This is a genomic window from Hymenobacter lutimineralis (genome assembly GCF_008271285.1).
GTDB classification, from domain to species: Bacteria; Bacteroidota; Bacteroidia; order Cytophagales; family Hymenobacteraceae; genus Hymenobacter; species Hymenobacter lutimineralis.
Genome location: NZ_VTHL01000021.1, coordinates 1 through 57132, shown reverse-complemented (window position 1 = coordinate 57132; position 57132 = coordinate 1). Strand labels below are relative to the sequence as shown.

Annotated in this window: 54 protein-coding genes (1 of these 54 only partly in view); 30 read left to right on the top strand and 24 right to left on the bottom strand. The window is 58.5% G+C overall.

What is annotated here, in order from left to right; translation table 11 throughout:
* Positions 1 to 145 carry the beginning of a glycosyltransferase family 9 protein gene (locus FY528_RS17115; RefSeq protein ID WP_149072247.1) on the bottom strand. 926 nt of this gene lie to the left of the window's left edge, so the window shows 145 of its 1071 coding nt (coding positions 1–145); it begins with the start codon at positions 143 to 145; the stop codon falls past the left edge of the window.
* 126 nt (positions 146 to 271) lie between these two features.
* On the opposite strand from FY528_RS17115, the gene FY528_RS17110 reads away from it, so the two are divergent.
* The 3 genes from FY528_RS17110 (at position 272) to FY528_RS21750 (ending at position 5166) form a co-directional block, all read left to right on the top strand.
* On the top strand, positions 272 to 1570 hold the full coding sequence (locus tag FY528_RS17110; RefSeq protein ID WP_149072246.1) for an aminopeptidase P N-terminal domain-containing protein: 1299 nt from the start codon (positions 272 to 274) through the stop codon (positions 1568 to 1570).
* Positions 1571 to 1812: 242 nt separating this feature from the next.
* Positions 1813 to 3387, top strand: a complete 1575-nt coding sequence (locus FY528_RS21755; protein WP_149072245.1) for an OmpA family protein — start codon at positions 1813 to 1815, stop codon at positions 3385 to 3387.
* A gap of 297 nt (positions 3388 to 3684) precedes the next feature.
* Positions 3685 to 5166 (top strand): OmpA family protein, encoded by a 1482-nt coding sequence (locus tag FY528_RS21750; protein ID WP_149072244.1) that lies wholly within the window; start codon positions 3685 to 3687, stop codon positions 5164 to 5166.
* Between the two features lie 375 nt (positions 5167 to 5541).
* On the opposite strand, the gene FY528_RS17095 is transcribed toward FY528_RS21750, so the two are convergent.
* From FY528_RS17095 to FY528_RS17080, 4 genes are all read right to left on the bottom strand, one after another.
* Positions 5542 to 6105 (bottom strand): DUF4252 domain-containing protein, encoded by a 564-nt coding sequence (locus tag FY528_RS17095; protein WP_149072243.1) that lies wholly within the window; start codon positions 6103 to 6105, stop codon positions 5542 to 5544.
* Between the two features lie 60 nt (positions 6106 to 6165).
* Entirely contained in the window at positions 6166 to 7659 is a 1494-nt protein-coding gene (locus tag FY528_RS21885) for a hypothetical protein (RefSeq protein WP_262384044.1), read from the bottom strand.
* A 97-nt stretch (positions 7660 to 7756) separates the two neighbouring features.
* Positions 7757 to 8164 (bottom strand): EVE domain-containing protein, encoded by a 408-nt coding sequence (locus tag FY528_RS17085; protein WP_149072242.1) that lies wholly within the window; start codon positions 8162 to 8164, stop codon positions 7757 to 7759.
* A gap of 532 nt (positions 8165 to 8696) precedes the next feature.
* Positions 8697 to 9095 (bottom strand): hypothetical protein, encoded by a 399-nt coding sequence (locus tag FY528_RS17080; protein ID WP_149072241.1) that lies wholly within the window; start codon positions 9093 to 9095, stop codon positions 8697 to 8699.
* Positions 9096 to 9224: 129 nt separating this feature from the next.
* Between FY528_RS17080 and FY528_RS17075 the strand changes: the two genes are divergently transcribed.
* The 7 genes from FY528_RS17075 to FY528_RS17045 all read left to right on the top strand — a co-directional run bounded on the left by FY528_RS17075 (position 9225) and on the right by FY528_RS17045 (position 17523).
* A complete protein-coding gene (locus FY528_RS17075) occupies positions 9225 to 11000 on the top strand; it encodes a DNA polymerase/3'-5' exonuclease PolX (protein WP_262384043.1) in 1776 nt (591 codons plus the stop codon).
* Between the two features lie 21 nt (positions 11001 to 11021).
* Positions 11022 to 12029, top strand: coding sequence for a glycosyltransferase family 9 protein (locus FY528_RS17070; RefSeq protein WP_149072239.1), 1008 nt, complete (start codon positions 11022 to 11024; stop codon positions 12027 to 12029).
* Between the two features lie 250 nt (positions 12030 to 12279).
* The gene (locus tag FY528_RS17065) at positions 12280 to 12732 is read left to right on the top strand and encodes an OsmC family protein (RefSeq protein WP_149072238.1); all 453 of its coding nucleotides are present in this window, start codon (positions 12280 to 12282) and stop codon (positions 12730 to 12732) included.
* A gap of 196 nt (positions 12733 to 12928) precedes the next feature.
* Positions 12929 to 13507: a biliverdin-producing heme oxygenase gene (locus FY528_RS17060; protein WP_149072237.1), complete on the top strand. Its 579-nt coding sequence runs from the start codon at positions 12929 to 12931 to the stop codon at positions 13505 to 13507.
* Entirely contained in the window at positions 13504 to 15804 is a 2301-nt protein-coding gene (locus tag FY528_RS17055) for an ATP-binding protein (RefSeq protein WP_149072236.1), read from the top strand. Before FY528_RS17060 ends, FY528_RS17055 begins: the two co-directional genes overlap by 4 nt.
* Positions 15805 to 15828: 24 nt before the next feature.
* Complete coding sequence (locus FY528_RS17050) at positions 15829 to 16248, top strand: response regulator (RefSeq protein ID WP_197748879.1); 420 nt, start codon at positions 15829 to 15831, stop codon at positions 16246 to 16248.
* 9 nt (positions 16249 to 16257) lie between these two features.
* On the top strand, positions 16258 to 17523 hold the full coding sequence (locus FY528_RS17045) for an ATP-binding response regulator (RefSeq protein ID WP_149072234.1): 1266 nt from the start codon (positions 16258 to 16260) through the stop codon (positions 17521 to 17523).
* A gap of 77 nt (positions 17524 to 17600) precedes the next feature.
* On the opposite strand, the gene serS is transcribed toward FY528_RS17045, so the two are convergent.
* The gene (serS, locus tag FY528_RS17040) at positions 17601 to 18875 is read right to left on the bottom strand and encodes a serine--tRNA ligase (RefSeq protein ID WP_149072233.1); all 1275 of its coding nucleotides are present in this window, start codon (positions 18873 to 18875) and stop codon (positions 17601 to 17603) included.
* A 423-nt stretch (positions 18876 to 19298) separates the two neighbouring features.
* Between serS and rho the strand changes: the two genes are divergently transcribed.
* Positions 19299 to 21332, top strand: a complete 2034-nt coding sequence (rho, locus tag FY528_RS17035) for a transcription termination factor Rho (RefSeq protein WP_149072232.1) — start codon at positions 19299 to 19301, stop codon at positions 21330 to 21332.
* A gap of 79 nt (positions 21333 to 21411) precedes the next feature.
* Here rho and FY528_RS17030 read toward each other — a convergent pair whose 3' ends face one another.
* Positions 21412 to 22008, bottom strand: coding sequence for a hypothetical protein (locus FY528_RS17030; protein WP_187632169.1), 597 nt, complete (start codon positions 22006 to 22008; stop codon positions 21412 to 21414).
* A gap of 445 nt (positions 22009 to 22453) precedes the next feature.
* On the opposite strand from FY528_RS17030, the gene FY528_RS17025 reads away from it, so the two are divergent.
* Positions 22454 to 23113 (top strand): DsbA family protein, encoded by a 660-nt coding sequence (locus FY528_RS17025; RefSeq protein WP_149072230.1) that lies wholly within the window; start codon positions 22454 to 22456, stop codon positions 23111 to 23113.
* 18 nt (positions 23114 to 23131) lie between these two features.
* On the opposite strand, the gene FY528_RS17020 is transcribed toward FY528_RS17025, so the two are convergent.
* From FY528_RS17020 to FY528_RS17010, 3 genes are all read right to left on the bottom strand, one after another.
* Positions 23132 to 23737: a hypothetical protein gene (locus tag FY528_RS17020; protein WP_149072229.1), complete on the bottom strand. Its 606-nt coding sequence runs from the start codon at positions 23735 to 23737 to the stop codon at positions 23132 to 23134.
* A gap of 70 nt (positions 23738 to 23807) precedes the next feature.
* Positions 23808 to 24683, bottom strand: a complete 876-nt coding sequence (locus tag FY528_RS17015) for a UbiA family prenyltransferase (RefSeq protein WP_149072228.1) — start codon at positions 24681 to 24683, stop codon at positions 23808 to 23810.
* A 56-nt stretch (positions 24684 to 24739) separates the two neighbouring features.
* A complete protein-coding gene (locus FY528_RS17010) occupies positions 24740 to 25534 on the bottom strand; it encodes a class I SAM-dependent methyltransferase (RefSeq protein WP_149072227.1) in 795 nt (264 codons plus the stop codon).
* 230 nt (positions 25535 to 25764) lie between these two features.
* On the opposite strand from FY528_RS17010, the gene FY528_RS17005 reads away from it, so the two are divergent.
* From FY528_RS17005 to FY528_RS16965, 9 genes are all read left to right on the top strand, one after another.
* Positions 25765 to 26403: a hypothetical protein gene (locus FY528_RS17005; RefSeq protein ID WP_149072226.1), complete on the top strand. Its 639-nt coding sequence runs from the start codon at positions 25765 to 25767 to the stop codon at positions 26401 to 26403.
* A gap of 66 nt (positions 26404 to 26469) precedes the next feature.
* Positions 26470 to 26769, top strand: a complete 300-nt coding sequence (locus FY528_RS17000; RefSeq protein ID WP_149072225.1) for a winged helix-turn-helix domain-containing protein — start codon at positions 26470 to 26472, stop codon at positions 26767 to 26769.
* Between the two features lie 65 nt (positions 26770 to 26834).
* The gene (locus tag FY528_RS16995) at positions 26835 to 28439 is read left to right on the top strand and encodes a DUF4153 domain-containing protein (RefSeq protein ID WP_149072224.1); all 1605 of its coding nucleotides are present in this window, start codon (positions 26835 to 26837) and stop codon (positions 28437 to 28439) included.
* Between the two features lie 60 nt (positions 28440 to 28499).
* On the top strand, positions 28500 to 28739 hold the full coding sequence (locus FY528_RS16990; RefSeq protein ID WP_149072223.1) for a hypothetical protein: 240 nt from the start codon (positions 28500 to 28502) through the stop codon (positions 28737 to 28739).
* 14 nt (positions 28740 to 28753) lie between these two features.
* Entirely contained in the window at positions 28754 to 29158 is a 405-nt protein-coding gene (locus FY528_RS16985; protein WP_149072222.1) for a hypothetical protein, read from the top strand.
* Positions 29159 to 29295: 137 nt separating this feature from the next.
* Positions 29296 to 29529 (top strand): hypothetical protein, encoded by a 234-nt coding sequence (locus FY528_RS16980; RefSeq protein ID WP_149072221.1) that lies wholly within the window; start codon positions 29296 to 29298, stop codon positions 29527 to 29529.
* A gap of 39 nt (positions 29530 to 29568) precedes the next feature.
* Positions 29569 to 29904, top strand: coding sequence for a hypothetical protein (locus tag FY528_RS16975; RefSeq protein WP_149072220.1), 336 nt, complete (start codon positions 29569 to 29571; stop codon positions 29902 to 29904).
* A 69-nt stretch (positions 29905 to 29973) separates the two neighbouring features.
* Complete coding sequence (locus tag FY528_RS16970) at positions 29974 to 30357, top strand: hypothetical protein (RefSeq protein ID WP_149072219.1); 384 nt, start codon at positions 29974 to 29976, stop codon at positions 30355 to 30357.
* A gap of 96 nt (positions 30358 to 30453) precedes the next feature.
* On the top strand, positions 30454 to 32832 hold the full coding sequence (locus tag FY528_RS16965) for a transglycosylase domain-containing protein (protein ID WP_262384041.1): 2379 nt from the start codon (positions 30454 to 30456) through the stop codon (positions 32830 to 32832).
* Between the two features lie 689 nt (positions 32833 to 33521).
* Here the strand turns inward: FY528_RS16965 and FY528_RS16960 are convergent.
* From FY528_RS16960 to FY528_RS16950, 3 genes are read right to left on the bottom strand one after another with little or no spacing between them, the layout of a single operon-like run.
* Positions 33522 to 34460, bottom strand: coding sequence for a TIGR01777 family oxidoreductase (locus tag FY528_RS16960; protein ID WP_149072218.1), 939 nt, complete (start codon positions 34458 to 34460; stop codon positions 33522 to 33524).
* A 59-nt stretch (positions 34461 to 34519) separates the two neighbouring features.
* A complete protein-coding gene (folE, locus tag FY528_RS16955) occupies positions 34520 to 35173 on the bottom strand; it encodes a GTP cyclohydrolase I FolE (protein WP_149072217.1) in 654 nt (217 codons plus the stop codon).
* Positions 35166 to 35573: a 6-pyruvoyl trahydropterin synthase family protein gene (locus tag FY528_RS16950; protein WP_149072216.1), complete on the bottom strand. Its 408-nt coding sequence runs from the start codon at positions 35571 to 35573 to the stop codon at positions 35166 to 35168. Before FY528_RS16950 ends, folE begins: the two co-directional genes overlap by 8 nt.
* A 279-nt stretch (positions 35574 to 35852) precedes the next feature.
* Between FY528_RS16950 and FY528_RS16945 the strand changes: the two genes are divergently transcribed.
* On the top strand, positions 35853 to 36560 hold the full coding sequence (locus FY528_RS16945) for a hypothetical protein (protein WP_149072215.1): 708 nt from the start codon (positions 35853 to 35855) through the stop codon (positions 36558 to 36560).
* A 70-nt stretch (positions 36561 to 36630) separates the two neighbouring features.
* Here the strand turns inward: FY528_RS16945 and FY528_RS16940 are convergent, their stop codons facing one another.
* Positions 36631 to 37239: an inorganic diphosphatase gene (locus tag FY528_RS16940; protein WP_187632168.1), complete on the bottom strand. Its 609-nt coding sequence runs from the start codon at positions 37237 to 37239 to the stop codon at positions 36631 to 36633.
* Positions 37220 to 40207, bottom strand: coding sequence for a M1 family metallopeptidase (locus FY528_RS21310; protein WP_187632167.1), 2988 nt, complete (start codon positions 40205 to 40207; stop codon positions 37220 to 37222). The genes FY528_RS16940 and FY528_RS21310 overlap by 20 nt, the downstream gene beginning before the upstream one ends.
* A 134-nt stretch (positions 40208 to 40341) precedes the next feature.
* Here FY528_RS21310 and FY528_RS16935 point away from each other — a divergent pair, with 134 nt between their 5' ends.
* A complete protein-coding gene (locus FY528_RS16935) occupies positions 40342 to 40710 on the top strand; it encodes a hypothetical protein (RefSeq protein WP_149072213.1) in 369 nt (122 codons plus the stop codon).
* A gap of 140 nt (positions 40711 to 40850) precedes the next feature.
* Here the strand turns inward: FY528_RS16935 and rplS are convergent, their stop codons facing one another.
* The 8 genes from rplS to FY528_RS16895 all read right to left on the bottom strand — a co-directional run bounded on the left by rplS (position 40851) and on the right by FY528_RS16895 (position 48996).
* The gene (rplS, locus tag FY528_RS16930; protein ID WP_149072212.1) at positions 40851 to 41231 is read right to left on the bottom strand and encodes a 50S ribosomal protein L19; all 381 of its coding nucleotides are present in this window, start codon (positions 41229 to 41231) and stop codon (positions 40851 to 40853) included.
* 185 nt (positions 41232 to 41416) lie between these two features.
* Positions 41417 to 42094, bottom strand: coding sequence for a tRNA (guanosine(37)-N1)-methyltransferase TrmD (trmD, locus tag FY528_RS16925; RefSeq protein ID WP_149072211.1), 678 nt, complete (start codon positions 42092 to 42094; stop codon positions 41417 to 41419).
* Between the two features lie 30 nt (positions 42095 to 42124).
* The gene (gene rimM, locus FY528_RS16920) at positions 42125 to 42712 is read right to left on the bottom strand and encodes a ribosome maturation factor RimM (RefSeq protein WP_149072210.1); all 588 of its coding nucleotides are present in this window, start codon (positions 42710 to 42712) and stop codon (positions 42125 to 42127) included.
* 95 nt (positions 42713 to 42807) lie between these two features.
* Complete coding sequence (locus FY528_RS16915; RefSeq protein WP_149072209.1) at positions 42808 to 43347, bottom strand: 30S ribosomal protein S16; 540 nt, start codon at positions 43345 to 43347, stop codon at positions 42808 to 42810.
* A gap of 246 nt (positions 43348 to 43593) precedes the next feature.
* A complete protein-coding gene (locus tag FY528_RS16910) occupies positions 43594 to 44349 on the bottom strand; it encodes an acyl-CoA desaturase (protein WP_149072208.1) in 756 nt (251 codons plus the stop codon).
* A 274-nt stretch (positions 44350 to 44623) separates the two neighbouring features.
* Entirely contained in the window at positions 44624 to 45331 is a 708-nt protein-coding gene (locus FY528_RS16905; RefSeq protein WP_149072207.1) for an RluA family pseudouridine synthase, read from the bottom strand.
* A gap of 132 nt (positions 45332 to 45463) precedes the next feature.
* Positions 45464 to 46279: a 3-methyl-2-oxobutanoate hydroxymethyltransferase gene (gene panB, locus FY528_RS16900; RefSeq protein ID WP_149072206.1), complete on the bottom strand. Its 816-nt coding sequence runs from the start codon at positions 46277 to 46279 to the stop codon at positions 45464 to 45466.
* Positions 46280 to 46356: 77 nt separating this feature from the next.
* Positions 46357 to 48996: a putative LPS assembly protein LptD gene (locus FY528_RS16895; protein ID WP_187632166.1), complete on the bottom strand. Its 2640-nt coding sequence runs from the start codon at positions 48994 to 48996 to the stop codon at positions 46357 to 46359.
* A gap of 219 nt (positions 48997 to 49215) precedes the next feature.
* On the opposite strand from FY528_RS16895, the gene FY528_RS16890 reads away from it, so the two are divergent.
* The 5 genes from FY528_RS16890 (at position 49216) to FY528_RS16870 (ending at position 54594) form a co-directional block, all read left to right on the top strand.
* Positions 49216 to 50025: an N-acetylmuramoyl-L-alanine amidase family protein gene (locus tag FY528_RS16890; RefSeq protein ID WP_373281631.1), complete on the top strand. Its 810-nt coding sequence runs from the start codon at positions 49216 to 49218 to the stop codon at positions 50023 to 50025.
* 71 nt (positions 50026 to 50096) lie between these two features.
* Positions 50097 to 51122, top strand: a complete 1026-nt coding sequence (locus FY528_RS16885) for an MlaD family protein (RefSeq protein ID WP_168681252.1) — start codon at positions 50097 to 50099, stop codon at positions 51120 to 51122.
* 110 nt (positions 51123 to 51232) lie between these two features.
* The gene (locus tag FY528_RS16880) at positions 51233 to 52861 is read left to right on the top strand and encodes an acyl-CoA carboxylase subunit beta (RefSeq protein ID WP_149072203.1); all 1629 of its coding nucleotides are present in this window, start codon (positions 51233 to 51235) and stop codon (positions 52859 to 52861) included.
* 294 nt (positions 52862 to 53155) lie between these two features.
* Positions 53156 to 53614 (top strand): DUF3592 domain-containing protein, encoded by a 459-nt coding sequence (locus FY528_RS16875; RefSeq protein ID WP_149072202.1) that lies wholly within the window; start codon positions 53156 to 53158, stop codon positions 53612 to 53614.
* Between the two features lie 116 nt (positions 53615 to 53730).
* On the top strand, positions 53731 to 54594 hold the full coding sequence (locus FY528_RS16870; RefSeq protein WP_149072201.1) for a DUF5694 domain-containing protein: 864 nt from the start codon (positions 53731 to 53733) through the stop codon (positions 54592 to 54594).
* 98 nt (positions 54595 to 54692) lie between these two features.
* Here the strand turns inward: FY528_RS16870 and FY528_RS16865 are convergent, their stop codons facing one another.
* Positions 54693 to 55100 carry a tunnelling fold family protein gene (locus FY528_RS16865; protein WP_149072200.1) on the bottom strand — a complete coding sequence of 136 codons (408 nt, stop codon included), beginning with the start codon at positions 55098 to 55100 and terminating at the stop codon, positions 54693 to 54695.
* Between the two features lie 361 nt (positions 55101 to 55461).
* Between FY528_RS16865 and FY528_RS16860 the strand changes: the two genes are divergently transcribed.
* Positions 55462 to 55914 (top strand): GNAT family N-acetyltransferase, encoded by a 453-nt coding sequence (locus FY528_RS16860; protein ID WP_149072199.1) that lies wholly within the window; start codon positions 55462 to 55464, stop codon positions 55912 to 55914.
* 188 nt (positions 55915 to 56102) lie between these two features.
* On the top strand, positions 56103 to 56984 hold the full coding sequence (locus FY528_RS16855) for a transglutaminase-like domain-containing protein (RefSeq protein WP_149072198.1): 882 nt from the start codon (positions 56103 to 56105) through the stop codon (positions 56982 to 56984).
* Positions 56985 to 57132 lie beyond the last annotated feature (148 nt).

Here is a 57132-nt window from a genome sequence, read left to right as displayed (position 1 = left end):
TTTCGTTGCCCTTGCGCACCAGAAAATCCACGGGCGTACCGGGCTGGGTCTGGTGCAGGTACTCCAGCAGCGCCGTGGCCAGGATAACGTCGCCAATGAAGGCAGTTTGAATCAGCAGAACGGCGCGGGCGGAAGCAGCAGGCATGAGCAGAAAAACACGCGAAAGGAGCCCACAAAGGTAGGCAACGCTGGGCGCGGATGCGCGTCATTCCCCTAACTTGCGCCCCGCGCCTTCCCGCCGCGTTATCCTACCTTTCTTTTTCCGCTTCCTATGCGTTACGGCTCCATCGATCCGCAGCTTTTCAGTGAAAACCGCCGCCGCTTTACCGAGCAGCTGCCCGCCGCTTCCCTGGCCATCTTCCACTCAAACGACGTGATGCCGACCAACGCCGACGGCACCATGCCCTTCCGCCAGAACAACGACCTGTTTTACCTCTCCGGGGTAGATCAGGAAGAAAGCATACTGGTGATTTTCCCCGATGCCGTGCTGCCCCAGTACCGCGAAATTCTGTTCCTGAAGGAAACCTCGGAGCATATTCTGGTATGGGAAGGCTATAAGCTGACGAAAGAGCAGGCCCGCCAGCAGTCTGGGGTGCGCACCATCATGTGGCTGGAGCAGTTCAAAACGGTATTGCCGGCCCTCATGAACGAGGCCGAAAACGTGTACCTCAACACCAATGAGCACATCCGCGCGGTGGTGGAGGTAGAAACCCGCGACGCCCGGCTGGGCAAGTGGCTGCGCGAGGCGTACCCCCTGCATCAGTACCGCCGGGCGGCGCCTATCCTGCACCACCTGCGGGCCATTAAGAGCGAGGAGGAAATCCGCCTCATGCGCCGCGCCTGCGACATCACCGACAAAGCCTTCCGCCGCTTGTTGGGATTTGTGCAGCCCGGAGTGATGGAGTACGAAATTGAGGCTGAAATCTACCACGAGTTTCTGCGCAATGCCTCGCGCGGGCCGGCTTACGGCAGCATCATTGCCTCTGGGGCCAATGCCTGCATCCTGCACTACGTGAGCAATGACCGGGAGTGCCGCGACGGCGACGTGCTGCTCCTGGACTTTGGGGCCGAGTTTGCCAACTACGCCGCCGACTTGTCGCGCTCCATCCCCGTCAATGGCCAGTTTACCAAGCGTCAGCGGGCCGTGTATGAGGCTGTGCTGCGGGTGATGAAGTTTGCTACCTCGCAACTGGTAGCCGGCAACAACATCGAGGATTACCACGCCGCCGTGGGCCGCACCATGGAGCAGGAACTCATCAAGCTGGACTTGCTCAACGAGAGTGACGTGCGCAACCAGGACCCCGCCGCCCCGCTCTACAAAAAGTACTTCATGCACGGCACCAGCCACTACCTCGGCCTCGACGTGCACGACGTGGGCGCCAAGTACCGCGTGTTTGAGCCGGGCATGGTGTACACCTGCGAGCCGGGCATCTACATCCGCGAGGAAGGCCTGGGTATCCGCCTCGAAAACGACATCCTCATCACCAAAACCGGCAACGACGACCTGATGAAGCATATCCCGCTGGAAGCCGACGATATTGAGCGGCTGATGCGGCAAGGCCGGAACTAACGGACGGGCAACGCATAATTTCTCCGCCACTCAGCTGCAGAAGCTGGGTGGCGGTTTTTTGTGCGCGAGTGCCAGGGCAATGAACGACCTTGCTTTTTAGTTGTTTAGGCTGAGTTTATTTCAATTTAAAAAAGGTATACTACAACCTTAGGCGAATGGGAAAGGTATAGCAGACGGCAAGTCCTGCCAGCTACAGTTCAAGGGCTGGGTGCGGGGCTCCACCACTACTTTTCTGTCTATCCATGAAACACCTGCTTACCACCTGCCTGGCGCTGGGCTTGATTCCGCTGGCGGCCACGCCGCCGGCTCAGGCCCAGACTGCTGATAAAAAAACCGCCATCAGCCTTTTCGGCAGCGCCTACGAGTACAAGGGCAACTATGGTTCCGGCTTCTGGGACTGGAGTTCCAACAACTACGGCCCGGGCATTTCCTTTAACCGCTACCTCTCGCCCGGCCTCGACCTGGGCCTGCGCGGCGGCTACGTCGAAATCAAGAAGTCAACCGATGCGGGGGCGCCCTTCTACGGCAGCAACTTTGCCACCAACATCGTGAATGTGAACCTGGCGTTGAAGCTCAAGCTCAACAACGGCTGGGCCTTTAAGGAAGACGCGTTCATTCAGCCCTACCTGCTGGCCGCTCCCGGTTGGACGTATACCAGCCGCGAAGGGACCTTCAACCGCAACGGCCAGACGCTGGACCTGGCCGAGGACAAAAGCTACTTCGACGTATTTGGGGCCGCTGGTATTAACTTCCGTCTGGCCGATGGCGTGGGCTTGTTCGTGCAGACCGGCCAGCACATTCCCCTTAAAGCCAACCTCGACGGCGACCTAACCCGCGACGACAACGCCTTCGACGACCGGTTCCTGGAGCATACGGTGGGCCTCACGGTAGCCTTTGGGAAGATGAAGGATGCCGACGGCGACGGCGTGGCCGACCGCAAGGACAAATGTCCCAATACGCCCCAGGGCGTAGCCGTGGATGCCACCGGCTGCCCCCTGGATGGTGATAAGGACGGGGTGCCCGACTACCAGGATAAGTGTCCCACCGAAGCCGGCTTGGCGGCCCTCGAAGGCTGCCCCGACCGCGACAGTGACGGTGTGCGCGACGGCGACGACGCCTGCCCCGATACGCCTGGCAAAGCAGAGCTGCGCGGTTGCCCCGACGCCGATAACGACGGCGTAACCGATGCCAGCGACAAGTGCCCCGATACCCCCGCCGGTGTAGCGGTGGATGCCAACGGCTGCCCCCTCGACAAAGATGGTGACGGTGTGCCCGACTACCAGGACCGCTGCCCCAACCGCCCCGGCCCCGCCTCCAACAAAGGCTGCCCCGAGATGAAAGTGGAGGAGAAAAAGAAGCTCCAGGAAGCCACCAAGTTCATTCAGTTCGACTTCAACAAGGCTACCCTGAAGCCTATTTCCTTCCCCACGCTCGACGGCCTAGTGCAGATTCTGAACGCCTACCCCGACTACAGCCTCGGCATTTCGGCCCACGCCGACAATAAGGGCGACGACAACTATAACCTGCGCCTGTCGGATGAGCGCGCGGCTTCGGCCCGCACTTATATGCTCAGCAAGGGCATTCCCGCCGAGCGGATCGTGTCGCACGGCTACGGCGAGTCCAAGCCCATTGCCGACAACGCGACCGAAGCCGGCCGGGCCGTTAACCGTCGCGTCGAGTTTGATGTGTACCTGCCCGGCGACCCGAATCCGGCCGAAACCAAGTATGGACCAGCTCCGGCAATTCCGCCCGCACCCGTGAAAGCAGCGCCGGTGAAAAAAGCCCCTGTGAAGAAAGCGGCTCCCAAGCGCCGCTAACCGGCTGGTACCGCCGTTAAAACAGTAAAAGCGTAGTCTGCCTCTGGCGGGCTACGCTTTTGTTGCTAAAAGGGCTACTGTAAAAAAAGTCGAGCTATGGTATGGTTATAATATAGTGATTATCAGATAATAAGTACTGGTAGCAGCGCCTGGCTGCGGGGGAGCGTAGTCGGCCGCAAATCTTTTTCCAACAACTTTATGGTCGGGTGTCAGTATAGGCAGCTAGTAAAAAACCTGTCTTCAGGCATTTTTCCGCTGTCTGCTGTACACGCATCTGTTCCACCTAACCTTCTCACAATGAGAAAGATTCTAGCTTCTGCTCTGCTGTCCGGAGCTGCTCTGCTGGCCACTGCGCCAGAGGGTGCAGCCCAGACGGCTGACCGCAAAATGGCCATCAGCCTCACCGGCAACGCTTTCCAGTACAAAGGCAACTTTGGTTCTGACTTCTGGCAGTGGGGCGAAAACAAGTACGGACCGGGCATTTCCATTAACCGTTACCTGTCGCCGGGCCTTGATGTGCTGCTGAGCGGCAACTACGTGGAGCTCAAGAAAACGACCAGCCCCCTGAGCAGCCCTTACTTTGGGAGCAGCTTTGCCACCAACGTGGTGAACGTGAACCTGGGCCTGAAGCTGAAGCTGAACAATGGCTGGGCCCTAAAAGAGGATGCCGTTATCCAGCCCTACCTGCTGGCCGCTCCAGGCCTCACCTACACCAGCCGCGAAGGCACCATCAACCGCAATGGCGCCAGCCTGAACACCGACAGCGACAAAAGCTACTTTGACCTGTTCGGGGCTGCTGGTATCAACTTCCGCGTTTCCGACGCGGTGGGCTTGTTCGTGCAGACGGGCCAGCATATTCCGCTGAATGCCAACCTCGACGGCGACCCTGCCCGCGACGACAACAAGTGGGACGACCGGTTCCTGCAGCACACGGCTGGTATTACCATTGCCTTCGGCAAAGCCAAAGACACTGATAACGACGGGGTGCCCGACCGCAAAGACCAGTGCCCCAACACGCCCGCCGGCGTAGCCGTGGATGAAAAGGGCTGCCCCCTCGATGGCGACAAGGACGGGGTGCCCGACTACCAGGATAAGTGCCCCACCGAAGCCGGCTCGAAAGCCCTCGATGGCTGCCCCGACCGTGACAATGACGGCGTGCGTGACTCCGAAGACGACTGCCCCGACCAGGCCGGAAAAGCGGCCCTCCGCGGCTGCCCCGATGCCGACAACGATGGCGTGCGCGACCAGGACGATAAGTGCCCCGACACCCCCGCCGGTACCCAGGTAGACGCCACCGGCTGCCCCCTCAACCTCGATAAGGACGGCGACGGTATCCCCGACAGCGTAGACCGTTGCCCCGGCACGCCCGCCGGTGCTAAAGTAGACTCGCTGGGTTGCCCCGAAATTCCGGAGAGCATCCGCCGCCTCGAGCAGCCTGTGCGCTTCGAAACCAACAGCACTGTGATTAAGCGCACCTCTTATGGCACGCTCGATAAAATGGTGCAGGTGCTGAAGGACCACCCCGAGTACGCCGTGCGCATCTCGGGCCACGCTGACAGCCGCGGGACCGACGAGTACAACCAGCGCCTCTCGGAGCGCCGCGCCGAATCGGCCAAGCGTTACTTCACCGGCAAGAACATCGATCCGGCCCGCGTAGTCACGCAAGGCTTCGGTGAGTCGCGGCCAGCAGCTGCCAATGGCTCGGCTTCGGGTATGGCCAAAAACCGCCGCGTCGAGTTCAAGTTCGAGTTCTATATTCCGAGCCAGCCGCAGCCCTAAGCTGCCCGGCCATAACAAAAAAGGCGAACCGCTCTGGTTCGCCTTTTTTGTTGGCTATAGTGTGTGAGCTGCAGCCAAAGAATAAGATAAACCACCTGTTGATTGTCCAAATCCAATAAGCGGAGCACCGATAATGCAGGCCAATCTTTTGGCTGACTGGGCCCACTACTTGGTGGCCCAGCGTGGCGTAGGTATGGCATTGCCTGAACTGTAAGATGGTATTACTGATGCCCCAAGCTCGGTACGCGCTGGTAACAGCGGCAATGTTCAGGGATGGTGGCGGGTCTTACCTGCACGCTGAAGCCTGCCAAGCTGGTAGCAAAAAAAGCCCCGCCAATTTACGGGCGGGGCACAAACGTAGGTGAGGCGGTGCTATTATTTGGGTAACTGATCTACCGCGCCGGGCAAAAACTTGAGCAGCTGCTGTAGCTGGCTTTCGGTGAAGTTGCCAGAAATGGCCATGAGGACAAATGAATCGGGGACGCCGTTTACCTGACTGGTGCCCACTACCTCCTGTACTTGGCCATTCTGGCGGCGCGCCGAGAACTTAAATTGCGTGGTGGCATCGGCGTTGTTGGTTATGGGCAGCGGCTCGTACCGCTCGTTTTGCAGCAAGCCATCTACTTCCTGCGTCAGGCCGCGGGCAACCAGGTTACGGGCGCCGCCGGAAGTAGGGGTGAAGGTGAGTACCCGCACGCTGCGCAAAGCGGCCACGGCCTGGGTGGTTTCATTATCACCCCCTATGCGGCCTAACTGGCCTAGCAAGAGCCGGGTGGCGAAGTTGGCTTCAATTGTCTGGGCTTTAAAACCCGAGCGGCTTTCATATTTGCGGAAGAACTCGGCCACGGTACGGGCGGGTTGCTCGGGTCCGGCGGCGCGGCAGCCAGCCATCCACAGCAGGCCCGTAGCAAGCAGGAGAAAAAGGAAACGGTTATGCATAGCAAAAAGAGAATGTTTTCGTCAACATACGCCTTTTGCCGGTTTACGGCCAGCCACTACCTAGTCAAAAACAACGGTGTTGAGAAAAAATACGTCTCGGGCCGGGCCCTTTTCGGTGCGCACGTGCTGGTAGCCATAGGCCAGAAACTTACCCCCGGTCCATTCTACCAGCGCTTCCTGAGAGGTATAGGAGGGCTTTTCCTTTTTATCGGCCAGGGTGGTGCGCAACGGCACCGTCAGGTCGTTGGGGGAAGGCGTCGTGCGGTCTACAATCTTGTAGCGAATAGCTTCCTCGTCCAGGTAAGCCAGCACCAGGCGCCCATCCGCCAGAGGGCGCAGGCTCACGGTTTCCTGAATTTCGAAGGTCTCGACATTTTGAAGGACAAAGGTGTTGTCCCAGAGTAAATTGCCTTGCCGGTCGAAGCCGCAGACAATGGCGTGGGTGGTCCGGTAGCCATCAAACTGGCGGTAGCTGTTCGTCATAGGTCCGCCGAAGGAAGAATACCGGTAGCGGGGATAGTATACCTCCGCCGTCACCACATAGCCTTCCCGGGTAGGCAGCATGTCGTGCATGAGCAGGCGGTAGTGCAGGCGCATGGGCATACCGGCAGCCCGGCGGCGCGCCCCCTTCTCCCGGATTCGGGCTTCGCGGTTGGGCTTCATAAAGTCGAAGAAGTGCTTCAGACTCAGAAAATCGTAGAAGCGCATGGACTTGCGCCCTCCGCCCGGGGTAGTACCCGCATTGAGGTCGGCCGCAAATAAACCTTGGGAATAGCGCGGGTCGCGCAGCGTGTACGTGCCCGCTACCAGCCGCGTAGTGCTGTCGCCGGGGCTGAGCTGAGCCGTAATCAGGTTTCTTTCGCTTTCGGCCTGAATAAACTCGGTGCGCAGCAGCATACCATCCTGGGAAAGCTGTTTCAGCTGCAGCCGGGACTTCATGCCGTTGGTTTGGGTAAGCACGAAGGCAGCACGCTTCGTCACGGAATCGGCCAGAAACGTAAATTGAGCGGGCAACTGCTCATACACCGACGGCAGAAACCGCATTTGCTGGGTACCCAGGTCAAGGTGCAGGATGGTCAGGTGCTGGTCCACCAGTACCGTGACGAAGAGCCGGCCCCCCAGCGCCTTCAGCTCGAAGATGTCGCGGGAGATGCGCGTATCGAAGGAACTGGTTTTTATCAGTCCCGTGCGGCCGTCCAGGTGCACGGCCAGCAGGTGCGTAGGCCGGTAGACTGACTGATACAAGGCGTATACCTGGTTGCTTTCCGAGCAGGTGCGCACCAGTTCGTAGTCCCGTTCCACCGTGAAAGGCCGTTGCCACTCAAGCTGCAGCCCGGCGTCCAGCTTCTGGAAGTAGAGCTTGTCCGGCTTCATATTGTAGGATTCTTCCTGCACGAGGAGAATCACGCTGCTATCGGGCAGCGGCAGCACCTGAATATCACTGTTGCTGGGCTCCAGCGCTAGCTCAAACCGGGCGGGCTGCTGCGGCACTTGGGCCCAGGCGCCGCAGCAGCCGATCAGCCAAAACCAGCCCAGTAGGAAGAAATGCCGCATAAAAAGGGGGGTTAGGTTGCTCTACCCAATATACGGCATGAACGGCGCAAATCCTTGCATTGCCCGGGGCTGGTGGCCCCATGTAAGACGCCGTAAGCTAGCTGCCCAGCTCCAGAATGGTGTCAAACTCAGCGGCGCGCAGGGGCATAACCGACAAGCGAGACTGACGAAGCAGGCCGATCTGGGTGAGGCGGCTGTCTTGTTTTATTTGTGCCAGGGAAACGGGGCGGGCCAGAGCCTGCCGCGGCTGTAGGGCTACGGCCACCCAGCCGCTAGCGGGTTCGGCGGTAGCATCGGGGGCGGCGGCAGCCGCTACTTCGGCTACGCCCACCACTTCTTTGCTCGTAACGCTGTGATAGTACAGCACTAAGTCGCCGGGCTGCATCTGCTGCAGGTAGTTGCGGGCCTGAAAGTTTCGAACCCCGGTCCAGTCGGTGTGGCCATCACGAACGAAATCAGCCCACGAGTAGGCCGCGGGCTCCGATTTTACTAACCAGTACTGCATGAGGGGAAGTAGCGAAATATGGAACTGAGGAGTTTGGGAAGAATGGTTTGATTTGGCGAACCAGGTCGAAAGGTCGAAAAAGAATTTCGACCTCCTCTCTTACTTCGGCCTGGCTACAAATCAACCGCCTACCGTGGAGCCACCACCCCGGCACTCCCGGAAGGGTTTCCCAAACTCCTCAATTCCCAAAATCAAGTGTGTTTTGCCGCGACCGGCAAACCGACATTGGGTTCTTCGCTGGGCCCGAGTTGCGGGCGTTCAGTAAGTAGGAGGGAGGAAAAGGCCGGGAGGTTGCAAGCCGGTGAAAAAAAATCTTGGGGTAAAAGCAAAAAAAACTGGGGTGTATTTACTTTATTCTGATAATGAGATAATTATATCTACATGGGTGCGCTAAAATAATTCGGGCGCAGGCAAAAATTCTGTTTGAGGGCAGCGGCCCGAAGGCGGTGGTTAGCGACCCAACGCACTGCCGTAGCGGTTCCACAGATGAGCAGAGCAATTAGCTGGCCAGAAGGAGTGCTTGGCTGTTGCCTTACTGGGTGCGCCGGACTTTCAGCAGGTCGGGTTCCAGGGTCACTATTTCCAACTGGTAGTCGGGCTCACTGTGGTCGTCGAGGGTAATGCTGAGCTGGTTTTCGGTTAGAGCTTTCCACTGGCCGCGGTGCCCCTCCAGGCCATCGGTAGGGGCAATGTCATACTGCGTGAACAGGCCATTGTGCTCAAAGGCAAACCCGGTACGACCCCGGGAAGGCGGGAAGGCATACGTGTTGGGCCGGTACACGCGAAGGTCGCCCTGGTCTTCTTCGTGGGCGTGCAGCCAGGTGCGCTCCAGCAAGAGCAGGCGGCTGTTGCCGCGCCGGGGGTCGGAGCTGGTGCAGGTACTGGCCATCAGCACCAGGCTCAGGCAGGCAAGCAGAAGAGAAAAACGCATACGCAGGGGGAAGAGAAATCGGGGAAACAGGACAACGGCAACTTCGCCGCCGCGGGTTCGTCTTACCGGTAAGGAATCGGGCCGTTCTGCCCGGCAATCTACAACTTTGGCCCGTACCTTTGCTGGCGCGTGCCCCCAACCCCTGCTACTGCCTTGGATAACCGAGCCCTTATTCGTGCCTTTCGCCTCGCCGCTCAGCTGCTGGAGCTGCACGAGGAAAACCCCTTCAAGATCCGGGCCTACGAAGGTACGGCCAATGCCCTGGAGCAACTGAGCGTGCCCGTAGCCGAGTTGGAGCGCACGGGCCTGCCCGACCGCACCGGCCTAAGCAAAACCGCGGCGGCCAAGGTGGCGGAAATGCTCGACACCGGCAGCTTCGAGGAGCTGACGCGCCTGCTCAACAGCACCCCGCCCGGTATTGTCGAGTTGCTGAAGGTGAAAGGCATCGGGCCCAAAAAGATCCGCAGCCTGTGGAAGGAGCTGGGAATTGAGGGCCCGAAGCAGCTGCGCGAGGCCGCGGAGAGGGATGAAGTAAGCAAGCTGAAGGGCTTCGGCAAGAAAACCCAGGACGCCATTCTCGCGGCGCTGGAGTTTACCAACCAGAGCCAGGGCAAGCTGCTGTATCCTCAGGCCGAAGAGCTGGCAGAAGGCTTAGCCGAGCACCTGCGCAAGGTGCCGGGCGTGGAGCAGGTAGCCGTAACGGGGGAAGTCCGCCGGCGGTTGGAAATCGTGGAAACGGTGCAGCTGGTGGTAGCTACTACCCAACCGGCCGCGGTGCATACTGCGCTGGGGAAGCTACAGGATCTGATGGCCGAGCCGCAGCGCAGCGGGCCTTTTGCGTGGCGCGGCAGCGCTGCCGCGTCGGGTGTGAAAGTGGAGCTGATCTTTACGGCCCCAGCCGACTTCGCCAACCAGCTGCTGGTGCACTCGGCGGCGGAAGCTCACTTGTCCGAAGCCTTGCCCGAGGCTAAGCCCGGGCAGCCCGCTACGCTTCGGCAGTGGCTCAAGCGGGAGCGGTTTACCTCGGAGCCGGAGCTTTATCAGCGGGCGGGCCTGCAGTACGTGGAGCCCGAGCTGCGCGAAGGTCTGGGCGAGCTGGAACTGGCGCATGCCCATAAGCTGCCCGAGCTGCTGCAGGATACCGACCTGCGCGGCTCCCTGCACAACCACAGCACCTACTCCGATGGTAGCCATAGCCTGCGCGAAATGGCCACGTTCCTGCGCGACCAGGGCTATGAGTACCTCGGCATCTGCGACCATTCCCAGGCCGCTCACTACGCCAATGGCCTTTCTCCGGAGCGGGTGCGCCAGCAGCAACGCGAAATCGACCAGCTGAACCAAGAGCTGGCACCCTTCCGAATCTTCAAGGGAATAGAAGCTGATATTCTCGGCGACGGGTCTCTGGACTATTCAGCCACGGTGCTCGAAACCTTCGATTTTGTAGTGGCCTCGGTGCATTCCAACCTGAAGATGGACGAGCGCAAAGCCACGGCGCGCATTCTGCGGGCTATTGAAAACCCGTATACCACCATGCTGGGCCACCCTACCGGCCGCCTGCTGCTGCGCCGCGAAGGGTATCCGCTCAACCATAAGGCCGTGATTGATGCCTGCGCCCAGCACAACGTCATCATCGAAATCAACGCCAATCCCTGGCGCCTCGACCTCGACTGGCGTTGGGTACGCTATGCGCTGGCCCAGGGCGTACAGCTCAGCATCAACCCCGATGCCCACCACACCAATGGCTACGCCGACATGCGCTACGGCGTGCTCATGGGGCGCAAAGGGGGGCTGACCAAGGCTATGACATTCAATGCCAAGCCTGCGGAGGAAGTAGCTGCTTATTTTGCCCAGCGGAAAACAGGCATCAAACCGCCGCTGGAGTTCAAGGATTCGCTTTTCAGCTAACCACGCCGGAGCCGGGCTGTCATGAAAATTCTTGTACTGCGCTTTTCCTCTATCGGTGATATTGTGCTCACTACGCCCGTGGTGCGCGCGCTAAAGCAGCAGGTGCCTGGCGCCCAGGTGCACTACGCCACCAAGCCAGCCTTCCGGAGTTTTCTGGAGCCCAACCCCTACATCGACAAAGTCCACTGCCTGCACGGCTCGCTCCGGGAGCTGGTGGCTGAGCTGCGGGCCGAACATTTTGATTTTGTCGTGGACCTGCACCATAATCTGCGGTCGGCCCTGATCAAGCTACAGCTCGGTGTGAAGTCAGCATCGTTTGATAAGCTGAATGGGCGCAAGTGGCTGCTGGTGAACCTGAAAGTGGATACCATGCCCCCGGTGCACATTGTGGAGCGGTACCTGGCGGCGGCAGCCCCCCTGGGTGTGCGCAACGATGGGCAAGGGCTGGACTATTTTATCCCGCCTCAGGACGAGGTAGCTGTGCCTGCTGCCCTGCCCGCCGCGTTTCAGGCCGGGTACGTAGCCTTTGCCATTGGTGCCCAGCACGCCACCAAACGCCTACCCACGGAGCGCATTATCGAGCTGTGCGGAATGCTTCGGCAGCCCATTGTGCTGCTGGGTGGCCCGGAAGATGCTCCCACCGGCGAGTTGGTTGTGCAGGCGCTAAGCCCCGCCGAAGCCGGAACTGCCGGGCCGTCAGTATTTAACGCTTGCGGAAAGTTTAACCTCAATCAGTCGGCCTCCTTGGTGCGGCAGGCGCGGGCCGTCATCAGCCACGATACGGGCCTGATGCACATTGCCGCCGCGTTTCGTAAGAAAATCATCAGCGTGTGGGGCAACACCGTGCCGGAGTTTGGCATGTATCCTTATCAAACGGAATTTACGGTGCTGGAAGTGAAAGGCTTACCCTGTAGGCCCTGCTCCAAAATAGGCTATGCTAAGTGCCCGCAGGGCCACTTTACGTGTATGCGGGCAATTGATTTCGGTCCTGCTGCGGAGGCGCTACGCGAAACACCCCTAAAGTATTAACGCCTGCTGCCAACCGGCCAAATATCAAGCGCAAGAATAGTTGAGCTTGTGTATCTATTTTTCGAGGATTTGAGTACAGGATACCCATGGTGTCTTTCTCGAGTGGCAAACCATTGTCTTGTTACTCCAGGAAACAGGCTTACCGCCACCTTCAGGACGCTGCCGCCACGCGGTGACCAGCGTTGCGTGCTTACCCACACAAAGGCTACCATTCGCCGCTCCAACTACTTCTGCCTCACAACGCTGCTTCATGTCAAGTTCTGAGCCTTCCGTAACCCATGCCGTGCTCGTGAAAGTAGGGCCAGCCGACTTGGCTGCCGAAATCTACGCCGGCCGCCACACCTATTTGGTGGATGAGCCCGCCTCCGTAGGCGGGAATGACCGGGGCCCCACTCCCTACGATTTGTTGCTTTCGGCCCTGGGGGCGTGCACGGCCATTACCCTGCGGCTGTACGCCAGTCAGAAAAACTGGCCGCTGGAAGGCATTGAAGTGCGCTTGCACCACCGCCGGGTGCATCGACTCGATTGCGAGAAGTGCGAGTTGCCCGGAGAAATGCTGGAAGAAATACAGAAAGAGCTGCGCTTGCTGGGGCCTTTGTCGGAAGAGCAGCGAAAACGTCTGCACCTCATCTCCGAGAAATGCCCGGTGCAGAAAACTCTGACCAGCGGCTCCTTACGGGTCGTGACCGAGCTGCTCACCTAATCCCGGCTCTGGCCTATCCTTTAGTGGTTTGGGGTTAAGTAAGCGGTGACGCCAGCTACGCCATGAACCATTAATCATCTTTTCAGCCTTTTCAGGAATGAAAGCGCGGACAGAATAGCTACAGGCGCACGCAGGAGGCGTGCCTTTCCGAAAAATCACGGTTGCTATCTGCCCGGCTGCGCCCTTTATCTTTTGCATGTTGCCTTCTCAGAACCTCGATATTTTAACGCGTTTGCGGCAGCAAACCCGACCATACCACGATGCGCTGGAACAGAATACCTTTAACCGGGAGCTGGGGGCCGGACAGGTTTCGGTGGCCGCTACGGCGCATTTTCTGCGCAAAATCTACGGCTTTTTAGTGCCGTACGAGGCTCAGCTCCGGCGCCAGGGACTCGCTTTTTCGGCAGAGTGGGAGCTGCCCCAGCGTAGCCGCTCCCCGCTTATTCTGGCTGATCTGGCCAGCCTGCCCGAAGGACCATTGCCCCCGGCTTTATGTCCACTGATGCCCCCCCTCAGCACGCGCGCCGAGCTACTGGGCGCTATGTACGTGATGGAGGGCTCTACCCTCGGCGGGCAGGTGATTACGCGCCAACTGGCCCAGGCCGGCATTCCGCTGCAGCGCTACTTCCGCGGTTACGGTGAGCTGACGGGCCCCCGCTGGAAAACCTTTTGCCGCCTGCTCACCCAGGAGGCAGCCCACGTCGACCAGGAACAGCTGGTGACATCGGCGGCGCAAACATTTCAACTACTAGACGCCTGGCTGAAACAACCATGAACTACACGGACGAAAGCCTGGTGGGGGCGCAAATCACCCTTACCAATTGTGACCGGGAGCCAATTCATATTCCGGGTTCGGTGCAGCCCTTCGGCTTCCTGCTGTGCCTCGACGAAGAAACCCACCAGATTGTGCACGCCAGCGCCAATACCGGCAGCATGGTAGGACTGGCACCTGATCAGCTGCTGGGCGGCATGCTCGACCGGTTGCTGGGCTCCGAGCACTTGGCGCAGGTAGAGGCCCTCTGGCCGGCATTGGTCGAGATTCCCAAGCTGATGGGTGTACGCCTAGATGCCGTTGCCGGGCAGCCCTTCTACAAGCTCATTTTGCACCGGCACGACGACCTGATATGGGCCGAGTTTGAGCCCGTGGCCGATACGGCCGCCAGCTCCCTCGATCTGCCTACCTTGAACACCACCCTGGGCCTGATGCTGGAATCGGAAACGGTGCTGGACTTCTGCCAGCATGCCGTGGAGCAGGTACGCCAGATTACGGGGTTCGACCGCATCATGCTGTACCGGTTTGCGGAGGATGAGAGTGGAGAAGTTATTGCGGAATCAAAGCGCGCGGATCTGGAGCCCTTTCTGGGCTTGCATTACCCCGCTACCGACATTCCCAAGCAGGCCCGGCTGATGTACCTGAAAAACTGGCTGCGCTTTATCCCGGACGTGAACTATGCGCCGGCGCCGCTGGTGCCCGTGCGCAACCCCACCAGTGGGCGCCCCCCGGATATGACGTACGCCGTGCTGCGCAGCGTGTCGCCCATCCATATTGAATACCTGCAGAATATGGGCGTGGGAGCCAGCATGTCCATTTCGATTATTCAGGAGGGCAAGCTCTGGGGCCTCATCATGGGGCACCACTATTCGCCCCGGCTGGTAAGCTACGAGCTGCGCGACCTGAGCTTGTTTGTGGGCAAAACGTTTTCGGCTCTGCTAAAAAACAAGGAGCAGCACGACGACCGGGAATATCAACAGCGCATCCGCGAAAACCGGCTGCGTTTGTTTAACAAAATGACCAGCCAGGCCAACTTTATTGATGGCCTCTACAAGCAGGCGCCCACGCTGCTCGATGTGATGGACTGTGGCGGGGCAGCTATTTGCTTCGAGGGAGAAACCATTACCCTCGGCAACACGCCCACCAAGCCGCAGATTGAGGAGCTGCTGAGCTGGTTTCAGCAGCACGTGCGCGAGGACGTTTTTCACACCAATTCCTACGTGCGGCATAACCCAGCCGGGGTGGCTATCCGGGCTGTGGCCAGCGGCATCCTGGCTATTTCCCTGGCTAAGGAGCCGGGCAATTACATCTTTTGGTTCCGGCCCGAGCTTGTGCAAAGCGTAACCTGGGCGGGCCGCCAGCAAAAGGTCGAGGTGATGCGCGATGGTGAAGTGCATCTGTCGCCCCGGCAGTCGTTTGAGGCCTGGAAAGAATCGGTGGATAGCACGGCCGCGCCCTGGAAGTTCATCGAAATTGAGGCGGCCAAGGAAATTCGCCTGCACATCTCCGATATCCGGGTGAAAATCTTCAACGAGCTGCAAAGCCGGGCGTCCATGCTCAGCCGCCTGAACGCCGAGCTGGAGCGCAGCAACGATGAGCTGGACTCGTTTGCTTACGTGGCCTCGCACGACTTGAAAGAGCCGCTGCGGGGAATTCATAACTACTCCTTGTTTTTGCTGGAAGACTATGCCAGCCAGCTGGATGCCGAGGGGGTAAGCAAGCTACAAACCCTCGTACGGCTAAGCCAGCGCATGGAGGCCCTGATTGAGTCCTTGCTGCAGCTTTCCCGGGTAGGCCGCATGGAGCTGGCCGTCACGGAAACTGATATGAATGAGGTAGTGGCCGACGTGGTAGACCTGCTGCATCCGCGCCTCGAGCAAAACCAGGCCACCGTGTCGGTACGTGGGCCTCTGCCCACCTTATTCGTAGATCCGGTGCGCATTCGGGAAGTATTCAATAATCTGATTACGAATGCTATGCGCTATAACAATAAGCCCGAAAGGCAAATCGTTATTGGGCAGGCCCCGGCCGGGATCAGCAGCCCGCGTGGCCCCGTCAACCCGGAGGAGTTTGCCGTATTTTTTGTGCGCGACAATGGTATCGGGATAGAAGCTCGACATTACGATAGTATCTTTAAGCTCTTTAAACGGTTGCACGCCCCGGATAAATTCGGCGGCGGAACCGGAGCCGGACTTGCCATCGTCAAAAAAATGGTTGAAAAACACCATGGCGAATTGTGGGTCGATTCCGTTGTAGGCAAAGGCACTACGTTTTATTTTTCGCTTTCAAAAACTCTGTAGGTGGTTTCCGTTCCTCTTAGACCCGTGTTGGTAGTTGAAGACAGTACCGAAGATTTTACGGCACTGGGCAGGGTCTTTCGTAAGTATGCGCTTCAGAATCCGGTCCTGCGCTGCGAAGACGGCGACCAGGCCCTGGAATACCTGCAGGGGCGCGGTAAGCTCTCCGCCTGGCCCCAGGCCATGCCGGCCATTATCCTGCTCGACCTGAACCTGCCCGGGACTGACGGGCGCACGGTGCTGGACGTGGTAAAGCAGGACCCCTACCTGCACTCCATCCCGGTTATTATCTTCAGCACTTCCTCCAACACCAAAGACGTAGAAGACTGCTACCGCCTGGGAGCCAACAGCTACCTCACCAAGCCCATTGATTTTGCCAGCTTGGAGGAAAAAGTCCAACTCATTATTCGGTACTGGCTCCAGTCCTCGGAGCTGCCTGCGGCCTAATTGGAAGCTGTGAAAAAGATCTTACTTGTTGATGACAATGAGCAGGACCGGATGCTGTATAAGCGCTACCTCACCAAGCAAACCGGGTACGAGAGCGTAGAAATACACGAGTCCTCATCGGGGGAAGATGCCATCCGCCAGTACCGGACCCTCCGGCCCGACTGCGTGCTGCTGGATTACAACCTGCCCGATACCACCGGGCTGGAGGTGCTGGTGGGCATCAAGCAGTTTTTCCCGGCCGAAACCATGTGCATTATCATGATTACGGGTGGGGGCAGCGAAATGCTGGCCGTGCGTGCCCTCAACGAAGGCGCCCTGGACTACCTGGTGAAGCAGCAGTTCGACCAGGAGCTGCTGCTGAAGACCGTGAAGCACGCCATTGAGAAAAATGAGTGGCGGCAATACGAGGCGCGCTACCACGCCGAACTGCAGGGCGTCAACCAGCAGCTGCGCGACTCCCTGGCCGAGCTAACCGAAATCCGGCGGGAACTGGCCGAAAAAAACGCTCAGCTTACCACCGCGCACCACCAGGAAAAGTCGCACAATCAGGAACTGGATACCATCAACCAGCGGCTGGCGCGTACCAATGCCGACCTGGACAACTTTGTGTACGCCGCCTCCCACGACCTGCGGCAGCCGATTCATAACCTGCGGGGGCTTTTTGAAGAACTAAGGCGTACCGCCACTTTTCACGACCCGGAGGAGGCACATCTGCTGCAGCTGGTCGATGAATCGTTGCAGTCCCTCTCGTCCACTATCACCGACCTCGCCCACGTGGTGCAGGTAGAGCAGCTCCCCGGTGAGCAGCCCCCAGAAATGGTGGACATTGCCGAGATGGTAGCCGATATTGTGCAAACACTGCTCCCCCAAATTGTGGCCGCCGAAGCCACCGTTCAAACCAACTTTACGGCCTTGCCGGCGGTGGAGTACGTGCGCAGCAACCTGCGCACCATTCTGCTAAACCTGCTTACCAACTCCATTAAATACCGGGACCCCAACCGCGCCCCCCTGATCGAGGTGCGCAGCCTGCTAGTGCAGGGCCAGCCCGTGCTGGAAGTACAGGACAATGGCCTCGGGCTAAACCTGGAGCGGTACGGAGCAGAGCTTTTCCAGCTTTTCCGTCGCTTTCATCCGCAGGCGGGCGAAGGCACCGGCGTGGGCCTTTTCCTGGTAAACCGCCTGGTGCACGGGGAAGGAGGGCGCATTGAAGTGGAAAGCCAGGACGGCGCCGGCACCACTTTCCGGTTGTATCTGCGGGCGCCGGGGGGGCAGTAAGCTAAACAAGAAAAAGAGTGGGCCCGATGCCATGGCATCGGGCCCACTCTTTTTCGGCTCTTTATGGTGCCGGCGGGCTAGCCGATCTTGCTGAACCCGCAGTAGCTATGCAATACGGCGGGCAGGGCTATGCCATCGGCTTGCTGGTTGTTTTCCAGCAGCGCCGCCACAATGCGGGGGAGTGCCAGCGCCGAGCCATTGAGCGTGTGCAGGAGCTGCGTTTTGCCATTCTCGGGGCGGTAGCGCAGCTTAAGCCGGTTAGCCTGGTAGCTTTCGAAATTCGAGCACGAAGACACCTCCAGCCAGCGCTGTTGGGCGGCACTCCACACTTCCAGGTCGTAGGTGAGGGCGGACGTGAAGCCCATGTCGCCGCCGCACAGGCGCAGCACGCGGTAGGGGAGTTCCAGCTTTTGCAACAAGCCCTCGATGTGGCTCAGCATTTCTTCCAGCTGCGCGTAGCTGTGGTCGGGGTGGGCAATCTGCACGATTTCCACTTTGTCGAACTGGTGCAGGCGGTTGAGGCCCCGTACGTGGGCACCCCAGGAGCCGGCCTCCCGGCGAAAGCAGGGCGTATACCCGGCATTGCGAATGGGCAGAGCCTCCAGCGCCACAATTTCGTCGCGGTAGAGGTTGGTGATGGGTACCTCCGCCGTCGGAATCAAGTACAGGTTATCCTGGGCGTCGTGGTACATCTGGCCTTCCTTGTCGGGCAGCTGGCCGGTGCCATACCCGGAGGCCTCGTTTACCAGGACCGGAGGTTGAATCTCCACGTAACCCGCCTGGCGCGCCTCATCCAGAAAAAAGTTAATCAGAGCGCGCTGCAGACGTGCGCCTTGCCCCTTGTACACGGGAAAGCCGGCGCCGGCAATCTTGTTGCCCAAGGCAAAGTCAATGATGTCGTACTGTTCAATCAGCTCCCAGTGTGGCTTGGCGCCGGCAGCCAGCGTGGGCTTATTGCCTACCTCGCGCACCACTTCGTTATCGTCGGCCGAGCGGCCCTGGGGTACGCTGCTGTGGGGCAGGTTGGGAAGCTTGTACAACAGCTGCTGCTGTTCTTTTTCCACGTCTACCAGCTCCTCGGCGTGGGCCTTGGTTTGCTGCTTCAACTCGGCGGTGCGCAGCTTCAGGGTGTCAGCTTCGGCCTTGCTGCCCGCTTTCATCAGGTCGCCGATCTGCCGCGCCAGCTTGTTGGCTTCGGCCTGGGCCTGGTCGTGGGAGGTTTGCAGCTCCTTGCGGCGCAGGTCGAGGGCCAAAATGGCCTGCACATCGGCCTCGGCGGTTTTGTAGTGTTTTTTGGCGAGGCCGGCCAACACGGCCTCGGTTTGCTCTCGCAGAACGGATACTTGCAGCATAGCGGCAGAAAAGGCAGAATGGAATACGGCAAAAGTAGAGTAATGATTTTGCAGATGCAGCAGCCCCGGGCTATTTGCCGCAATTTGCCCCGCCCCCGCCAAGCCAGGGCCATAGTTTGCATCCTTGGTCGCAGTTTCTGCGTAAGCCGCATAGCCCGGGAAATCTGGCAGATGATTTGGCGGTTTGGGTGTATTACGCTAACATTGCGTTACTAAGCCAGCTGCTGACGCGGGGCCTGCGGAACAGTTTATTCTTCGCCCAGGGCCCGATTATTCTTCCAGCACCTTCCCCTTACCACCCCGTTTTTTCGCTTCGACTTTCTGCTGAGATGCGCGCCGCAGGCGTTGCACATGGTGCCCGGATAGGTCTGCATTGCGCTGTTGGCGGCTTAGCACCGCGCGTTTTCCCTCTTCCTTTTTTGTATGTACACTATTGACGAATTAAAGGACCGCCTACTTTCGGAGTTGAAAGAAGTGGCTGAACAGCTACAGGTAGGCAACTTTAAAAAGCTCAGTAAGCAGGATCTGATTTATAAGATTCTTGATCAGCAAGCCGTAACGCCTACCGAAAAGCTGCCCCAGAAAAAGGCGCCCAGCCGGAAAGCAGCCGCGCCCGAGGTGGTAGCGGCTCCCGCTGCGGTAGCCCCCGAGCCAGCACCAGTAGCCGTGGCGGCACCGGCCCCCGAGCCCGTAGCCGCTGCGCGCCCGGAAGCTGCTCCAGCCCCCGAGGCAGCAGCCGAAGCTGCTGAAGGCCCTGCCCGTCCCATTAAAGTATACCAGCGCCCCGAGCGCCGTACGCGTGCCGGCAACGACCAACCCGCGCGCAGTAACGGCCGCGCTGCTGCGCCCGCACCCGTAGCGGAAGCTGCCCCCGCGCCCACCGAACCGGTTCTTCCCGAAGTGCCAACGGCAGCCGTACCGGCCGAGGTAGCCCAGCCCGTAGCTCCGGCCGCAGTGGCTGCCCCCGAGGCCGTGGCGGCTCCGGCCGTTACGGAGGCCCCCGTGGCCCCGGCCGCCCCAACCCCGCCGGCCCCCATCATTTTTATTCCCGGCCGCGATGGGCGGGAAGTGCGGGAATACCGCAGCGACCGGCCGCGGGAGCCCCGCCCAGAGGTACCCCGCCCGGAAGCCCCCCGCGAAGGCCGGGACGTGCCGCGCGATGCCCCCCGGGAGCGGGGTGAGCGGACCGAGCAGCGCGACCCCAACCGACCCGTGCGCGACCGGGACCAACGCCGCGAAGAGCGGTTTGCCCGTGACCAGCAACGCCGGGAAGAACGCCGTGAGGAACGCCAGCAGCGCCCTGCCCAGGAGGTGCCCGCGCAGCGTGCCCGCCCCGAACTTGATATTATCATCCCTGGCGAAGGCACGCTGGAAATGATGCCCGATGGCGGCTACGGCTTTCTGCGCAGCCCTTTCTACAACTACCTGGCCTCGCCCGATGACATCTACGTGGCCCCGCAACAAACCAAGCAGTACAACCTGAAGGCCGGCGACACGGTGAAGTGCACCATCCGGCCGCCCCGGGAAGGCGAAAAATACTACGCCTTGGTAAGCGTAGAAACCATCAATGGCCGCTCCATTGAGGAGGCCCGGGACCGGGTGCCGTTTAGCAGCCTCACGCCTTTGTTTGCTGAGGAACGCCTGAAGCTCTCGACCAAGCCCACCCAGATGAGCACCCGCATCCTGGACCTTTTTGCCCCCATCGGCAAAGGGCAGCGCGGCCTTATTGTGGCCCAGCCCAAGACGGGTAAAACCGTGCTGCTGCAGGAAATTGCCAACGCCATCAGCGAAAACCACCCCGAGGTGTACCTCATGATTCTGCTCATTGATGAGCGCCCGGAAGAGGTAACCGACATGGCCCGCTCGGTGAAAGCAGAGGTACTCAGCTCTACCTTCGACGAAACGGCTGACCGCCACGTGAAAATTGCCAGCATTGCCCTCGATAAGGCTAAGCGGCTAGTGGAATGCGGTCACGATGTGGTGATTCTGCTCGACTCCATTACCCGCTTGGCTCGCGCCTACAACACCGTGCAGCCCGCCTCCGGCAAGATTCTCTCCGGTGGTGTCGATGCCAATGCCTTGCACAAGCCCAAGCGCTTTTTTGGCGCGGCCCGCAACGTGGAAGACGGCGGCTCGCTCACCATCATTGCCACGGCCCTGATTGATACCGGCTCCAAAATGGACGAGGTAATCTTTGAAGAGTTCAAGGGTACTGGCAACATGGAACTGCAGCTGGACCGCAAGCTGGCCAACAAGCGCATTTTCCCGGCCATCGATGTGCCCGCATCGGGTACCCGCCGCGAAGACCTGCTCATGAGCAAGGATGAACTGAACCGCATCTGGGTGCTGCGCAAATTCATGTCGGATATGACGGCTTCCGAAGCTATGGAGTTCCTGAAAGACCGCATGAAAGGCACCCGCGACAACGAGGAATTCCTGATTTCCATGAACGGCTAAAAACCTAGCTTCCCTTAAGCACAAAGACCCGCACCAATTCAGGTGCGGGTCTTTGTGCTTAAGGGAAGCTGGCGGAGTATTAAAAATTGTACAGCAGCTCTCGTAAGTTATAATCAGGAATGCCAGGGGTGTAGGGCGGATAGAACCGGCCGTGGCGGGAATACAGCCCGTAGATGAAGGTGCTGGGCCGCGAGTAGAATATTTCGTAGCCCGCGGCCGGGGGGTGCTGCCAGCGAATCTGGCGGTTCTGCTCAAATACCGCGTTCATGCTGGCCAGGGAGTACGGCTGCCGCTGCCCGTCCAGCGCCAGCCAGGGGTTGTTGGAGTCAACCACCAGCCAGCCGCGCTTGGTCAATACTTCGGTGGTAGCGTGACTGGCCACCTCCAGCAACGGAATTTTTTCGAGAGCCGAGGCACCCGGGTCCTGGGCGTACAACGCCACATGCCGGGTAGTAAAACCGGCGTTCATGAAGATTTTCTCCAACACCCGGCTTCGGTCGTAGCAGATGCCGGAGTTTAGCAAAAATAGGTTCTTCGGCTCCCGGGCCTGATTGTAGGGGATGGGAATGCCGGTAGTAGAGTGGGAGAGGATGGACAACTGGGCCGCGTGCAGAAAAACCAGTTGCTGCTCGTAACTCATGGCATCGGCGCGGGTTGCGGGCGTGTCTTTCAGCAAGAAGCTAATGTACCGTTGGTCCTCTTGCGTTACCTTTTTCTCAACGTTATAAAAGCGAAGCAAGAGCAGTAACAAAACCAGGAACGCGACGCCTGCCATCAGCCAACGCAAACGCTTCGGCCGCTTGCCAATAGCTGGTGATTGGGACGTTCCCAAAGTTGCTTGTGACATAGACACTATGTAGAAAAGAAACGAATAGGAAGGGAAATTGAAGGTGTTGCTCTGCCTTCAACGCGAAGAATTGGCAAACGTATACCTGCTCCGCATTTTTGGCTGGGCGGTAAAAGCCGGATCCGGCTTGGTCCCTCAACTGTTTTTGTATGAAAAGAGTGCTATAGAACTATAAGAAGTTCTATAGCTGAGCTTCCCGCTAGCTTCAGGTGGCCCGAGTATCTTTGCTGCTGGTTATCCCGAAATCAAGTGCTTCTTTCTTTTCGCAGTTCTTATGCCTTCGTCCACCCCTGATTTACCCGAGCTTCTTTACCTCTTCGACCCCCTCTGCGGCTGGTGCTATGGCATGACGCCCGTGGTGCAGCAGATTCAGGGCACGCTGGCCGGGCAGCTGCACGTAACCATTCTCAGCGGCGGAATGATAACCGGCGAGGATGTGGGCCCCATTGGCAGCGCATGGCCCTACATAAGCCAGGCTATGCAGCAGGTAAGCCAGGTAACGGGTGCCTCGTTCGGGGAAGCTTTTCAAGCTGTGGGGGAGCAGGGCCAGCAGGTGCAGGATTCGGAGCCGCCCAGCCGCGCACTGGCGGTTTTTCGGCAGCTGGATGAGCGGGAGCAGGCCGTGAATTTTGCGCATGCCGTGCAGGAAGCCTTGTTTCAGGATGGGCAGGATCTAAATCTACTCGACACCTATGAGCCCCTGGTCACGAAGCTGGGCGTAAGCTGGCCAGAGTTTTTGCTTCGGTGGGAGCTGCCCACCAGCCGGCAGGCCGTGCAGCAGGAGTTTGCAGCCGTAGCTCGCCTGGGGGTGCAGGGCTTTCCCATGTGCATCCTGCGGGTAGGCTCCCAGGGCTACGTGCTGGCGCGGGGCTACCAACCCTATGCCACCCTCCTCGACGGTATCCAGCAAGCCCTGGCGCAAGCCGCGGAGTAGGCCCGCCACGAGCCTTGCTTAACCGCCCGTGCTGGGCAAGCGCACAACCTGCTTGCGCAGCGACGACCAGGCTATGCGGCGCTGCTCTTCCTTGCCTACCAGGTAGCGGAAGTACACGGCATCCGGACGCTTGCGCAGGTCTTCCCAGGCAGCCTGATCAGTGTCGGCTGGGGCGGCTTCCGTGGCTGCTGCCGCGGGTTTTCCGAACTGTTTATCCGCGAAAAACTCGTCCATTCTTTTTCGGATAAAAGCTTCCCGCTCAGCCTTGGAAGCGGTGGGTCCCGTCATGCTATACACTAGCGAGGCTTCCAGATCGGCCGCTTGCAGCACTTCGCGGAAGATGGTCGTGCCGTCGGCGGCCGTGATGGTGAAAGTGGCTTCGCCCGTGGTCAGGTCGGTGCCACGGAGGGCAAGCATGAACAGGTCGGGGTGGCCCGGGGAAGAAAAGTCGTGCCGGTGGCGCACAACTTTCAGCGTGTCGGCCTGGGCCGATATGCTCGGGGCCCGGGTAGTATCCAGGGGTTCGGTCGGGTTCGGGCTCGTGGTTGAGGACGTTTGCTCGGAAGCGGGGCCCGAGCAGGCTGCCAGCAGGAGCGCGGGCAGTACGAGAAGAAGAGTGCGCATCGCAAGTAAAGTGAACTTAACCTGGACAGCGTACGCAACAACGGCTGAGGGGTTAGCTACAGGCACGGCTCTAAGGCCACAACAGAATAGCAATAAAGGCCGCACTCATGCACAGCGACGACACCTGGTTCATCTGCATGGTGTGCTCGAAGTCGGCGGCTTCGGGGGAGGCCCACACCTGGTAAGCCCAACGACTGAACAGGGCTACTACCGGGCCGGTAGCAACAACAAACAGCAGCAGGTGCAGGAGCTCGGCCCGCCACCAGTACACCACCGCCAGCAAAGCCGCCCCCAGCAGTAAACTCACCCCTGCAAATACAAAAGTGCCCCGGATACCCAGCCGCAGACTGAGCGTGTAGTCGCCACGCCGGGCATCTTCGGCGTGCTGGTACACCTGGGTGAGCGGGTAAGAGCCGCAGAGAAAGATGCTGCTGACCAGTGCCAGCAGGCAATTAGTCGGCTCGAACAGCGCCTGGGAAGTAGCCCCTACGCCTACCTGCGTCATCCAGAAAGTAAAAGCCCCCTGAAAAAGAATAACCACCCCCGTGCTCAGGAGCGGGTATTTTTTCAGGCGGATGCCCTCGTAGCTATAGGCCTTCGAAACCAGCAGGTACACCACCACCAACACGCCAAACTCCCACCGCAGCCAGAAGGCCCCGGCAACGGCGGCCGCATCGAATAGCCAGACGAGGTGAATGAGCTCCTGCGACACTTTGGGCGGATGTTTCAGCCCACCAATGCTGCCCTCATCACGGTCGTAGTAAGAGTTGTATCCGTTGGAGGCCGGGTATACCAGCCCATGGATGAGGAGGAACACGGCCAAAGCCCGCCCCACGCTGAATGGCTCCCGCAGGGCGCTTAGCCCAAACCAGTACACTGGCATCAGGTACACGGAAAACGGAATACGCAGCAGCGGCAGCGCACGGCGGTAAGCAGCAACGGACATGGGACTAGCTGACAAACGAATCTACCTAAGCGGAAAAACCTCCGGCAAGCTACGGCTTACGCCACAGACTGCGGCCAGCCTATCAGGTAGGTTACCCGGGGCCCCCAGCGGTGGCGCACCTTGCCCGCCTGCCATTGGTAGCGTCCGGTGGGGTCGGCCCGATGGGCCAGGGCCAGCAGGTCCTCGGGTGGGTACATCCGGAGGATCGAAACGCACCCATCCCAGATAGTACACAGCGGGATAAGCGGCAGCAGGTAAGTAAAAACCAGGCGGCTAAGGCGAAAAGGTCGGATAAACGGCGTGATGCACAGCTGGGCTAGCGGCAGCACTGTGCAGGCCAGCACCAGTTCCAGCCAGTGCTTGGCTGCGCCCTCGAATACGCCAATGCCGCGGCCCGCCTCCACTGCGTTGCGCAGCAACGCTTCGGCGGCAGAAGGGGGGAAGTGGTGAAAAGCCGAAAACACTGCCCTGAACCCTTCCAGGTCAGCCGGCACCTGTAGCGCATCAACGGCTTGTGGCTCGAAGCTGATGGCACCCTGGGTTTGGGTACGCACATGCGTCCAGGCGGCCGACTGCGGGTATAAGTCGGTGAGCTGGATGCGGGCGGCCGGCATACCAGCCGCGTGCAGGGCGGCCAGCACGTCCTCGGCGCCGCCACCTGCCCCGGCGCACAGCTCCAGCACCTGGGTTTGCTGGGTGCGGCGCATGCCTTCGGCCAACAGCGGAACGATGGGACGGTAGGTGTGCAAATGCGTAATCATGAAGCGCAGATAGTCCATCATGCCGGCCCGCACGACGACCGGAAACCAGGCCAGATCCTCAAATTCAAATAGTTGCAGGCGAATGCGCATCGAAAAAGCTGAAAATCGGCATCAGCAGTGCGGCTGAGCGGGCGAGTATACGTACATCCGGTAAGGGCAGGATTGAGAAAAGAGAAGGAAACCGGACGGGAATATTACGTTATTGGCTTGCTTTCCCCGTTATAGCCTTTGCACCGGTCGTCCAGTAGGGGAGAAAATCCGGGAAAGGTTGGAATTTTCAAGAATTACCTATTGCTTTGTAAAGCAAAGTACTTTTATTTATGATGAAGCCTACTGTCGACCCGCTGGCCCAGCTCACGGAAATACGCACCATTATGGAGCGCTCCTCCCGCTTTATTTCGTTGAGCGGGTTATCGGGCGTGGGAGCGGGGCTCGTGGCGTTGGCCGGGGCGGGCATCGGGCACTGGTATCTGCGCGGGGAGTATGGCCCGGGGGGATTTCTGCACCTGCTGGAGAGTACGGCCGCGGAGCGGTTGCGCTTGTTGCCGTTCCTGGTACTACTGGCTGGCGGCATGGTGGTAGCGGCGCTGGTGGTAGCCTGTTTCTTCACCATTCGGCGGGCGCGGGCGGCCGGGCAGCAGCTTTGGGGAGCCCTGGCGCAGCGCCTGGCGCTGAGCCTGGCTATACCCTTGGTGGCGGGTGGGGTGTTTTGCCTGGCCTTGTACTGGCAGGGCGCTACCGGCCTGGTAGTCCCTGGGCTGTTGGTGTTCTACGGCCTGGCGTTGCTCAATGCCAGCAAGTATACCCTGGACGAAATCCGTTGGTTGGGGCTCACTCAAGTAGTGCTGGGCCTGGTGACCATTGCGCTGCCTGGCGCCGGCCTGCTTATGTTTGCCCTCGGTTTTGGGCTGGGGCATATTGGCTACGGCTTGCTGATGTACTCACGCTACGAGCGGTAAGCCCGCCGCATCACACCTTCCTTTTCTACTTCATAGGGCGCTGTTCCAGCCCCGAATATCAACTCCTTGAAACACCTCATTCACACGCTCAATAAGGCTTTCGACCACCGCGTACGGCTGGGCGTCATGGCCGTGCTCATGGCGAATGAAGTTGTGAGCTTCACGGAGCTGAAAGAAGCTCTCGACTTGACTGATGGTAACCTGGCCAGCCACGTGGCAGCCCTGGAGAAGGCTGGCTATGTAGCCGTCAGCAAGCAGTTTGTGGGTAAAAAGCCGAATACCACTTACGCCGCGTCTGCGGAAGGGAAAGAGGCGTTCCAGGCGCATTTGCTAGCCCTGGAAAAGCTGTTGCGTAGCGGCAGCTAAATTTTTTTGTCTTTAAACTTTGTAACACAAAGTACTTTTAATATCTAAACCCGACACAGTTGCTTATGTACCCCACGTCCTTGCTTAATTCCGCGGCTACTCCCAACGAAGCTGCCGCATCAAAACTGGCGCTGACAACCCTGCAAAAGCTGGCTATGCCGGTTGGGGCCCTGCTATTTGATTTGCTGTTCTGGCAGGAGCGGGCCGGCCTCAATATGTTGCTCTACACTGTGGTTGTGGTGCTGGCCACGGCGGCCGGGCGGCCGCACTACGCCCCACAGTGGCGCTCGGGGTATGCCTGGCTATTGTTGCTGGGCACTTTGGGCAGCGCCGTGCTGGTGGCCTGGTATGGCTCGGGGGCAGCCATTTTGGCCTGTTGGGTTTCCTTAGCAGGCTGGCTTGGCTACTTGAATCAGCCCCACTTGCGGCTGGTAAGCAATGCCCTGCTGACGGCCCTGGTCAACGCGGCGCATGTGCTTATGGCTTTGCCCATGCTGGTGCGGATGCCCACCAATGTGAGTGGGCAGCTTGGGCGCTTCTGGTTTTATGCCCGGCTCCTGGTAGTGCCTCTTATAACCCTGTTCCTGTTCCACGTACTCTTCGTGGTAGCCAACCCCCAGTACGAAGCCTTGTCGGAGCGGGCCCTGGCTGCGCTGAGCGAGTGGCTGGTGGCGTTATTTAGCCGTTTTTCGCTGGCTCATGTGCTCTTTTTCGTGGCGGGGCTGGCCCTCACGGCGGCGGTGCTGCTTTTCGTGCCCGTGCACTATTTCGCGGATCGGGAGTCGCGCTTCGGGGAGTTTGTGCAGCGCAAGCGCGACCAGGTGGCGTCTTTCAGTGTGCGCCGGCCCGATTTTCGGCGGCAGGAGCGCGGCAGCCTCGACCTGCGCAAAGAGTTTCTGGTAGCGGCAGGCCTGCTGGGGCTCGTGAATGTGCTGCTGCTGGTCGTCAATATCATTGACGTGAACTGGATCTGGTTTGGATTTGTGCGGGAACCGGGCTTCGACCTCACGCAATTCGTGCATGAGGGTACTTACGTGCTTATTTTCAGCATTCTGGTGGCCATGAGCATTCTGTTGTGGTTTTTTCGCCGCAACCTCAATTTCTACCGTCCCGGTCTGCCGCTGCTGCGGGTGCTGGCCACGGTGTGGGTGCTGCAAAATGCCGTGCTGGCCGTTTCGGTGGGGCTGCGCAACTACTACTATATCCTGTACACGGGACTAGCCTACAAGCGGCTGGGCGTGTGCTTTTTCCTGCTGCTGGTACTGTTTGGGCTCGGCACCTTGCTGCTGAAGATCTGGCAGCGCCGCTCGGCTTTCTCCCTGGTGCGCCTCAATAGCCTGGCGGCCTACGCCGTACTGCTGCTGCTGGCGGCCGGCAACTGGGAGGTATGGATAGCGCGCTACAACCTGCGCCCGGCGCTGCGCAACGTGGACTATGGCTTTCTGCTGGCCATGCCCGACCGGGTGCTGCCTACGCTGGTTGCGCACGAGGGGGAGCTAGGCCAGCACCAGCTCCAGCACGAAATCTACGACGGCACGCACCAGTTCCTGAGTGAGGCTGATGCCCGTACGCGCCTGCACAAGCGCCTCCGGCAGTTTAGGGCGCAACAGCAGCAACGCCACTGGCCCAGCTACACCTGGGCCGATTGGCAGGCTTATCAGGCGCTGTAGTGGCTAATCATAGCCTGAACTTTTCCGTCAGCTCTATTTACTTCTGCAACTCCTCCTTCCATGTTCCTCCAATTTGCCCTTACGCTGGTAGGCCTGCTCGTGTGCGCCGGCGACATTGTGGCCCTGGCTACGCTGCTCACCTGGCAGGAGCGGGCCGCCGACCCTGGTTCCCGCCGTCAGCGCCTGCTGACGGGGGTAGTACCACTCAGCAGTGTGCTGCTGCTTCTACTACTGGGCCTGATGTTTTTCCTGTTGGTGCTTTGGTCGCCGGAAGGGGGCAGTAAGCTGGCCAGCTACTAAGTCAGCTTTCGGCCATGAAACCTTTGCAAATAGACGCTTTAAAGTCGGGGTATCAGCCCCGCCCACTGGCTCTGCCGTCGGCGGGCCGGGCCCTGAGCGTGCTGGTGGCAGCCGGCGCCGTGCTCTGGGTGTGGTGGATGCTGCCAGACCTGTGGCCAACCGCAACTCAAAACGCGGTCTGGGTGTGGTGGCCGGGGGCGCTGCTGGGGGTGCCACTGGCAAATTTGGCGGTGTTTCTGGGAGCTACCCGGCCATTGGGAGCCAACCTGACGACGCGGCCCGCCAGCCTGGAGCTAAAGCATCTTGGGGTGCTGATGCTTTGTGGGCTGTTTCACTTGTTCACCTTCCTTCCCTGGTTACTCTGCCTGGCTTTTTACCTGCTTTTCGCGCTGGATGGCCAGCCCTTGCTGACTCTGTAGCGGCAAGCTGCCCCGGGAGAGGCCGTTAGGTGTGAGCTGTAGCCAGAGAAGGGAAATCTGCCTGGCGGGTTTTTAAGTATGTATAGTCCCTGTACGGCTCTTCAGGCTGTGCAGCCTCACACTTCCCGCCCTTCTCCATGCTATTGCAACTATTTCTAACCCTGCTGGCCCTGCTGATGGCTATGGGGAGTATTGCCGCGCTGGCTATGCTGCTATCCTGGCAGGAAACCACTGCCTCCGACTGCCGCATCCGCCTGCTGACCACCGTAGTGCCGGGCGTAAGTGCCTTGCTGCTGTTTCTGCTGGGGCTGGCGTTTGGCTTGTTCGTGCTGTGGTCACCGGCGGGGGAGGCTTGGGCCGCGCAGCTCTAAGGTCAGCCAGTTTTTCTTTGTTCCAAGCGCCACGCTGCCATGAGTCGTCTGCCAGAAATAGCTAACCGGGCCCTGCGGCTGGTGCCTGCCCCGCTGTGGTGGGTGCTGGCAGCCTTGGTATTGGCTATGGTCAGCACCGGGCTGAGTGAAGAGCTATGGTTGCATACGCCCGCGGCAGTGCCCGTGGCGCGAATGGTGGCCAAAGTGTGCCTGGTGGCCTTGCCTGTACTGGGTGCCTGGTGGCTCTGGCGGATAGCGGGAAGTATTGCGCATAGGGGCTGGCGTTGGCTGGCCTATGCGGTGGTAGTGGTAAGCACGGCCATGGCCACCCTGCTGGCTTTGCTGGGATGTCTGGCCTGGGTTTGGTGGCAGTAGAAGCGGGGCCTGGGGTAAGCAAGGATTTTTCCTTTTCTTACAAACGCTTACTGCCCAACCTTCCACCCGATGGCTCGAAAAGCGTTATTGCTCTTGCTCGTCTTTTCCTTGCTGCTGGAAGCTGCCCTCACCTTTGCAGGGTTCTTGCTTCCTGATCTGGTGCTTACCAAGTTCGGGGTAGTGCCCAGTTCCGATACGCGGTTCATGGCCTTTGCTATGGCTTGGCTGCTGCTGTTGGTTACCTTGGTTTGTGGCCTGGCTTTGTACTGGACGTGGAAACGCCACCCTGGCTATGCCCCGCTGGGCTATGTGCTGGGTCTGTGGTGGGTGGGCATTGGCCTGGGGCTGTACCTGGGCTACGGGCGGCTCGATAACCTCGTGCTGGATACCGGTAAGGGCTTATTGTTGGTATTGGCCACGTGGGGCAGCCGCCTGCGCGAGCGTACCAACTGATTTGCCGGCGGGCTGTGCCGCTGGGCTGGCCCTAACTGGTATATTTGCGTTTCCTGTAGCCGCCGGCTGGCGTGGCTGCTGCTTAATCTGCTTTGCATGCCCGCACGTACCTCGTCAAAAGCTACTACCCCCACCGGCCCTGGCCGGCGCTGGCCCAATATTCTGACGCGCTTTATCTGGGGCTTTTTTGTGGTAGGCCTGGGCGTATTTCTGCTATATCCCATACTGGTGAGCATCAACTTCCTGTTTTTGTTTGGGAAGTCGCCGAGCTTAGAAGAGCTGGAAAATCCCAAAGTAGAGCAGCCTTCAGAAGTATACACCTCCGACGGGGTAATGATTGGCCGGTATTTCCGCGAAAACCGCGCCCCCGTGCCCCTGCAGGAAATGTCGCCGTGGCTGGTGAAGGCCCTGGTAGCCACCGAAGACGTGCGCTTCTACGACCACGCCGGCATCGATCCTAAAGCCATTGCCCGGGCTGTATCGGGGGTGCTTACGGGCAGCAAGGGTGGTGGGGGCTCTACCATCACCCAGCAGCTGGCCAAAAACCTCTACAAAATCCGGCGGGCGGGCAATACCGGGCTTCTGGGGCATGTGCCGGTCCTGAGCACCGTCATCAACAAAACCAAGGAGTGGCTAACGGCCGTGGAGCTGGAACGCCGTTATACCAAAGAAGAAATTCTGCGGCTCTACCTCAACACCGTCGACTATGGCTCCCAATCCTACGGCATCAAGGTAGCCGCCAAAACGTTTTTCAGCACCACGCCGGCGGGCCTGCAACCCGAGCAGGCGGCTATGCTGATAGGAGCGGTGAATGCGCCCACTACCTACAACGCCCGCTTTCACCCCGAAGCGGCCAAACGCCGCCGCAACCTGGTACTGGAGCGTATGCACCAGGCCGGCTATCTTTCCAAAGACAGCGTACAGCTGCTGCAATCCCGGCCCATTGCATTGCAATACCAGGTAGAAAAGCACGTCGATGGGCCCGAAACGTATTTCCGGGGCGCCGTTAGTCAGTTTGTGAACGACTGGTGCAAGAAGAACGGCTACGACCTGTACCGCGACGGACTGAAGGTGTACCTCACCATCGACTCGCGTATGCAGGCCCACGCCGAAGAAGCCGTGCACAAGCGCATGAAAGTGCTGCAACGCTCCTTCGACAACTTCTGGCGCAACCGCGACTCCAACCCTTGGGTAGATGAGGACGGCAACGAAATTCCCAACTTCATCGAAACGCAGATGAAGCGCACCGACGCCTACAAGGAATTGGTAGCGCGCTACCCCGGCCGCCCCGATCTGGTAGACTCCGCCCTGCACCGTAAACGCCCCATCAAGGTGTTTACCTGGAAGGGCGACGGGGATACCACGCTTGTCATGTCGCCGCTCGATTCGCTGGCATACTACAAGCACTTCCTGCACGCCGGCATGATGACGATGGACCCCTTCACCGGGCAGGTGAAGGCCTGGGTGGGCGGCCTCGACTACAAGTTTTTCAAGTACGACCACGTAAAGCAGGGCAAGCGGCAGGCCGGCTCCACCTTCAAGCCTTTCGTCTACCTCACCGCCATCGACAATGGTTACACGCCCTGTGACCGGATCCGGGACCAGCGCGTAACCATCAACTACGTGGAAGATGGTAAGCCCATGGAGTGGAAGCCCGATAACGTGACGCGGGAATACACCGGCAGCAACATGACGCTGCGGCACGCCATGGCCCGCTCCGTAAACTCCGTAACGGCTCAACTCACGGAGCTGGTCGGCTGGGAGAACGTGGCCAAGTACGCGCACAAAGTGGGCATCAAAAGCAAGCTGCTGCCCGTGCCCAGCATCGGGCTGGGTTCGGCCGGGGATGTAAGCGTGTACGAGATGGTGAATGCCTACGGCACTTTCGTCAACCAGGGCTTCCGTACCGAGCCCATGTTCATCACCCGCATCGAAGACCGCAACGGTAACGTTATCAAGCAATTCGACCCTCAGCAAAAGCGCGTGATTTCGCCGGAAACGGCCTGGCTGATGCTATACATGCTGCGTGGCGGCATGGACGAGCCCGGCGGGACTTCACAGGCCCTGTGGGAATACGAGCTGTGGAAAAAGGACAACCAGATCGGCGGCAAAACCGGCACCACGTCCAACTACTCCGACGGCTGGTACATGGGCGTCACTAAGGATTTGGTGACGGGCATCTGGGTCGGCGGCGAAGACCGCAGCATTCACTTCTTCCGCACCCAACAGGGCGAGGGTGGCCGCATGGCACTGCCCATCTTCGGTACCTACATGGAGAAGCTCTATCAGGACAAAGACCTGGATATTACCATGGGGCCCTTCCCGAAGCCTATCGTTAAAATCAGCAAGAAGTACGTGTGCTACACCGAGGAGCCGCGCCGCCGCCGCGAAGCCGTAGCCATTGACACCATTGCGGCCGACAACCTGCTTGAGCAAATCAATAGCGGCGCCATTGCCGTACCAGATAGCTTGTAGATTATTGGGAGAGCCGTTGTGGGAAACCCGATTTATGATAGGAGAATTATCACAGCGGCCGTAGCATAGCTTCGGTAAGCGGGGCATTATACATCAATCTGTTCATGTATGGTTCATTGTAGCTTGAATCCGCCTGCTTGCGCGACAACTGGATTTCACACGTGAATAAGATGTCGCAATAAGGACCGGAAGCGCCTAGTCTATCATAAAAATGGCGATGCTTATCTGATGGTCTGGCGTCTGGTGGTCCAGATCTATCCGGATAACGTTGGGCAAGTTCCTGGTATGTCAGTTGGCCCAAATGTATGCCATTTAGAATAGCGTAACGGTAAGGCTTCTTGAGCACAATCATTGACATACGGTGCCTGGGGCCAGATAAGATAAACTCTACCCCTTGGCGCTTATACAGAAGAGACGTCTCCCGTAGCCACATGCTGCCGCCGCTTCTTAACAATCCGTGCGTTGTGGTAACCTGGTGCTGGAAGTTGTGGCCGAATAGGGCAACGATGTCGGCTGAATCTGAGACGTGCTCAACTTTGCCTTTGCGCCTGAATTTGAGCTTGCCTTCTTTCAATAAGGCGATTACATCAGGATAACGATGAAATGGCGCCGCAGAAGGCGCTATTATAAGCAACGAGACGAACAGCAATAATCGGGTTGTCAAGTGCTGTAACGCCCGCTCCATACTCCTATAACTCCTCTCCGTAGAACGATTCCAGCGCCGGTTTCAGTTCTGGGTATTCAAACGTGAAGCCTTCCCGCAGTACTTTTTCGGCGCTTACCCGCTGCGAGGCCAGCACGATGTCGCTCATCTCGCCCATCATCAGCTTCAGGCCAAACTCCGGCACTTTGGGCAGCACCAGGGGGCGGTGCAGCACTCCGGCCAGGGTTTCGGTGAAAGTTTGGTTAGTGACGGGATTGGGCGCTACGGCATTATACACCCCCTGCCACTGGGGCTGCTCCAGCATCTGCATCAGCAGGCGGCATAAGTCGTCAAGGTGAATCCAGGACATATACTGCCGGCCCGAGCCCAGCGGTGCTCCGGCCATCATTTTAATAGTCCGGGCCAGGGGCACCAAGGCCCCGCCTTCGGGGCTGAGGACAATGCCCACCCGCGGCACAACGGTTCGTACGCCCTGCTCCTGGGCTGCCAGGGCCGCCGCTTCCCAGCGCCGCGATACATCCGCCAGAAAGTCGCCGGCGGGAGCAGGAGGCGTTTCCTCCGTTACCAGCTTGTCGCCGGCGTCGCCGTAGATGCCAATGGCCGATACCGACAGAAAGGCCCGCACGTGGTGCTGTCGCTCCCGCAACTCCCGCACCAGCAGGTTGGTGCCCCCCAGGCGGCTATCCAGTATTTCGCGCTTGCGCTCCTCGGTCCACTTGCCTTCCGAGACGCTGGAGCCCGCTAGGTTAATGACGTAATCGGCATAAGGCACGGCCGCTTCATCAATGGTTTGGGAGCGTAAGTCCCAGCGGAAGCGGCGGTAGTGCGTAGGCCCCGACTGGCGGCTCACATGCGCTACATCGTAGCCGGCGTCAATCAGCATCTCGCTGAGGCGGGTGCCAATCAGGCCGGTACCCCCGGCAATCAATACTTTACGGGCGGTTTCCTGCACGTTGGTAGCCATGAGCGAAAAGAGAGGGGAAATGGGCGCGCAAACTACAACCAAAAACCGGCATGCCCGGGCTACCGGCCAATCAGGCGCAGAAACTCGGTTCGGTACTGCTGGTCATCGGCAAAACGGCCGCTATACTCGGCCGTAATGGTGCTGCTGCTCGTGTCGTTTACACCCCGGCTCATGACGCACAAGTGGTCGGCTTCGATGAGGACGGCCACGTCTTCCGTCTGCAGGCTGTGTTTGAGCTGCTCGGCAATCTGGCGCGTAAGCCGCTCCTGTACCTGGGGGCGGCGGGCATAGTACTGCACCACCCGGTTTAGCTTCGATAGGCCCACCACATGCTCGCCCGGCAGGTAGGCTACGTGCGCCTTCCCAATGATGGGTACGAAGTGGTGCTCGCAGCACGAAAAGAGCGTAATGTCCTTTTCGATGAGCATGTTGTGGTACTGGTAGCGGTTTTCAAAGAGCTTGACGGCGGGTTCGTGGCGCGGGTCGAGGCCCCGAAACCATTCCTGTACGTACATTTTGGCCACCCGGCGCGGCGTGCCGCTCAGACTGTCGTCGGTCAGGTCGAGGCCCAGCAACTCCATAATGGCGTGGAAGTGCGGCTCCATGGCCGCAATTTTCTCCTCGTCAGATAAAGCAAAGGCATCCGGACGCAGGGGCGTACGCAGGTCGGCAGGAAGAAGCAAATCGGCAGAGCCGGACGCGGGGTTATCCATGGTATTCTACAAAATTTCGCTCCGTTTCGTAGAGCGTCACCGCTAACGCCAGAGTGGGGGCCAGGTGGGGGCGGAGCCGATTCCAAATGACAACTGCCATGTTCTCGGCAGTCGGGTTCAGCTGCCGAAAGTCTTCGGTGTCCAAATTCAGGTTCCGGTGGTCAAAGGTATCCAGAATCTCCCGTTTAATGAGCGTGCTCAGCCGTTTCATGTCGTACACGTAGCCCGTATCGGGGTCGATACTGCCCGTCAGGCGCACGACCAGCTCGTAGTTGTGCCCGTGGTAGTTGGCGTTGGCGCAGGGGCCAAAGGCCTCGGCATTCTCAGCGTCCGACCAAGCTGGGTTGTACAGGCGGTGGGCGGCGTTGAAGTGTTCTTTGCGGCAAATCGTAACCTTCATATGGCCCGATTAACCGGGATTCTGACAGAAGGTTTCAACGGGAGGCTATTCGCTAGCCTAAATATTGCTACCAAAGCCCTGATAATAGGGTTTTTGTTGGACTTCCTTAATATGCTATTGTGATTATATAACAAAAGCGGGGGCGGGCCAAAAAAAACGTTTGTTAGCGCACGGTTTTTGGGTTGGAGCTAGTTAAATTTGGTGAGTCGGTTTTCAGTCATTGGGCCGTTTGCTTCACCTCCTATTGCATTTCATTAACATTCAACCACTTTCACTTCTATGAAACCAGGCGTACTCCTAACCCTGCTGTTGATGTTCGTTCTGACGGTAACTGGCTACGCGCAGAAGTCGCCAGTGGACGAAACCGACATGGCTATCAAAGGTATTCCGCGTAAGGGCCAGCGCGTTACTATCCAGCTTGACAGCAAGCGGGTAGACGATTCTTGGCTGAAATGGATTACCGAAAAAATCGGCAAAGTGAAAGCCGATAAAGGCGTCTACACCATGGATGGTGTGGTTGTTGAGTCTATTTCCAAGACCCCTATTCGCATCATCAGCAAGGTTGATGCTACGCCTACCGGTACCTCCGTATGGTGGTCTATTGACTTGGGCAATGCCTACCTGAGCAAGGATGCTACGCCGGTGCAGTGGAAAGCCAGCGAAACGTACCTGAAAGACTTCGCCCGCATGCTCTACCGCGAAGACCTGGCCCTGCAGGTAGCTGAAGCTGAAAAAGCCCTGGTTGCTTCGCAGAACAACCACATGACGGTGATTCAGAAGGCTGATGCTATCAAGAAAGACATCGAGAAAAACAAAGCCAAGAAAATCGAAATTCAGCAGCAGTTGGTGCAGAACGCCGCTGAGCTGCAGCAGTACAACAATCAGATTGACATGAACCTGAAAGAGCAGGAAGCTGCCCGCGCCGACATTGTGAACATGCGCGTGGCCCTCGAAGCTGTGAAGGAGCGCATGAACAAGATTGAGTAGTTGTTCCTACTTCCACAAAAAAGCCCCGCTGGAACATCCAGCGGGGCTTTTTTGCGTCTTGTCTGCATGGTTATCGGGCCTGTTGAACAGCCTGGGCCGCGGCCCGCTCATCCTTCCAGCTCACTATCCGGATTTCGCCGGGCCGGCCCTGGTGCTGGTACCACTGACTTAGTGCCGTGCGTACGCCAGGATACTTATTGATGAGGCCCTGCCAGGTGCTGATGCCGGGTAGGATCTGCTGGCTGGGCCGGGCCGGCGTGGCCAGTACAACCTGCCGGAGCTGGCCCCCATCATCGAGGGTAAGCAACCCCAGGGCTTGTACTTCCACCACGGTGCCGGCGGGTTGGGCTTCGGCCAGCACCAGGGCCGGTAGCGGTGTTTGCTGCTCGGCGGCAAGCGTACTGGGAATGAAGCCTTGGTTGCCCGGAGAAGGCAGGAACTCCACGACTTGGTCGAGGCCCGCGCGCCGCACGGCCTCAAATTGCCTAGTAGCCGGGTTGTAGTGCTGCAGGTGATTGGTGCCAGCCGGGACTTCTACCACTACCTGCAACAGCTTGCGCTCCGCCGAATACGTGGGCAGTGTACTATAATCGGTAGAGCAGCTGCTGGCCCCGCCCGTAAGCAGGGCCAGCAACGCCCAATTCAGTGCAGAGCGGTTACTACTGCGCCAGGTGCTCATCCAGCAAGCGGAAAGGGTTGAGCTTGTCGAGGTGGAAGACAAAGCGCAGGTTGTCGGTAAACTCCTTGCGGCTGCCGGGCAACCCGTTGCCGAACTGCGAGCCAGCCACGGGTACGTAGAACTGGAAGATACCTCCGGGAATGATGGGCACCACCAAGCCCGCATCGTAGAAAAGGCGGCGCTGCTTGCCACTTTCGAGCAGTACTTTGTTGCTGGTAGCCCCAAAGTCGGCAAATACTTTCAAGCTGGTAATGGGCAAATCTCCCTGCACGTTCAAGGTGCTCAGCCATTTGGTGCTGGCTACCGGCAGGTAGGCTTTAAAGGCACCGTCGCGGTCGTTGGTCTGGTGGCGCTGGGCGGCCAGGGCCGGGGAAATCTGCTGACGGTCCAGGAAGGCAGTCTGACGGCGGTAGTCGGGGCTACCGCTCAGGCCCAGCACGTACGGCTGGGTTTCGGAGGAGGTGCCCACATTAGACAGGAAACGGCCCCCAAATAGGCGAATCGAAACACTCTTCTTGGCGGAATAGTAGCGCTGGAAGGTGCCCGCTGCCCGTAGCAGCCGGGCCTCGGCATTGCTGATAACCAAGCCCGGCTTGGGCGTCAGCTGGTTGAACTCTACGTAGCCCGTCCAACGCTGCAGGGCATTGCCGCCGTGCACCCGGTACTCCAGCGTTTGAATGCTGCTGGTCTGGTCTAGGTCTTCGTCCTTAATTGATGCTGAAGCCAGCTTCAGGGAGTGTTGCGGGGCGTCGTATGCCGAGAAGGGCAGGTCGAACGTGATGCTGGGCTCTACTTTCCGGTAGCGCTCGAAGCGCTGCACCAGCACGCCCGTCACAATCCGGCGGGCATACTTATCGGGCAGCACGTTCACGTTGAGCTGGGCAATACCGTTTACTTCCTTTTGGTTGAAGCTGTACATGGGCATCACCACGTAGGTGAGGCGCTGCAGTACCAGCGGGCTGCTGTAGAAAGCGGCCCCCAGCATGAACTTATCGGAGGTATTGGCCCCAATCACCGGGGTGAAGTTGACAATTGCCCGGTCCCAGCGCTGAATGGGCGCCAACCCGCCCTGAAAGCGGAAGGGCTCGACGCGACGGAAGCTGCCGCTGGTTTTGGTGCGGTCGTCGCGGCGGCTGAATTCGGTGGTGACGTAGTTGGCATCTACAGTTACCGCCTGTACGCCTTCGCGCCGGAAATTAAGCTGGGCAGATTCGTCCTCCTCCGTGATACCCAGCACGGGCGACCAGAGCGTCTCCAAGACTTTTCCTTGGGCATCGAGGGTAGAAACCGGCACCGCGAACGGGGCCGGAGAGTCGTTGCGTACCAGTACTTTCACCGTATCCGAAACCTGGATATCTTCAATGGTAGCGTCGTAGCGCACCCGCTTGCTCAGCATATCCTGGAAAAACCACCCCAGCTTCTGGCCAGTGCTTTCCTCGAAAGAAGCCTGCAGGTCCTCAGGATACGGATGGCGAAACTTCCACCGCTCGAAGTACGCGTGCATGGCCGCGTCAAACTTCTCCTGGCCCAGGTAATTCTCCAGGTAGTTGAACAGCGCCGCCGTTTTGCTGTAAACGATAAACGGGTAATTGAGCATGCCCGAAGCCGCCGAAGAAACTCCGTTCACGGGCTGGTCAAGCCCGCGGGAAGCCTGCGTCTGGTACGTGGCCTGCTCCAGCGCATACGCCGATAGGCCGTCCATATTGAATTTTGCCATCAGCGGCTTGATGCGCGAAAGCACCCCGGTTTGCATAGAGCCGGGCGAGTTGTTGAGGGCCGCTATCCGGTTATCAACGTAGGAGTTCAGGCCCTCGTCCATCCAGGCATAGTCCCGCTCGTTGGAGGCCAGAATGCCGTAAAACCAGTTGTGGCCCACCTCGTGCGAAATGGCGGAAGGCTCGGTCACCGTCACCATGGGGTACTCCATGCCAGAGCCGGCGCTCAAGGCCCCGTCTACGGCCGTGGCGGAAGGATAGGGGTATTCGCCCACCCACTTGGAGTAGTACGTCAGGGCGTCGTTCAGGTGCTGGAGCCCTTCAATCCAGCGGGTAGCATTCTTGTTAGTAAACAGTACCCAGGACGTTACCTGCCGGCCCGAAGGCAGCGTGACGCCGCTTTTCAGCACATTGAAGCGCTTATCGGCAAACCAGGCAAAGTCATGCACCTGGTCCTGCACGTAGCGCAGGGTTTTGGTTTCGGGAGCCGAGGCCGGGAACGATAAGTCGCTGCCGAAGTCCTTGCTGTCCTTCTTGGCGGCCGTGGCGGCGGCCAGCTGCTCCAGGCGCTGCTGCTCCTCGGGGTTTTGGAGCTGCCCGGTAGCGCCCACCACGTAGTTGGCCGGCAGGGTAATGCGCACATCAAACGACCCAAACTCAGAGTAGAACTCGCCCATGTTCAGGTAGGGCATGGGGTGCCAGCCGCGCTGGTCGAGTACGGCGGGCTTGGGGTACCACTGCGTAATCTGGTACGACTGTCCCACGTGCCCCAGCCGGGAGAAGGACGCGGGCAGCTTCACGTGAAAAGGGGTAGTGATGGTGATACTGGCCCCGGGAGCTAGCGGCTGCGGCAACACCAGCTTCGCCACATCCGGATTCTGGGAGTCGTACTCCAGGCGGGCGGCTTCGCCGTTTACTTTGAAATCCAGCTGGTCGATGAACCCGCGGTCGGCGGGCGGAGCAAACTGAAACTTTCGGTCGCCGTTGCGTAGCTGCTGCTTGGCAAAGGCCGTGGTGTTGTCGCGGTAGGCGTTGGGCCACAGGTGAAACCAGATGAAGGGCAGCGTTTCGGGGGAGTTGTTGGTGTATAGCAGCTCCTCCCGACCAGTCAGCTCGTGGCGTACATCATCAAGCGTTACGTCGATAGAGTAATTAACCTGCTGCTGCCAGGTGGCAGAAGGGGTAGGGGTAGTTTGGGCAGTGGCTGCCAGGGGAATAAGTGCCAGCCAGCAGCCCGCCAGAAATTTTTTCATACCAGAATACAAGAAAGGGGAGTACGAAAGTACGTTTCCGCGCCGGAAATGTGACGGACAACCTTTGCGGGAGCCAAGCCGTTTGCACAAGCTCATCCTTCACTACCGCCTTTAGCGGTGTATCCTTTCCGCCTATGTCTTTTCACAAATTGCCCAAAGACGATACCCAACACCAGAACCACCTCGACGGCGCCATCAAACTGCTGGGTCTCGATCTGCAGGAAGAATCCGAGAAAGCCGGCCTCGATAATCACCTGCAGCGTTGGATTGAAGACCTGAAGGATGCCAACAACCCGGAGCTACATCAATTAGTCATTGACCTGCAGGAATTGAAAGCCCACTTCAACAGCGGTGGGTTCGATAAAGACGTGGTCGGGACGCTGTTGGCACGCTTGGGCGAAAACACGACCAAAGCGGCTATCTTCTCCGAAAATCCCAACACCGCTGAGCGGATTACCAAGCTGGGCGAAACCCTTACGGCCACGGCAGCTCAGGTAAAGTAGTCTTAATAGGTACGATAAAGGCCCGGCTTCCTGCGTAAGGAAGCCGGGCCTTTTGCTGGGCATACCAGCCAACGTAAACGACAACGACCAGCCCCTGAGTAGGAGCTGGTCGTTGAAAAAATAGGGCAAGGTCCGTGGGATTAAGCCGTAACTTTCTCTACCACGTTCATACGCTTCTCTTTGATACGAGCAGCTTTGCCCGACAGACCACGCAGGTAGAACAGACGAGCACGACGTACTTTACCACGACGGATCAGCTCAATCTTGTCGATGTTGGGCGACAGCAGGGGGAAAATACGCTCCGTACCAATCTGGTTCGAAATCTTGCGTACCGTGAAAGTTTCGCCGTTCGAGTTGGAGTTCTTGCGCTGGATAACCACGCCCTGGAACTGCTGGATGCGCTCCTTGTTGCCCTCACGGATTTTTACGTGCACGTTGATGGTGTCACCGGCAGCAAACTTGGGGAAGCTGGCGCGGCGCTCCTGAGATTCAGAATTGATGAAGTCGAGAAGTACGCTCATGGCTGGAAAACTGTAAAAGACGGCCGCGCCGCCGAAGTAGGTTCTATTAAGGAGGCGCAAATATAGCGCTCTGTTTTGAGGATTGCAAGACGCGCGGGCGAATTGCTTGTTTGTTGAATGGATTAACAGTTAAATGGTTAGCCAGCTTCGCGTTGTAAGGTCGCCTGCTGCCACGGTGCAGCCCATTATCCATCCAGCAAGTCGGGGCGGCGCAGGCGGGTGCGCTCCACAGCTTGGTCGTGGCGCCACGCTTCAATTTTGGGCGTATTGCCGGAAAGTAGGATTTCGGGTACTGCCTGTCCGCGCCACTCAGCGGGGCGAGTATACACGGGCGGAGCCAGCAGGTTATCCTGGAAAGAGTCACTCAGGGCGGACTCCTCGTTGCCCAGCACCCCGGGCAGGAGCCGTACCACCGTATCGACCAGCACGGCCGCCCCCAACTCACCCCCGCTCAGCACGTAGTCGCCAATGCTGATTTCGTGGGTGATGTAGGCCTGGCGAATCCGCTCATCAATACCCTTGTAATGTCCGCAGAGAATGAGCAGGTTTTCGGCCATAGAAAACCGGTTGGCGTGGGGCTGACGCAGGGTTTGCCCATCCGGAGTCATATAGATAACCGCGTCGTACGTGCGCTGGGCCAGTAGCGCATCAAAGCAGGCAGCAATAGGCTCCACGCGCAGCACCATGCCGGCGCCCCCGCCAAATACATAATCATCAATCTGCCCGTGCTTGTTGATGGCAAAGTCGCGCAGCTGATGCAGATGAATAGCCACGAGGCCCTTTTCCTGGGCGCGCTTCACAATGGAATAAGCGAAGGGGCTTTCCAGTAGCTCGGGCTGGCAGGTAACAATATCAATCCGCATGAGAGGGCAGGTAAGGCGCAGTAGGCTGCGTTAGGGTTCTACAAATTCGTCCGGCTCGTCCCGCTCCCGGGAGGGTGGCGTCAAATACACTTCCAGTAAGCCGTCCGGTAGCTTTACGTGCAGGGTGCGGGCCGCCATATCAGCGTGGGAAATCAGCTCATCGGCTACCGGGATAAGTACTTCTTGGCCCTGGTACTGCATGGCTAGCACATCCTGCTGGGGCAGCTCGTAGAACGTTTCTACCGTGCCCAACTGGCCCAATGCCTCGTCTATTACCGTGAAGCCAATAACGTCGTGGAAGTAGAACTGGTCCTGCGCTAGGGCTGGCAGCTCGGCCAGGGGGCGCCACAGCTTGGCGTTGCGCAGCGGCTCCGCGTCTTCGATGCGGTCGATGCCCTTAAACTTGACCAGCGCCCGGGCTTCCGATTGCGGGGTGAGCTTTTCAATCTCGAAAGACGTGAGTTTGCCGGGGGCGCCGGGTAGCTCCAGCAGCACCGATTTCACCTTGCGGTACGCTTGCAGGTCGTCCACGTCAAGCGCGGCTACTACGAAGCCTTTCAGGCCGTGGGGCTTCACCACCGAGCCCAGCTCGTAGCAGTCATTGGGAGTAATGCTCATGGCAGGAGTAAGTATGGAAACGAAAAGAGGTGATGAGAAAGAGAAACGGGCAAACCGTTTAGCTTCTCATCACCTCTTACGAGTTGCCAGAAAAATTAAGCGCCGGCTTCCTCAGTTGCTTCGGCGGGAGCTTCAGCTTCGGTGGCTTCGGCCGCCGGAGCGCTAGCAGCCAGTGCAGCTGCCTGCTTAGCCCGCTGCGCCTCAGCGCGAGCTTCTTTCACCTTGGTTTCGGCGGCCAGACGCTCCTTGCGGGCTTCGTCCTTGGCAGTACCCAGGGTGGTACGCTTGCCTTCGATTTTGGCGTCTTTCTGCTCTTTCCAGTCGGTGAAGCGCTGGTCAGCTACATCCTGCGAAATAGCGCCTTTGATTACACCCAGCTGCAGGTGCTTGCGGTACAGCACGCCGCGGTAAGAAAGCATAGCACGAACCGTATCGGTCGGCTGGGCACCTTTCATAATCCAATCGAAAGCCTTATCCCCATCGAAGTTGATGGAAGCAGGGTTCGTGTTGGGGTCGTAGGTACCGATTTTTTCGATGAAGCGGCCGTCGCGGGGCGAGCGGGAGTCAGCAACAACGATGTCGAACTGTGCGGCCTTCTTGCGGCCACGACGGGCGAGGCGGATTTTAACTGCCATAAACCGGTTTGGTTAAGCGACGCATCCCGTGCGTCTGGTTGAAAATGAGGTGCAAAGGTAAGGGAAAAGGGGCAGTTGTGAAAGGTGAAGTTGTGAATCGGAGAATAAGATGCCCGGTCGTAGTACATTGTGACCATATAAACGGCGCTTACCGCTAAAACCCAGATACAGAAAAGGCCCTTCCGCGAGGCAGAAGGGCCTTTTCGTGTGAAACGAAGCTTTATAATTTCACCTTGCGTAAGTCGGCTATGCCGCCATGTTGACGGGCTCCTGCCACTTGCGCTTTACTTTCACCACGCCCACTTTATCGAGGGTCCAGATGAACATGTACGTGGGGTCAAACTCCCACCACTTCACGCCGAAGTTGACGCGCATGGGCAGCTTGTGGTGGTTGTTCTGGAACAACTCTCCGAAAGCCAGGAAGTCCAGCGCGAGGGTGTTCTTGGAGTGGTCGTGGTTGTCGAAGTTCTGGTAGCCGTATTTGTGGCCGCCCCAGTTCACGATAGCGCCGTGGATGGGACCCATCAGGAAGTGGATGGGCAGGAGCAGGTACTGCCACCAGGCCGTGGCAAACTGAATGTAAAACAGCACGTAGAGCGTGCCCCAGCCAATGCGGGAATACCACTTGTCGCCAAAGTCCTCAATGGCCTGCCACTCGGGGTAGTCGCCCTCAAAACGCTCGGCTGCGGCGTAGTCGCGGTTCAGCACGGCGTTGTAGATGTTCTTGGTCTTCCACATCATGGAAAACGCATTCGACGAATACAGGGGAGAGTGGGGGTCCAGCTCCGTATCGGAGTAGGCGTGGTGCATGCGGTGCAGCAGCGCATACGCCCGCGGCGACAGGAAGGAAGAGCCCTGGCAGATGTACGTGAACAGGAAGAAGAACTTCTCCCAGAACTTGTTCATCGTGAACATTTTGTGCGCTGCGTACCGGTGCAGGTAGAACGTCTGCGTGAACAGCGACAGGTAATAGTGAGCAACGAAAAAGATGAGTATTGGCATGAGCCGGCAAATGAGGTGTGCGAAGGCAAGGACAAGGCAAGCTGCTGCCCCGCATAAGCTATGCTGCGGGGCTTTCGTTCAATAGCGCGCTGCAAAACTATGGCCTTGCCAAGGCCCCTTCAATAAAAGTGCCGAAAAGGTCATAATCTTATTCAAGTGCAACCGCAGTGGGAAACCGGCGGTGCATTGGCTGCCTCAAAACAGCAGAAGACAAAAAGCAGCTCAACGGCAGAGCCGCCGCCGCTTGGGCCCGCTGGTGGCCGAAGCACACGGGCTAGTAATAAGCCTGCGCGGCTTCCCAGTGAGGCATGTCGGGCAGGGGGGCCACAAAGCACATAGCCTCCTTCGTTACGGGGTGCTGAAACTCCAGCTGGCGGGCGTGCAGGGCTATGCTGACGTCGGGCAATGGGGCCAGGAAGCCATATTTCACGTCGCCCACAATAGGGGTTCCCAATCCGGTGCTTAGCTGCACCCGAATCTGGTGCGGGCGGCCGGTAATAGGATTTACCTGCACCAGCCACCGGTTGCCGGCCTGCCCGAGTACGGTGTAATCCAGGTCGGCTTTCAGGCCTTGGGAATGACGCTCGGTATAGGCCTTGGTGGTGTTGCGAATAGGGTCTTTCACCAACCAGTGGGTGAGGTGGCCGGTTTCCGGCTCCGGGCGCTTGCCCGTCAGGGCCCAGTAGGTTTTGTGCACTTTGTTGTCGCGAAACAGCTCATTCAGGCGGCTCAGGGCCTTGCTGGTTTTAGCCAGGGCTACCACGCCGCTCACGGGCCGGTCGAGGCGGTGGGCCACCCCGATAAAGGCCGCGCCGGGCTTTTTGTATTTAAAGCGCAGGTATTCTTCCGCCTTGGCGGAGAGGGGCTCATCCCCGGTAGCGTCGCCCTGGACGAGCAACCCCGCGGGCTTGTTGATGATGAGCAGGTGGTTGTCTTCGAACAGAATTTCCTTCTGCTCCGACCACAAATTCGGACGGTTCACTTTACAGGAATTAATAATTAAGAATTAATAATTAAGAACTGGTCAGAAACGCCTCTTGCCGCCTGGTAAAGCAGAAAAGACACCCGACGACGCGCTTATTTATTAATTATTAATTACTCATTATTAATTAAACTAGTAAGCTTCTTCCGCGCTGGGGAAGTCGTGGGTCTTGACGTCGTTGATGTAGCGCGCAACGGCGTCGTGCATCAGGTCGCCGAGGTCGGCGTAGCGCCGCAGAAAGCGCGGCTTAAACTCTTTGGTGATGCCCAGCATATCGTGCACCACCAGCACTTGCCCGTCTACGTCGGGGCCCGCCCCAATGCCGATAACGGGAATAGTAAGCTGCTCGGCCACCTGCTTGGCCAGGGCGGAGGGAATCTTTTCGAGCACCAGAGCAAAGCACCCCAGCTCCTGCAGGAGCTGGGCGTCTTCCAGCAGCTTCTGCGCTTCCGCTTCCTCTTTGGCCCGCACGGTGTAGGTACCAAATTTGTAAATGCTCTGGGGCGTGAGGCCCAGGTGACCCATCACCGGGATGCCCGCCGTGAGAATGCGGCTGATGGACTCGCGAATTTCCGCGCCGCCTTCCAGCTTGATGGCGTGCCCCCCCGACTCCTTCATGATGCGGATAGCCGAGCGCAGTGCTTCCGAGGAGTTGCCCTGGTAGGAGCCGAAAGGCATATCCACCACCACCAAGGCCCGCTTCACGGCCCGCACCACCGAAGAGGCGTGGTAGATCATCTGGTCCAGGGTGATAGGCAGCGTGGTTTCGTGGCCGGCCATAACGTTGGAGGCCGAGTCGCCTACCAGCAGCACATCAATGCCGGCGCCGTCCAGAATGGTGGCCATAGAAAAATCGTAGGCCGTGAGCATCGAAATTTTCTCCCCCCGCCGCTTCATAGCCAGGAGCTGGTGGGTGGTGATGAGCTTAACCTCTTTGTGCTGCGACATGGAAAACGGAGGAGGGCGAGTGGAAGGCCGGGGAAATAATTCTCAAAGCTGAGCAAATTCCCCCAATTTCCGAGGCATTAGCGGTTGTAGAAGGAGCGGTTGCGCGTCAGCTTCAGGTCCTGGAGCAGGGCCGACTTGGCCGCAATGGTAAAGTTGTAGCCCTGGCGGGGGCCAAACGGAATCCAGTTGCCACTGATGGCCCAGCAGTGCAGGTCCCGGTAAAAGTCGAGCGAGGTGTACGTAATTTTCTGATTCCGGAAGTCGTAGCCGCTGCTGTAGCCCACGCGCAGCTTGTCGGTAATCTTGATTTCCCCATTCAGGTTCAGCGCAACGGAGGTAAAGGAAGACGGCCGGGTTTGGCCCGCGCGGGGCAGTGCCGGCGCCTGGTTGCTATAAGCGGCCGCAAACGAGGCGTTCAATGTCCAGGGAATGGAAAAGTCCACGTAGTCCTCGTAGGGATTCACGGGGTCGGGGGTGCCCAGGGCCGGATTGTTGGTGGGCGCAACCTGGGTATTTTTAGCCCCGGGCTTCCGCTGCGGATTAAACTGGTAGGTCATCGACAAGTTGCCCGACTCAAGCCGCGCCAGACGGGGCTTGCTTTGCTTCAGCAGGTATTCATTGATGAGGCGGCCGGTGCTGTCGCGCTGGTAGGCGTTAAAGCTCGCCGACATCAGAAAGTTGAGCTTGCGCGCAATCTGCGTGTTAAACGAGGCGCTGATCGGGGAAAGTTGCAGCGTCTCAGCGGCTAGGTTGTAGGAGCCATTGAGGCTGAGGTTGTCAATCAGGCTTACTTTTTCGAAGGGGGTGGTGCCGGTCGTATCGGTTTTGGAGCGCACCTTCATTTCTACCTGGTTGTTCAGGGAGAAAGACAGCAGGCTGGCCCGCCGGCCGCCGGAGGGGGCATAGGGGAAATTATTGTACAAGGAAAAAACCTGCTCGCCCACCAGCCGGCCGCTGGCGTCCGTGAGGTTGGGCAGCGGCACCGTCTCATACAGCCAGGTAGACCGGCTGAAATCGGGGGAATAGCTGTAGCTGAGAGAAGGGTTTACCTTATGGCGGATAGCCTCCACACGCTTGCCCTTTATGGGAAGCAGCCCGTAGAAGTTCGTGCTCAGCGAAGCGCTGCCTTGGTAGGTGTGCGCGTAGTTGAAGCCCCGCAGCGTGTCGATGCGCACGGCCTGCGCGGCTTCGACGTAGCGGTAGTCTAACCGCTTGTTGTACATGCTGGAGCTATAGGATACGTTGGGCGTAAAGCTCAGGTGCTTCAGCAAGGTGTAGCTGCCCAACGAAATATTGAATACGTTCTGCAGGCCCGACTGGGTGTTGCGCAGCAGGTCGCCCAGGTTGTCTAAGCTAATGGGAATGCGGCGTGCTTCGCTGGTGCCCCCAATGAGCGGGAGGCCGTTCAGCTGGCGGGCCGGCTGTACGTTGCTCAGGCGGTTCTGGCCGTTGAGCGTGTAGCCGATGGCAATCTGCTCGTAAATAGTGCTGAGCTTGCCGCCCTGGGGCAGGCCCAGCCACTCGTAGGGATACTGGCGGGCCACACCCACGGTAAAATCGGGCAGGGTAAGGTTCATCTCGCCGGTACCGGTGTTCTGGCTCTGGGCCAGGTTCACGGAGTAGTTGATGGGGGAGTTCCGAATCTGCTTGGAGTAGCTGACGTTCGACTGAAACGAAGACGTGAGGTAACGTTCCGTATCGAAAGCGTTCAGCCGGTTGTAGTCCTGGCTGCCTAGGTTAACGGAGGCACTGAACTGTCCGCCCCCGGGCCGGGCCTGGGGCGCGTGGCTCCAGTTTACCCAGAAGGTGCGCGGCGACTTGGGCTTGATGTAGGGCTGGTCGACGGTTACGTCTTCGTCGGGCAGAATTTCATTGGCCGGCCGCTGGTTGAACGCTAGGTTCATGGACCCGCTGTAGCGGTAGCGCTTACGGTACTGAATATCGGCCTGGGTGCCCCAGCCCCCAAAGTCGCTGCCGGCACCCGAGTAGATTTCGCCCGTCAGGCGCACACCCACGTACTCACTGGCGGCCCAGTAGTAGCCGCCGTTGCGCAGGAAGAAACCCCGGTCATTGGTTTGCCCAAAAGAAGGAATAATCAGCCCGGACGCCCGCTTCTTGTTGCTGGGCGTGGGAAAGTACCCGAACAGAAACCCCAGCGGGGTAGGAATGTCGCCGATTACCAGGTTGAACGGCCCGCTGACGACCTGCTCCCCGGGAATCACCTTCATCTTGTTCGCATTGATGAAAAAGTGCGGGTGCTCCAGATTACAGGTAGTATACACCCCGTTGCGTCCGTAAATTTCGCCGGTAGCCTGGCGCTTGATGGTTTCGGCGTGGATGTACCCCTCCCCCTGCTGGGTAACGGCTTCGGCGATTTTGCCTTTGCGGGTTTTAAAATTATAGGCAATTCGGCCGGCCTGGTAGGTTTCACCCCCGTTTTTGAACACGGGTTTGTCGCGCACCCGTCCCGTGGTATCTGGCGCACCCTCCGCCGTTAGAATGTTCTTGTTGTAGTCGATAGCAATGCGCGCCGCGTTCAGCGACAGGTCGTCGTAGTTGATCTTGGCCTTGTCGTAGAGGTAGGCCACGCGGCTGGCCACGTCGAACCGGATGGAGTCGGTAGCTGAGTAGGTGATAGTCGTTTTGATGTCGCCCTGGGGGGCAGCGGCCACGCGCAGGGAGTCGCCCGTGCCCGTTCGGGTGGTGTCGACGGCCAAGCGCGGCACGGGTTTTGGAAGGGGGCGCTGCTGAGCCAGCGCCGCTCCGCCCAAGCTAAGCCACAGCCCAAGCAGGAGCGCCAGGCCCGGGGCCCTGTGGTATGCCAGGTGAAAAAGGTAGCGGGTAGAAGACAGCGCAGACAAGGCCACGTAGTTTTTATCGTTTATTTTGTGGCAGTGCGCAAAGGTAGCGCCTTGCTACCCCAACTAACGAACTCCGTGCGGAATATTGTCGCTTTCGGAACAGCCGTCCTACTGCTGCTTTCCAGCTTTTCAGCCCCCTCTGCTTCGGTTCCGGCCGCGGTACCGGTATACAAATACCGGCTGCGCACCGTAGTGCTCGACGCTGGCCACGGCGGCAAAGACCGCGGCTGCGCCGGAGCCACGGCACGGGAAGCCGATATTGCGCTGAAGCTGATTCTGGAGCTGGGCCGCCTGATTGAGCAGAACATGCCCGATGTGAAAGTGGTGTATACGCGCAAAACGAATGTCTTTGTAGAGCTGGCCGACCGGGCAGGTATTGCCAACCGCCACGATGCCGACCTATTTATCAGTATTCACTGCAACGCGGGCCCCTCAGTGGCGCACGGTACAGAGGTATGGACCATGGGCCCGCACAAGACTGATGCCAACTTAGGTGTAGCCAAGCGGGAAAACGCCGTAATTCTGCAGGAAGACAACTACAAAGAGCGTTACAACGGCTTTGACCCACATTCTCCCCAGAGTCATATTTTATTTTCGCTCTTCCAAAGCGCGTACATGGTTAATAGCATCCGGTTTGCGCAGAAGGTTGATCAGCAGTTCCGCACTACAGTGAACCGCCCCAGCCGGGGCGTGAAGCAGGCAGGCTTTCTGGTGCTCTGGAAAACGGCCATGCCTTCCGTCCTGATTGAGGCCGGGTTCTTGACCAATCGGGCCGATGAGCGGTACCTCAACGATAAAGCCGGACAATCGTATATGGCCTCAGGTATTTATCGTGCCTTCAAAGAATACAAGCGTGAGCTCGAAGGCGACTCTACCGCCGACTAGCGTTGGAGTCCGGGCCGTCCCGTTAGTTGTTTGCATTTTTTTGCTTGCCCACGTTCCAATCTAGCTTCATCGTGTCGAAAGAAATTAAAGTCGCCCTGCTGGCCATTGTGGCCTTGGTAGGGTTATTCGTCGGATTCCGGTTTCTGAAAGGCAGCAATGTCTTGTCGTCGAACCGCACCTATTATACCAAGTACGACAGTGTAGATGGCCTCACGCCGGGCGGGCAGGTAATTCTGAACGGTATTCCGGTGGGGCAGGTCAAGGAACTAGAGTTGCTGCCCGAAGAAGGCAATCAGGTGCGGGTAACCCTGGAGCTGGGCAAAGACATTGTGGTGGGCGACTCCACGGTGGCGGTACTGGGGGGCAGCATTCTGGGCTCCAAAACCGTGACGCTGAAGCTGGGCAAGAATACCAAGCAGTTTGACGGGGGCGAAACCATACTTTCCTACCACCCGGCCAGCATTACCGATGCTTTCCAGGCCCGGGCCCTGCCCGTATTGGGCACCGTCGACTCAACCCTGATTAAAGTAAACTCCTTCCTGAACAAGGATGCCCGCTTGAGCCTGCAGGCTACTTTGCTCAACGCCCAGGGTACCACAGAAGCGCTGAAGAACCTGCTGCTGATGAACCAGCGCAACATCAATCAGATTACCTCCAACATGGCCCGCCTCACGGCCGACCTGTCGGTAACGCAGCGCAAGCTGGACAACATTGCCAGCAACTTCAGCGTGCTGAGCGACTCCCTAAAAAACGCGCCGGTGGGTCCGGCCATGCGCAAGCTCAATGCCACGATGAGCGAGGCGCAGAGCACCATGACCACGCTCAACCACTCGCTCACCGACCAGAAAGGCTCCTTGGGCAAGCTTATCAGCGACACGCTGCTCTACAACAACCTCAATGCTACGGCCGCCAGCTCCAATGCCTTAATTCAGGACTTGCAGGCCAATCCCAAGCGCTACGTGCATTTCTCTGTGTTTGGCGGCGGGAAGAAAACCAAAACCGAAACCACCACGAAGCCCAGCGGCGAAGTGGAAAAGAAAACGAAAGTGGTGACTTCTCCTACCACCGAGGCAGTGGTTACGCCCAATGGACAGTAACCAGTGGCAACGGCTGGAAATCCAGCACAGCATTTCTCTTACCTTTGAATCCGCCCCGCTGGGGCGGATTTTTTATTGCCCTCCCATCCCACCCAACCTGTTCCCACCCCATGGACCTCGAGTTCAACAAAAACGAAGACCAACTCAAGCAACTCACGTTTCAGCTCAGCCAGCGCCTGAAGAAAGTAGCCCTAGGCGGCGGCGAAAAGCGCATTGAAGCCCACAAAGCCAAAGGCAAGCTCACCGCCCGGGAACGGATAGACTACCTGCTCGACAAAGGCGCCAACCAGGTGGAAATCGGCGCTTTCGCGGGGGAGGGCATGTACAAAGAGGAGGGAGGCTGTCCCAGCGGCGGCGTGGTGGTCGTCATCGGCTACGTGCAGGGCCGGCAGTGCGTGGTGGTAGCCAACGACGCCACCGTGAAGGCCGGGGCCTGGTTTCCCATCACGGCCAAGAAGAACCTGCGGGCCCAGGAAATCAGTATCGAAAACAAGCTGCCCATTATCTACCTCGTCGACTCGGCGGGGGTGTACCTGCCCATGCAGGACGAAATCTTTCCCGACAAGGAGCACTTTGGCCGTATCTTCCGCAACAACGCGGTGATGAGCAGCATGGGCATCGTGCAGATTTCGGCCATCATGGGCCCCTGCGTGGCCGGCGGCGCCTACTTGCCCATCATGAGCGACGAGGCCATGATAGTGAACGGCACCGGCTCGGTATTCCTGGCGGGTTCCTACTTAGTAAAATCAGCCATTGGCGAAACCATCGACAACGAAGCCTTGGGCGGCGCGAGCATGCACTCGGAAGTTTCGGGCGTGACGGATTACAAGTTCGAAACCGACGAAGAGTGCCTCGACCACATTCGCAACATCTTCGACAAGCTGGGTGCCCAGCCCACGGCCGGCTTCAGCCGCAAGGAGCCCGCGGCCCCCAAGCTGGCGGAAAAGGAAATCTACGGCCTGCTGCCTGCCGACCGGGTGAAGCCCTACGATATGATGGACATCATCAACCGCCTGGTCGATAACTCGGAGTTTGAGCCCTACAAAGACCTGTACGGGCAGACGCTCATCTGCGGGCTGGCGCGCATTGATGGCTGGGCCGTGGGCATCGTGGCCAACCAGCGCAAGATTGTGAAGAGCAAGAAAACCGGCATGCAGATGGGCGGCGTTATCTACTCCGACTCCGCCGACAAGGCCGCGCGCTTCATCATGAACTGCAACCAGAAGCGCATCCCGCTGGTGTTCCTGCACGATGTGTCGGGCTTTATGGTCGGCAGTCAGAGCGAGCAGGGTGGCATTATCAAGGACGGCGCCAAGATGGTGAATGCCATGAGCAACTCAGTGGTGCCCAAGTTCACGGTGGTAGTGGGCAACTCCTACGGGGCCGGCAACTACGCCATGTGCGGCAAAGCCTACGACCCGCGCCTCATTGTGGCTTGGCCCACGGCCCAGCTGGCTGTGATGAGCGGCGCGGCGGCGGCCAACACGCTCCTGCAAATCCAAGTGGCCTCGCTCAAAGCTAAAGGCGAAGTCATCACCCCCGAAGCCGAGAAGGAGCTGCTCGACCGCATCAAAGCCCGCTACGAGGAGCAACTCTCGCCTTACTACGCCGCGGCCCGCCTCTGGGTAGATGCCGTGATTGACCCGCTGGAAACCCGCAAAGTCATTTCCGAAGGCATTGCGGCGGCCAATCACGCCCCCATTGAGAAGGCGTATAATGTGGGCGTGATTCAGGTGTGAGGCAGTAGACTAGGGCTTGTTGTTCTGAAATTTGTGTCAATCAAATAGGAGGCAAATGATGGTGAAATGGATAATACTTCAACGTTGCCATCTGAAGGCAAGCGGGGAGATTATAACTTTTAGCCAGCTTTTGTAACCCCTCGGCCTATTTACAGCTTCAACTTCACCAGCAAACGTGGTAATCATAACGCGTTTCTAAATACCCACCCGTAGCCGCTACTGACATTCGTGTTAGTAGCGGCTACGTTCATTATATCTTTACTAGCGCTGTCAACACGACAGGATGAATTATCCGTGAAGTATGAAAAAGGCAAGGCTATGAAAGACAATGTGATGCTGGGATTTGTGCTGTCAGGTATCACAGGCTTACTACTGCTGGTATATACTGTGAATAAGGTACAGGAGCAAGTAGATTTTTTGAAGAGCGGCCAAAGCACAGTTGCCAAAGTATTCAAGCTGGAGACCGTTGAAGGAGATGATGGGGTAGTGCAATACAAACCCATATTTGTGTACCGAACACCTTCAGGAGAGCCGTTCATCTATACGGACTATTTTGCCAGCCGTCCGGCTTCTTGGCAGATCGGCGACGCAGCCCACATAGTGTACAACCCCCTTGAGCCACAGCAAGCCAAAATTCTAACGGTTTTTGAAGTTTTCGGCTCTAGCGCTCCATTGCTAGTACTTGCTGTTGCATTGATGGTGGTGGGCGGAGGCTACGTTTGGGCGGAGCGGTTCTTGACTTCTTTGCTATAGTTGAACCACAGTTGGATGGGCCTGAATACCTGCGCATCAGCTTGCGCTTGTTTATAGAAGTGCAACCTTCAGCCAACCAGATGGCTCCTTCAGGCTAAGTTCCTATTCTACACTACATGAGAAAACTCCTCTTGCTGGCTGCTGCGTTGGCCGTCAGCTTAGCTACCACCACGCAAGCTCAAACTAAGCCCACCGACGTGATGATTGTGGGCTCCGACCACCTCAACCAGATCTACAGCAAAGATTACCCCACTACTGATGTGCTGACTGCCCAGGGCCAGCAGCATATCGGGCGCTTCACGGCGGCGTTGGCCCGCTACAAGCCCGATATGCTGGTCGTGGAAAGTCTGCCCGAGGAGCAAGGCGAAATCGACAGCCTCTACGCCCTGTACCGTCAGGACAAGCTGAATCTGGCCACGCTGCCTGGGGGGCGCAGTGAGATATTTCAGGTGGCTTTCCGGCTGGGCAAGCAGCTTGGTCTTTCCCGGATTTACTGCGCCAATGCTCCCGGCGGCACGTCGCAGGGGATTTTGCGCACCGGCCAGAACATTGAGCTATACCAGCAAGCCCAGCAGGAATTGAGCAAAGCCTCCGGCGGCCTGCGCACCAAGCTCCAGCAGGGGGCCATTTCGCTCTATGACTACGAAGTGGCCATCAACCAGCCGGAGCTCTATAATCTGGTGTACCGATTGCGGTACGTGACGCCGGCTCGGGTGGTAAATGGCCGCTTCACCAAGCCCGATGCCCAGGTCGATACGGCTTTCATCAACCCAAAATACATTGGGGCAGAGCTGATTTCGGTATTCAAGAACCGCGACTATAAAATCTACTCCAACATTGTAGTGCAGGCCCTGCAAACCAAGCCCCGGCGGGTGCTGGCGCTGTTTGGGGCGGCCCACATTGGCTCTATGCAGAGCATCTTTGCCAGCGACCCGGCGTTTCGGGTGGTGGAGTCGAAGAAGTACCTGGGCAGAAAGTAGCTCTAAACCGGGTACTGGTAGACGCACCCAAACAGCAGGGGGCCGGATAGCAATTCTATCCGGCCCCCTGCTGTTTGTAATTTAGCTAGTAGTGCTGGCTACTGACGCTGCGAAAGGGCGGAGGCGGGCAGTACGGGCTGCATTCCAGTCCACATCCAGGTAAAGGCCGAATACTGACCGGCGGTCAGCACCTGGCTCAGCTCAGAGAAATATTCCCGGTTCACGTTCTCGTCGTTTTCGGGCGTACGCTTTAGCTGGTTCAGGTGGGCGAGGCGCTGCACGGTAGCCCGGTACACGGCCCGTTTCTGGCCAGCCTTCAGGTCAAGAACCTGCGTGAAATATGCCGTCAGGTGCATGGCCCGGCCACTGATTTCGGCGGCTGACAGCTGGGTAAGGCTGGCCGATTCTACGGGGTTTGAAGGCTCGGAAGCGGCGGCGGAAGAAACGACGAAGCCGCTGATCAGCAGCAAACCGGCAACAAAACGGGAAATAGCAGAAGTAGACATATGGAGAAGCGTCAGAGGAAGAAATACCTAGTGCAGGTTTTTGAACTTGCACCAAAGGAGGACCAAATATAATTGGTCAATACGTGTTAATTGAATAATCAGTATAAAATATTTGCAAAATGCAAAAATGTTGTTTGCCTGGCAGCCCCTAGTGCGCAATTTCCGAAACCGTCCGGCTGCGCTAAGGAGAGCATAATACCTGTCTCTCTGAACAGCCTTGGCGAAGTAGTAACGGGGTTCGGACTGCTTTAATTAGTTGCACCGTTTATGAAATCACAATTGACGTCTTCAGTCTACTTGTTAACCGCGTCCTCAACCGGGTGCGCCTTGGTTGGTAGTGCGCCGGCGCGTATCTTGAGGTATGCTGACTTTACGCAAGACCACTTCGGCCGATGCCGATTTTCAGGAGCACGTGGCGCTGCTGGATCAGGACCTGGCCATTCGTGACGGGGCCGAGCACGCCTTCTACGCCCAGTTCAACAAGATTGACCTGATTCAGCACGCCGTGGTAGCGTACTGGAACGATCAGCCAGTGGGGTGCGGGGCCATCAAGAAGTACGACGAAACCACTTCCGAGGTAAAGCGCATGTTTGTGCGCCCCGAGTTTCGGGGGCAAGGGGTGGCAGGCGCTGTTTTGCGGGAGTTAGAGCAGTGGGCCCAGGACCTCGGCTACACCGCTTGCGTGCTGGAAACCGGGAAAAAGCAGCCCGAAGCCATCCGCCTCTACGAGAAAAGCCAGTACGCGCGCATTCCCAACTACGGCCAGTATGCCGGGGTCGAAAACAGCGTGTGTCTGCACAAAGCGCTGCGGTAAGAAGTAAATTAGCTGGTCAGGCTTCAGGCCGCTGCTCACTTGGCGGCTGGTAAAGGAAGTGAACAATCTACCCCCGAATGGGCGTTAGTTCTCAGCGGCGGTGGGGAAAACCTGCCTTCGTTGCGTTACTTTGTGCTTCCTGTGCTATTTTCTAGGCTTTCCGCTCTTCTGACTCTACGCTGCCTCCCTTGACGAACAAAGAAATTAAAGCCCTTATTTCCCTGCTCGACGACCCGGAAATTGCCCCCCAGATTCAGGAAAAAATTCAGACCCTGGGGGAAAGCATTATTCCGTTTCTGGAAGAGTCGTGGGAAGAAACCCTAAACCCGGACCAGCAGCAGCGCCTGGAGAACCTGATTCACCACCTGCAGTTCGACGGGCTACAACAGCGCCTGCGCGTGTGGCGCGACTCGGGTGGCGAAAACCTGCTGGAGGGCATGTGGCTGCTGAACTCCTACCAGTACCCCGATGCCGACCTGCAAGCCCTGAACCGCTCCATTGAGCAGCTGCGCTTTGAGGTATGGACGCTCACCCGCCCGGCCATGCACCCCGCCGACCAGGTGCAGACGCTCAACCACATACTTTTCAAAACGCACAAGTTTGCGGCCAATACCCAGAACTTCCACTCCCCGGCCAACTCCATGCTCCAGCGCGTGCTCGAAACGCGCCGCGGCAACCCGCTTACGCTGTGCGTGATTTACTTGCTGGTGGCTCAGCGCCTGGGCTGGCCGGTGTACGGGGTAAATCTGCCTAATCTGTTTGTGCTCATGTTCCGGCCCACCAATCCCAATGTGGAGCCCTTCTACATCAACTGTTACAACCGCGGCCTCATCCTCTCCCGCACCGACATTGAGCACTACATAGCCCAGCTAAACCTGACGCCCAACCCCATGTTCCTAGAGCCCTGCTCGCACCTGGATATTGTACGCCGGGCCCTGCGCAACCTGGCGGTAAGCTTCGAGAAAATTCAGGAGCCAGCCAAGGCGGCCGAGGTGACCCAGCTGCTGTCCATCCTGCTCGATGCTCCGGAAACTGCGCCCGAAGCCGCTAACGACGAGACGGAGGACTAGCTCCCTAAGCCGGCCCCCTCATGTCCTAGAGAGTGTGGACAGTCAGCGCATCCAATCCAGGGCGGCGAGCAGGTGAGCGACGGCTAAAAAAGAGGCGGCGGTTTTCTCGTAGCGGGTGGCCAAGCCTCGCGCTTCTTTGAGCCGGCCG

Excerpts from the sequence above, each read along its gene's own strand:
- rimM (WP_149072210.1), bottom strand. The coding sequence starts at position 42,712 with ATGAGCATTACTCCCAATGACTGCTACGAGCTGGGCTCGGTGGTGAAG.
- trmD (WP_149072211.1), bottom strand. The coding sequence starts at position 42,094 with ATGCGGATTGATATTGTTACCTGCCAGCCCGAGCTACTGGAAAGCCCC.
- FY528_RS16980 (WP_149072221.1), top strand. The coding sequence starts at position 29,296 with ATGCTATTGCAACTATTTCTAACCCTGCTGGCCCTGCTGATGGCTATG.
- FY528_RS17025 (WP_149072230.1), top strand. The coding sequence starts at position 22,454 with ATGCCTTCGTCCACCCCTGATTTACCCGAGCTTCTTTACCTCTTCGAC.
- FY528_RS17010 (WP_149072227.1), bottom strand. The coding sequence starts at position 25,534 with ATGCGCATTCGCCTGCAACTATTTGAATTTGAGGATCTGGCCTGGTTT.
- FY528_RS16995 (WP_149072224.1), top strand. The coding sequence starts at position 26,835 with ATGTACCCCACGTCCTTGCTTAATTCCGCGGCTACTCCCAACGAAGCT.
- FY528_RS21310 (WP_187632167.1), bottom strand. The coding sequence starts at position 40,207 with ATGAAAAAATTTCTGGCGGGCTGCTGGCTGGCACTTATTCCCCTGGCA.
- FY528_RS16985 (WP_149072222.1), top strand. The coding sequence starts at position 28,754 with ATGAAACCTTTGCAAATAGACGCTTTAAAGTCGGGGTATCAGCCCCGC.
- FY528_RS17085 (WP_149072242.1), bottom strand. The coding sequence starts at position 8,164 with ATGCAGTACTGGTTAGTAAAATCGGAGCCCGCGGCCTACTCGTGGGCT.
- FY528_RS16965 (WP_262384041.1), top strand. The coding sequence starts at position 30,454 with ATGCCCGCACGTACCTCGTCAAAAGCTACTACCCCCACCGGCCCTGGC.
- FY528_RS16870 (WP_149072201.1), top strand. The coding sequence starts at position 53,731 with ATGAGAAAACTCCTCTTGCTGGCTGCTGCGTTGGCCGTCAGCTTAGCT.
- FY528_RS16990 (WP_149072223.1), top strand. The coding sequence starts at position 28,500 with ATGTTCCTCCAATTTGCCCTTACGCTGGTAGGCCTGCTCGTGTGCGCC.
- FY528_RS16970 (WP_149072219.1), top strand. The coding sequence starts at position 29,974 with ATGGCTCGAAAAGCGTTATTGCTCTTGCTCGTCTTTTCCTTGCTGCTG.
- FY528_RS17070 (WP_149072239.1), top strand. The coding sequence starts at position 11,022 with ATGAAAATTCTTGTACTGCGCTTTTCCTCTATCGGTGATATTGTGCTC.
- folE (WP_149072217.1), bottom strand. The coding sequence starts at position 35,173 with ATGGATAACCCCGCGTCCGGCTCTGCCGATTTGCTTCTTCCTGCCGAC.
- FY528_RS17080 (WP_149072241.1), bottom strand. The coding sequence starts at position 9,095 with ATGCGTTTTTCTCTTCTGCTTGCCTGCCTGAGCCTGGTGCTGATGGCC.
- FY528_RS21885 (WP_262384044.1), bottom strand. The coding sequence starts at position 7,659 with ATGCGGCATTTCTTCCTACTGGGCTGGTTTTGGCTGATCGGCTGCTGC.
- FY528_RS16915 (WP_149072209.1), bottom strand. The coding sequence starts at position 43,347 with ATGGCAGTTAAAATCCGCCTCGCCCGTCGTGGCCGCAAGAAGGCCGCA.
- FY528_RS16935 (WP_149072213.1), top strand. The coding sequence starts at position 40,342 with ATGTCTTTTCACAAATTGCCCAAAGACGATACCCAACACCAGAACCAC.
- FY528_RS16860 (WP_149072199.1), top strand. The coding sequence starts at position 55,462 with ATGCTGACTTTACGCAAGACCACTTCGGCCGATGCCGATTTTCAGGAG.
- FY528_RS17015 (WP_149072228.1), bottom strand. The coding sequence starts at position 24,683 with ATGTCCGTTGCTGCTTACCGCCGTGCGCTGCCGCTGCTGCGTATTCCG.
- rplS (WP_149072212.1), bottom strand. The coding sequence starts at position 41,231 with ATGAGCGTACTTCTCGACTTCATCAATTCTGAATCTCAGGAGCGCCGC.
- serS (WP_149072233.1), bottom strand. The coding sequence starts at position 18,875 with ATGCTGCAAGTATCCGTTCTGCGAGAGCAAACCGAGGCCGTGTTGGCC.
- FY528_RS16960 (WP_149072218.1), bottom strand. The coding sequence starts at position 34,460 with ATGGCTACCAACGTGCAGGAAACCGCCCGTAAAGTATTGATTGCCGGG.
- FY528_RS16975 (WP_149072220.1), top strand. The coding sequence starts at position 29,569 with ATGAGTCGTCTGCCAGAAATAGCTAACCGGGCCCTGCGGCTGGTGCCT.
- FY528_RS16865 (WP_149072200.1), bottom strand. The coding sequence starts at position 55,100 with ATGTCTACTTCTGCTATTTCCCGTTTTGTTGCCGGTTTGCTGCTGATC.
- FY528_RS17110 (WP_149072246.1), top strand. The coding sequence starts at position 272 with ATGCGTTACGGCTCCATCGATCCGCAGCTTTTCAGTGAAAACCGCCGC.
- FY528_RS16945 (WP_149072215.1), top strand. The coding sequence starts at position 35,853 with ATGAAACCAGGCGTACTCCTAACCCTGCTGTTGATGTTCGTTCTGACG.
- FY528_RS21755 (WP_149072245.1), top strand. The coding sequence starts at position 1,813 with ATGAAACACCTGCTTACCACCTGCCTGGCGCTGGGCTTGATTCCGCTG.
- FY528_RS17060 (WP_149072237.1), top strand. The coding sequence starts at position 12,929 with ATGTTGCCTTCTCAGAACCTCGATATTTTAACGCGTTTGCGGCAGCAA.
- rho (WP_149072232.1), top strand. The coding sequence starts at position 19,299 with ATGTACACTATTGACGAATTAAAGGACCGCCTACTTTCGGAGTTGAAA.
- panB (WP_149072206.1), bottom strand. The coding sequence starts at position 46,279 with ATGTCGCAGCACAAAGAGGTTAAGCTCATCACCACCCACCAGCTCCTG.
- FY528_RS16940 (WP_187632168.1), bottom strand. The coding sequence starts at position 37,239 with ATGAGCACCTGGCGCAGTAGTAACCGCTCTGCACTGAATTGGGCGTTG.
- FY528_RS17065 (WP_149072238.1), top strand. The coding sequence starts at position 12,280 with ATGTCAAGTTCTGAGCCTTCCGTAACCCATGCCGTGCTCGTGAAAGTA.
- FY528_RS17005 (WP_149072226.1), top strand. The coding sequence starts at position 25,765 with ATGATGAAGCCTACTGTCGACCCGCTGGCCCAGCTCACGGAAATACGC.
- FY528_RS16880 (WP_149072203.1), top strand. The coding sequence starts at position 51,233 with ATGGACCTCGAGTTCAACAAAAACGAAGACCAACTCAAGCAACTCACG.
- FY528_RS17095 (WP_149072243.1), bottom strand. The coding sequence starts at position 6,105 with ATGCATAACCGTTTCCTTTTTCTCCTGCTTGCTACGGGCCTGCTGTGG.
- FY528_RS17055 (WP_149072236.1), top strand. The coding sequence starts at position 13,504 with ATGAACTACACGGACGAAAGCCTGGTGGGGGCGCAAATCACCCTTACC.
- FY528_RS16950 (WP_149072216.1), bottom strand. The coding sequence starts at position 35,573 with ATGAAGGTTACGATTTGCCGCAAAGAACACTTCAACGCCGCCCACCGC.
- FY528_RS21750 (WP_149072244.1), top strand. The coding sequence starts at position 3,685 with ATGAGAAAGATTCTAGCTTCTGCTCTGCTGTCCGGAGCTGCTCTGCTG.
- FY528_RS16910 (WP_149072208.1), bottom strand. The coding sequence starts at position 44,349 with ATGCCAATACTCATCTTTTTCGTTGCTCACTATTACCTGTCGCTGTTC.
- FY528_RS17020 (WP_149072229.1), bottom strand. The coding sequence starts at position 23,737 with ATGCGCACTCTTCTTCTCGTACTGCCCGCGCTCCTGCTGGCAGCCTGC.